This is a genomic window from Microbacterium sp. NPDC090281, assembly GCF_044769635.1.
Classification (GTDB): domain Bacteria; phylum Actinomycetota; class Actinomycetes; order Actinomycetales; family Microbacteriaceae; genus Microbacterium.
The window spans coordinates 54,315-110,621 of record NZ_JBIVYH010000001.1 but is presented as its reverse complement, the minus strand read 5'-3'; the positions used below and the strand labels follow the sequence as shown (position 1 = coordinate 110,621).

52 protein-coding genes (2 of these 52 running past the window's edge) are annotated in these 56,307 nt (G+C 68.3%); 34 read left to right on the top strand and 18 right to left on the bottom strand.

Translation table 11 applies throughout. The features are described 5' to 3' along the window. Nucleotides 1-218, bottom strand: the 5' end (the start) of a protein-coding gene (locus tag ACIQTX_RS00555) for an SGNH/GDSL hydrolase family protein (protein WP_402967519.1). It extends 517 nt beyond the left edge of the window; 218 of the gene's 735 nt are visible here — the first part of the coding sequence; its start codon is at nt 216-218; the stop codon falls past the left edge of the window. A gap of 564 nt (nt 219-782) precedes the next feature. Between ACIQTX_RS00555 and ACIQTX_RS00550 the strand changes: the two genes are divergently transcribed. From ACIQTX_RS00550 to ACIQTX_RS00500, 11 genes are all read left to right on the top strand, one after another. Further along, a complete protein-coding gene (locus ACIQTX_RS00550) occupies nt 783-2,594 on the top strand; it encodes a DUF5979 domain-containing protein (RefSeq protein WP_402967516.1) in 1,812 nt (603 codons plus the stop codon). A gap of 117 nt (nt 2,595-2,711) precedes the next feature. Further along, complete coding sequence (locus ACIQTX_RS00545; RefSeq protein WP_402967513.1) at nt 2,712-4,145, top strand: sigma-70 family RNA polymerase sigma factor; 1,434 nt, start codon at nt 2,712-2,714, stop codon at nt 4,143-4,145. 107 nt (nt 4,146-4,252) lie between these two features. Further along, entirely contained in the window at nt 4,253-6,343 is a 2,091-nt protein-coding gene (locus tag ACIQTX_RS00540) for a DUF11 domain-containing protein (protein ID WP_402967510.1), read from the top strand. Between the two features lie 58 nt (nt 6,344-6,401). Next, complete coding sequence (wecB, locus tag ACIQTX_RS00535) at nt 6,402-7,550, top strand: non-hydrolyzing UDP-N-acetylglucosamine 2-epimerase (RefSeq protein WP_402967507.1); 1,149 nt, start codon at nt 6,402-6,404, stop codon at nt 7,548-7,550. After that, complete coding sequence (locus ACIQTX_RS00530) at nt 7,550-7,747, top strand: LPXTG cell wall anchor domain-containing protein (protein ID WP_402967504.1); 198 nt, start codon at nt 7,550-7,552, stop codon at nt 7,745-7,747. Before wecB ends, ACIQTX_RS00530 begins: the two co-directional genes overlap by 1 nt. Continuing rightward, nucleotides 7,731-9,077 (top strand): glycosyltransferase, encoded by a 1,347-nt coding sequence (locus ACIQTX_RS00525; RefSeq protein ID WP_402967501.1) that lies wholly within the window; start codon nt 7,731-7,733, stop codon nt 9,075-9,077. Before ACIQTX_RS00530 ends, ACIQTX_RS00525 begins: the two co-directional genes overlap by 17 nt. Next, complete coding sequence (locus tag ACIQTX_RS00520; protein ID WP_402967498.1) at nt 9,077-9,697, top strand: hypothetical protein; 621 nt, start codon at nt 9,077-9,079, stop codon at nt 9,695-9,697. The genes ACIQTX_RS00525 and ACIQTX_RS00520 overlap by 1 nt, the downstream gene beginning before the upstream one ends. 75 nt (nt 9,698-9,772) lie before the next feature. Further along, complete coding sequence (locus ACIQTX_RS00515; RefSeq protein WP_402967495.1) at nt 9,773-10,426, top strand: hypothetical protein; 654 nt, start codon at nt 9,773-9,775, stop codon at nt 10,424-10,426. 34 nt (nt 10,427-10,460) lie between these two features. Next, nucleotides 10,461-12,209, top strand: coding sequence for a COG1361 S-layer family protein (locus tag ACIQTX_RS00510; RefSeq protein WP_402967492.1), 1,749 nt, complete (start codon nt 10,461-10,463; stop codon nt 12,207-12,209). 234 nt (nt 12,210-12,443) lie between these two features. After that, entirely contained in the window at nt 12,444-13,577 is a 1,134-nt protein-coding gene (locus tag ACIQTX_RS00505) for an MFS transporter (RefSeq protein WP_402967489.1), read from the top strand. 37 nt (nt 13,578-13,614) lie between these two features. Beyond that, on the top strand, nt 13,615-14,154 hold the full coding sequence (locus tag ACIQTX_RS00500) for a cytochrome C5 (RefSeq protein ID WP_402967486.1): 540 nt from the start codon (nt 13,615-13,617) through the stop codon (nt 14,152-14,154). A 48-nt stretch (nt 14,155-14,202) separates the two neighbouring features. On the opposite strand, the gene ACIQTX_RS00495 is transcribed toward ACIQTX_RS00500, so the two are convergent. The 3 genes from ACIQTX_RS00495 to ACIQTX_RS00485 form a co-directional block, all read right to left on the bottom strand. Next, nucleotides 14,203-14,901: an alpha/beta hydrolase gene (locus tag ACIQTX_RS00495; protein WP_402967483.1), complete on the bottom strand. Its 699-nt coding sequence runs from the start codon at nt 14,899-14,901 to the stop codon at nt 14,203-14,205. Nucleotides 14,902-14,981: 80 nt separating this feature from the next. Further along, nucleotides 14,982-15,434, bottom strand: a complete 453-nt coding sequence (locus ACIQTX_RS00490; RefSeq protein ID WP_402967480.1) for a MarR family winged helix-turn-helix transcriptional regulator — start codon at nt 15,432-15,434, stop codon at nt 14,982-14,984. A gap of 127 nt (nt 15,435-15,561) precedes the next feature. Beyond that, nucleotides 15,562-15,948, bottom strand: a complete 387-nt coding sequence (locus ACIQTX_RS00485) for a PAS domain S-box protein (RefSeq protein WP_402967477.1) — start codon at nt 15,946-15,948, stop codon at nt 15,562-15,564. Nucleotides 15,949-16,041: 93 nt separating this feature from the next. On the opposite strand from ACIQTX_RS00485, the gene ACIQTX_RS00480 reads away from it, so the two are divergent. Genes ACIQTX_RS00480 through ACIQTX_RS00460 form a run of 5 tightly spaced genes read left to right on the top strand, consistent with a single transcriptional unit; the run spans nt 16,042 to nt 21,242 of the window. Continuing rightward, nucleotides 16,042-16,422, top strand: coding sequence for a YybH family protein (locus ACIQTX_RS00480; protein ID WP_402967474.1), 381 nt, complete (start codon nt 16,042-16,044; stop codon nt 16,420-16,422). 38 nt (nt 16,423-16,460) lie between these two features. After that, nucleotides 16,461-17,096 carry an NADPH-dependent F420 reductase gene (locus ACIQTX_RS00475; RefSeq protein WP_402967471.1) on the top strand — a complete coding sequence of 212 codons (636 nt, stop codon included), beginning with the start codon at nt 16,461-16,463 and terminating at the stop codon, nt 17,094-17,096. Nucleotides 17,097-17,149: 53 nt separating this feature from the next. Further along, on the top strand, nt 17,150-18,118 hold the full coding sequence (locus tag ACIQTX_RS00470; RefSeq protein WP_402967468.1) for an NmrA family NAD(P)-binding protein: 969 nt from the start codon (nt 17,150-17,152) through the stop codon (nt 18,116-18,118). Next, nucleotides 18,102-19,418, top strand: a complete 1,317-nt coding sequence (locus ACIQTX_RS00465; protein WP_402967465.1) for a hypothetical protein — start codon at nt 18,102-18,104, stop codon at nt 19,416-19,418. The genes ACIQTX_RS00470 and ACIQTX_RS00465 overlap by 17 nt, the downstream gene beginning before the upstream one ends. A gap of 15 nt (nt 19,419-19,433) precedes the next feature. After that, a complete protein-coding gene (locus tag ACIQTX_RS00460) occupies nt 19,434-21,242 on the top strand; it encodes a glycoside hydrolase family 15 protein (protein WP_402967462.1) in 1,809 nt (602 codons plus the stop codon). Between the two features lie 39 nt (nt 21,243-21,281). Here ACIQTX_RS00460 and ACIQTX_RS00455 read toward each other — a convergent pair whose 3' ends face one another. After that, nucleotides 21,282-21,758, bottom strand: a complete 477-nt coding sequence (locus ACIQTX_RS00455) for a tetratricopeptide repeat protein (RefSeq protein WP_402967459.1) — start codon at nt 21,756-21,758, stop codon at nt 21,282-21,284. A 113-nt stretch (nt 21,759-21,871) separates the two neighbouring features. On the opposite strand from ACIQTX_RS00455, the gene ACIQTX_RS00450 reads away from it, so the two are divergent. Further along, nucleotides 21,872-22,780: an LssY C-terminal domain-containing protein gene (locus tag ACIQTX_RS00450; RefSeq protein ID WP_105528149.1), complete on the top strand. Its 909-nt coding sequence runs from the start codon at nt 21,872-21,874 to the stop codon at nt 22,778-22,780. Continuing rightward, nucleotides 22,777-23,244, top strand: a complete 468-nt coding sequence (locus ACIQTX_RS00445; RefSeq protein ID WP_402967456.1) for a hypothetical protein — start codon at nt 22,777-22,779, stop codon at nt 23,242-23,244. The genes ACIQTX_RS00450 and ACIQTX_RS00445 overlap by 4 nt, the downstream gene beginning before the upstream one ends. Nucleotides 23,245-23,359: 115 nt before the next feature. Here ACIQTX_RS00445 and ACIQTX_RS00440 read toward each other — a convergent pair whose 3' ends face one another. Both ACIQTX_RS00440 and ACIQTX_RS00435 read right to left on the bottom strand, forming a co-directional pair. Then, nucleotides 23,360-23,803, bottom strand: coding sequence for a hypothetical protein (locus ACIQTX_RS00440; protein ID WP_402967453.1), 444 nt, complete (start codon nt 23,801-23,803; stop codon nt 23,360-23,362). Nucleotides 23,804-23,932: 129 nt separating this feature from the next. Then, nucleotides 23,933-24,937, bottom strand: coding sequence for a magnesium and cobalt transport protein CorA (locus tag ACIQTX_RS00435; protein WP_402967450.1), 1,005 nt, complete (start codon nt 24,935-24,937; stop codon nt 23,933-23,935). A 462-nt stretch (nt 24,938-25,399) separates the two neighbouring features. Between ACIQTX_RS00435 and ACIQTX_RS00430 the strand changes: the two genes are divergently transcribed. After that, a complete protein-coding gene (locus tag ACIQTX_RS00430; RefSeq protein WP_402967447.1) occupies nt 25,400-27,508 on the top strand; it encodes a hypothetical protein in 2,109 nt (702 codons plus the stop codon). A gap of 92 nt (nt 27,509-27,600) precedes the next feature. On the opposite strand, the gene ACIQTX_RS00425 is transcribed toward ACIQTX_RS00430, so the two are convergent. From ACIQTX_RS00425 to ACIQTX_RS00400, 6 genes are all read right to left on the bottom strand, one after another. Beyond that, a complete protein-coding gene (locus ACIQTX_RS00425) occupies nt 27,601-28,401 on the bottom strand; it encodes an amidohydrolase family protein (RefSeq protein ID WP_402967444.1) in 801 nt (266 codons plus the stop codon). After that, nucleotides 28,398-29,147 carry an amidohydrolase family protein gene (locus ACIQTX_RS00420; RefSeq protein WP_402967441.1) on the bottom strand — a complete coding sequence of 250 codons (750 nt, stop codon included), beginning with the start codon at nt 29,145-29,147 and terminating at the stop codon, nt 28,398-28,400. The genes ACIQTX_RS00425 and ACIQTX_RS00420 overlap by 4 nt, the downstream gene beginning before the upstream one ends. Continuing rightward, entirely contained in the window at nt 29,144-30,364 is a 1,221-nt protein-coding gene (locus tag ACIQTX_RS00415; RefSeq protein WP_402967438.1) for an aminotransferase class III-fold pyridoxal phosphate-dependent enzyme, read from the bottom strand. The genes ACIQTX_RS00420 and ACIQTX_RS00415 overlap by 4 nt, the downstream gene beginning before the upstream one ends. A 94-nt stretch (nt 30,365-30,458) precedes the next feature. Further along, nucleotides 30,459-31,484 (bottom strand): Gfo/Idh/MocA family protein, encoded by a 1,026-nt coding sequence (locus ACIQTX_RS00410; protein ID WP_402967435.1) that lies wholly within the window; start codon nt 31,482-31,484, stop codon nt 30,459-30,461. Beyond that, nucleotides 31,481-32,506: a Gfo/Idh/MocA family protein gene (locus tag ACIQTX_RS00405; RefSeq protein WP_402967432.1), complete on the bottom strand. Its 1,026-nt coding sequence runs from the start codon at nt 32,504-32,506 to the stop codon at nt 31,481-31,483. The genes ACIQTX_RS00410 and ACIQTX_RS00405 overlap by 4 nt, the downstream gene beginning before the upstream one ends. Continuing rightward, a complete protein-coding gene (locus ACIQTX_RS00400; protein WP_402967429.1) occupies nt 32,503-33,687 on the bottom strand; it encodes an ROK family protein in 1,185 nt (394 codons plus the stop codon). The genes ACIQTX_RS00405 and ACIQTX_RS00400 overlap by 4 nt, the downstream gene beginning before the upstream one ends. Before the next feature lie 190 nt (nt 33,688-33,877). Here ACIQTX_RS00400 and ACIQTX_RS00395 point away from each other — a divergent pair, with 190 nt between their 5' ends. From ACIQTX_RS00395 to ACIQTX_RS00355, 9 genes are all read left to right on the top strand, one after another. Further along, entirely contained in the window at nt 33,878-35,119 is a 1,242-nt protein-coding gene (locus ACIQTX_RS00395) for an ABC transporter substrate-binding protein (protein WP_105528158.1), read from the top strand. A gap of 90 nt (nt 35,120-35,209) precedes the next feature. Next, on the top strand, nt 35,210-36,115 hold the full coding sequence (locus tag ACIQTX_RS00390; RefSeq protein ID WP_402967425.1) for a carbohydrate ABC transporter permease: 906 nt from the start codon (nt 35,210-35,212) through the stop codon (nt 36,113-36,115). Next, entirely contained in the window at nt 36,112-37,017 is a 906-nt protein-coding gene (locus ACIQTX_RS00385; protein ID WP_028501396.1) for a carbohydrate ABC transporter permease, read from the top strand. Before ACIQTX_RS00390 ends, ACIQTX_RS00385 begins: the two co-directional genes overlap by 4 nt. 19 nt (nt 37,018-37,036) lie before the next feature. After that, nucleotides 37,037-38,071, top strand: a complete 1,035-nt coding sequence (locus tag ACIQTX_RS00380) for an NAD-dependent epimerase/dehydratase family protein (protein WP_402967421.1) — start codon at nt 37,037-37,039, stop codon at nt 38,069-38,071. Beyond that, nucleotides 38,071-39,132: a dihydrodipicolinate synthase family protein gene (locus tag ACIQTX_RS00375; protein WP_402967418.1), complete on the top strand. Its 1,062-nt coding sequence runs from the start codon at nt 38,071-38,073 to the stop codon at nt 39,130-39,132. Before ACIQTX_RS00380 ends, ACIQTX_RS00375 begins: the two co-directional genes overlap by 1 nt. Nucleotides 39,133-39,152: 20 nt before the next feature. Beyond that, the gene (locus tag ACIQTX_RS00370) at nt 39,153-40,166 is read left to right on the top strand and encodes a hydroxyacid dehydrogenase (protein ID WP_402967415.1); all 1,014 of its coding nucleotides are present in this window, start codon (nt 39,153-39,155) and stop codon (nt 40,164-40,166) included. After that, nucleotides 40,163-41,110, top strand: coding sequence for a hypothetical protein (locus tag ACIQTX_RS00365; protein WP_402967412.1), 948 nt, complete (start codon nt 40,163-40,165; stop codon nt 41,108-41,110). Before ACIQTX_RS00370 ends, ACIQTX_RS00365 begins: the two co-directional genes overlap by 4 nt. Then, nucleotides 41,107-42,033, top strand: a complete 927-nt coding sequence (locus tag ACIQTX_RS00360) for a GNAT family N-acetyltransferase (protein WP_402967409.1) — start codon at nt 41,107-41,109, stop codon at nt 42,031-42,033. Before ACIQTX_RS00365 ends, ACIQTX_RS00360 begins: the two co-directional genes overlap by 4 nt. A gap of 107 nt (nt 42,034-42,140) precedes the next feature. After that, a complete protein-coding gene (locus ACIQTX_RS00355) occupies nt 42,141-44,321 on the top strand; it encodes a peptidase C14 (protein ID WP_402967406.1) in 2,181 nt (726 codons plus the stop codon). Between the two features lie 146 nt (nt 44,322-44,467). Here ACIQTX_RS00355 and ACIQTX_RS00350 read toward each other — a convergent pair whose 3' ends face one another. The 3 genes from ACIQTX_RS00350 to ACIQTX_RS00340 form a co-directional block, all read right to left on the bottom strand. Then, complete coding sequence (locus tag ACIQTX_RS00350) at nt 44,468-45,454, bottom strand: zinc-binding alcohol dehydrogenase family protein (RefSeq protein WP_402967403.1); 987 nt, start codon at nt 45,452-45,454, stop codon at nt 44,468-44,470. Nucleotides 45,455-45,574: 120 nt separating this feature from the next. Next, entirely contained in the window at nt 45,575-46,417 is an 843-nt protein-coding gene (locus tag ACIQTX_RS00345; protein ID WP_402967400.1) for an SDR family NAD(P)-dependent oxidoreductase, read from the bottom strand. A gap of 7 nt (nt 46,418-46,424) precedes the next feature. Beyond that, a complete protein-coding gene (locus ACIQTX_RS00340; RefSeq protein WP_105528417.1) occupies nt 46,425-47,075 on the bottom strand; it encodes a GntR family transcriptional regulator in 651 nt (216 codons plus the stop codon). Nucleotides 47,076-47,225: 150 nt separating this feature from the next. On the opposite strand from ACIQTX_RS00340, the gene ACIQTX_RS00335 reads away from it, so the two are divergent. Both ACIQTX_RS00335 and ACIQTX_RS00330 read left to right on the top strand, forming a co-directional pair. Next, nucleotides 47,226-48,590 (top strand): MFS transporter, encoded by a 1,365-nt coding sequence (locus ACIQTX_RS00335; protein ID WP_402967397.1) that lies wholly within the window; start codon nt 47,226-47,228, stop codon nt 48,588-48,590. Further along, on the top strand, nt 48,590-50,776 hold the full coding sequence (locus tag ACIQTX_RS00330; RefSeq protein WP_402967394.1) for a peptidase C14: 2,187 nt from the start codon (nt 48,590-48,592) through the stop codon (nt 50,774-50,776). Before ACIQTX_RS00335 ends, ACIQTX_RS00330 begins: the two co-directional genes overlap by 1 nt. A gap of 59 nt (nt 50,777-50,835) precedes the next feature. Here ACIQTX_RS00330 and ACIQTX_RS00325 read toward each other — a convergent pair whose 3' ends face one another. Continuing rightward, nucleotides 50,836-51,285: a carboxymuconolactone decarboxylase family protein gene (locus ACIQTX_RS00325; protein ID WP_402967391.1), complete on the bottom strand. Its 450-nt coding sequence runs from the start codon at nt 51,283-51,285 to the stop codon at nt 50,836-50,838. Between the two features lie 226 nt (nt 51,286-51,511). On the opposite strand from ACIQTX_RS00325, the gene ACIQTX_RS00320 reads away from it, so the two are divergent. The 4 genes from ACIQTX_RS00320 to ACIQTX_RS00305 are packed head-to-tail and all read left to right on the top strand — an operon-like array spanning nt 51,512 to nt 55,582. Continuing rightward, complete coding sequence (locus tag ACIQTX_RS00320; RefSeq protein ID WP_402967388.1) at nt 51,512-52,879, top strand: hypothetical protein; 1,368 nt, start codon at nt 51,512-51,514, stop codon at nt 52,877-52,879. A gap of 51 nt (nt 52,880-52,930) precedes the next feature. Further along, the gene (locus ACIQTX_RS00315) at nt 52,931-53,701 is read left to right on the top strand and encodes an SDR family NAD(P)-dependent oxidoreductase (protein ID WP_402967385.1); all 771 of its coding nucleotides are present in this window, start codon (nt 52,931-52,933) and stop codon (nt 53,699-53,701) included. Continuing rightward, complete coding sequence (locus ACIQTX_RS00310) at nt 53,698-54,774, top strand: enolase C-terminal domain-like protein (protein ID WP_402967382.1); 1,077 nt, start codon at nt 53,698-53,700, stop codon at nt 54,772-54,774. The genes ACIQTX_RS00315 and ACIQTX_RS00310 overlap by 4 nt, the downstream gene beginning before the upstream one ends. Nucleotide 54,775: 1 nt before the next feature. Continuing rightward, the gene (locus ACIQTX_RS00305) at nt 54,776-55,582 is read left to right on the top strand and encodes an SDR family NAD(P)-dependent oxidoreductase (RefSeq protein ID WP_402967379.1); all 807 of its coding nucleotides are present in this window, start codon (nt 54,776-54,778) and stop codon (nt 55,580-55,582) included. A gap of 97 nt (nt 55,583-55,679) precedes the next feature. Here ACIQTX_RS00305 and ACIQTX_RS00300 read toward each other — a convergent pair whose 3' ends face one another. Next, nucleotides 55,680-56,307, bottom strand: the 3' portion of a protein-coding gene (locus tag ACIQTX_RS00300) for a zinc-ribbon domain-containing protein (protein ID WP_402972927.1). Its footprint extends 188 nt past the window's final position; only the last 628 of its 816 coding nucleotides appear in the window; its start codon lies beyond the right edge, outside the window; the stop codon is at nt 55,680-55,682.

Sequence of the window (56,307 nt, the reverse complement as noted above, 5' to 3'; positions counted from 1 at the left end):
GCCGTGTTGAGCACGATGTCGCGCACGCGCTCGAGCTCGCCGCGGATGAGTTCGTGCAGGTGCTCGGGATAACTGCGTCCGCCCTGCGTGTGCACCAGCCCGTGGGTGATGGAGTCGCCCGTGATGACCCAGTTCAGCGGCTCGGCGCCGGCGAGGGCCGCGGCGACGCGGCGGAGGTCGGAGTCGGCTGCGGAGGCGGATGTTTCGGCGTTCGGCACGGCTCCGAGCCTATCGGCCGGGTGCGCCCGTACCGCCTGATGCCGCTGCGCCGCAGGTGAGAAAAATTCTTGTGTGCCGCGCGTAATGGATCAGGGCTATCGCCGTCCTGCTCCCGAGGGCTTGGTCGGGGTAATTGGTGCGGACGGGATCCGCGACCCCGGGCGGCGGGTTCCCCGCTCGCCGTCGTTCCCCCCGGAACCGGCTCTTAGTGCGGCGGGTCTCCCCTCCCCTGACCCGCCGCACATTCCCCACTGGAGAAGCAATGCCGGAACGCCGATATGCACTGTCGAATGCACGCGTGAGGCGAGGTGCCGGGCGGGTACTGTCGGTGCGGATCCGAGACGCCGCCGTGGCCGTTCGGAGCGCGCAGCTCACGTTCACGCGACCGGATCCCGGGGGCGGCGTCCCTGGCGCGGGACGTTTCGCTTTGGAGATGTGAGCCTCCCTCTTTGTCGGATACCTCAAATCTGACGAGCGCGTCGTAGTGCCTTCCCGGTTGCCGCGTCTAGTTCCCGATAGCGCACCAAAGCTCAGAGGTCGCTGCCCGAAAACCGGAGGAAATCATGTTGACCGACCTGCCACCTGTCCGAGCCCATACGCCGAGGAGACGCCGTCTCGGTCGACGCGGCGCCGCTCTCGCTGTCCTGCTTGCCGGACTCGTCGGTGGCGTGTTCGCGCCGCTGTCTGCGGTCGCTGCGCCTCCGTACGCGACCGAGGCGACGCTCGATTCCGTGCAGTTCACGGACAGCGTCATCCAGAGCGGGACGAAGACGGAACTGACCGGCACCTGGTCCCTGCCCGATCACCCGGCCACGCCCGCGGGATTCGTCGTCGACCTGCCGGAGGGGCTTCGCGGGCTGCCCGACACGTTCCCCCTGCTCGACGCCGGCGGCACAGTGATGGGAAACTGCGAGACCACTGCGGCGCAGCTGATCTGCGACCTCGACAGCGCCTATGTGAACAGCCATCCGGTCGGACTGTCCGGGGGCTTCTCCTTCTGGGCGACCGTGACCACCGAGGTGACGGAGCAGACGACGGTGGAGTACGACTTCGGTGACGCCAGCGCCACGGTCGATGTGAAGCCCAATCCGTTCTCGTGCACGGATTCCTGCAGCTTCACCGGCCGGTCGAACTTCAAGAGCGGCGAGTACCAGAACGGCACCGACACGATCTTCTGGGATGTCGCGATCGGCGCCGGCGCCACGGGCATGACCGCGGGGCAGAACGTCGTCGTCAAGGACGTCATCGGAGCGAACCAGACACTTCTGGCTGCATCGGCCAGCGGCGAGCGCTACCCGAGTCTCTGGGCGACCAACACCTTCGAGACGCTCCCCAGCGGGTTGGTCGTTCCCGGACCGTTCACCGAGCGACCGGCGACCGACTACACCGTCTCGGCTGATGGAGCCATCGTCTCCTTCACCGCGAGCGAGGGGTACTTCTACAACGTCCACTACCTGTCGAAGGTCACCGACGGCGGCGTGGCAGGTACGTATCAGAACGCGGCTGAGATCACCGTCGGCACCCAGTCGACCGGCACCACCACCGCAGAGGTCACTCGGCACGGCGGTTCCGGCACAGGGGAGGGGACCGTGGTCGGCACGTTCACGATCGGCAAGCGACTTCTCGGTGCCTCTGCGAACCTCGACGCTCTCACCTACCGCGGCGGCTACACCGTCACCGCACCGGACGGCACGGTCGCCTCGGGCGAGTTCTCGGTCAAGGCGGGAAAGGTGTGGACCAGCCCCGAGTTCCCGGTGGGGAGCAACGTCGAGCTCTCGGAGTCGCTGAGCGGGCTGCCCACGAATCTCGACTGGGCCACCCCCGACTTCTCGCAGCAGGAGTTCGTGATCAAGGAAGGGGCGGCGGTCGATATCTCGCTGACGAACACCGCGACTCTGCGGACGCAGCCCTTCATGGCAGTGAAGACCCTCGTCGGTCCGGCCGCGGCGACCGCGCTGGTGCCCACCGGCACCGACTACGTGATCGAGTACTCGTACCCGGCCGGGCCGGGCTTCCCCGCCGGGTCGGGTGAACTCACACTCGAGGCCGGGGCGCCGGTCGAAGGTCCCGAGCTTCCCGTCGGAGCCGATGTCACCATCCGCGAACGCACGCCGAAGGCGCTCGAGGGCATCACCTGGGGCACACCGTCCATCAGCCCGGAGCACTTCACGGTCGCAGGCGAGACGATCACGGTCTCGGTCGAGAATCCGGTGGCGATGAAGGTCACACCGCCGCCCACCCCGAGCGCCGCCGGTGCGGTTCTCGCGACCACGGGCATGGCGTCGGCGACAGCGAGCGTGCTCGTCGCGGTGCTGCTGCTCGGCGGGGGAGCGAGTCTCATCATCCTGCGACGGTTCCACCGGTTCCGCCGCTAGCTTCACCACCCGGCCGGGGCGCTTCGACGATGTTCGACTGCGTCCCGGCCGCGTGCGAATCGCGCAGGACGAGGCTTGCCGCTTCGTCCTGCCAACTCCTTTGGGGGAAGGGGAAACATGAATCACGAACGAGCAGACGTCGAGCAGGACCAGGACGCTGATCTCCTGGCTCGCACACGAACCGGCGACCAGCGGGCCTACGCCGAACTCTGGCAGCGCTACTCCCAGATCGCCGGAGCCGTCGCTCGCACTTATTGGTGGTCGGCCGATCCCGACGATCTCGTCGCCGAATCCTTCACTCGGATCTACCAGGCGATCAAGGCGGGGAAGGGCCCGACGAGTGCATTCAAGCCCTATCTCTTCGCCACGATGCGGAATCTGGCGATCAGCTGGGGGCGCTCCCGCCGCGAGATCCCCATCGAGCACATCGAAGCGGTCGAGGACCCCGCCTCGACCGAAGCCGCCGCCGATGCCGACTTCGACGCGTCCCTCGTGTCGACCGCGATCCTCGCTCTCCCGGACCGTTGGCAGGAGGTGCTCTGGTTCGCCGAGATCGAGAACCTCTCCATGCAGGAGATCGGGAATCGTCTCGAGATCACCGAACGTGCGGCGGCGGTGCTCGCATTTCGCGCCAGGGAGGGACTCCGGCAGGCGTGGATCGTCGCCCACCTCGCATCGAGGCCTCCCGCATCCAAGGAATGCCGGTGGACACTCGGCAAGCTCGGCGCACACGCCCGTCGTCGCCTCACGTCTCGCGACTCCGAACGGGTTCAGGCGCATCTCGAACAGTGCACGGACTGCCGCGCCAAAGCAGATGAGGCGCGACAGGCCAGTTCACGCATGCTCTCGGTCCTGATCCCCGCCGGTATCGCGCTCGGTGCCGGCGCGCAGGGGTGGGAGCTTCTCGCCTCCGCAGGATCATCGGCGAACGCGGCCGTGATGCCGACCGCGGTCACGGTGCCTGTCGTCGGCCTCGCCAGTGCCAAGGCGGGTGTGATCATGCTCTCCGTCGCCGCGGCGACCACACTCGCCGTCGGGGTCTCGACCACGGTCGTGAACAATGCGCCCATGGTCGAGGCCACCTCGGCAGCCGAGGAAGATCTCCGTCAGAGGACACCGGCATCGAGTCCTCTTCCGACCTTGGTCCCTGAACCCGAACCCACCCCTGCGCCGCCGCCCGCGGCGAGTCCCCCCGAACAGGCGCCTGCCACCTCAGCCGCCCCTGAACAGCCTCAGAACCCCGTGGCTCCGCCGCCGCCGCCCGCGAGGGTTCCCGCCGCGCCCGTGATCATCAGCATTCCCGCCCAGGTCTCCCGGACCGAGTGGATCTCGGCCTCCGTGAGGTGCGAGGTCGGCGCCGATCTGACCGTCACGGTCTACGGCGTCACCATCGCCGCCGGTACGTGTGCGAGTGATGCCGTGTGGCAGGCGAGCGTCGATGTCAGCTCCTATCCGGTGCCGTCGGGAACGGCGATCAGCGTGAGCTTCGTGCAATCCAATATCGCCGGAATCTCGGGCGCCGCCTCGGCGGAGGTGGTCATCGTGGATTGATTTCCTCCCCTCGCGTAATGCGCGGCGGCATTCGCCGTCCAGTACGCGTCCGGCACCCTCGAGGTGCTCACGGACGACCAGGCACTTGAGATAGGAACCAAATCGCCATGTTGAAACGAACGGGCACGTTCATGCTCGGAATCCTGCTCGCGATGGGCGCAGTGGCCGCGACTGCCGCCCCCGCCCTCGCCGCAGGTTCCGCGACCGTCACGGACGCCAAGACCGGCACGTTCGCTCTCGCCGACGGCACCATCGCGACGGTGACGATCTCCGGCGGTGGAGCCCGCACGTTCAGCGGAGACGGGAAGTCGCTCAGCGACTGGAGCGGGCGGGACGCCATGTACGCCGACGGAGTCTCCGCCAAGGATCTCCCGGTCTTGACCATGCTGTCCTCGCAGAACTGCGGCACGGCGAACAGATGCGGTGAAGGTCAGATCACGATCGCGTTCGACCGCCCGGTGGACAACCCTGCGATCCACATCGCCGAGTTCGGAGCAGGCAGCGGCATCAGCGGGTGGTCTGTGGCCGATGGAATCCGCTTCGCCTCGGCCGATGGGGGAGCCACCGGAGCCACCGTCTCTGCAGGAGCGACCTTCACCGACGGCGGAGACGGATACTTCCGAGGCGACGCCGCGATCAACTGCGCTGCGGCCGACCGGCCGGGCGGGTGCGGGAGCTTCACGGTGCCCGGAACGAAGATCACCAAGGTCGTGTTCGACGTCGCCCGCTTCTCGCTGAGCCCTGGCCAGACGGGCAACCTGGACGGCTACGCCTTCGGGGTGACCGCGACGGCGACGCCCGACCCCACCTTCCCTGGACTGTCGGTGTCGAAGGTCGTGGACAAGGCTGCCGCTGTGCCTGGCGACAAGCTCGACTACACCATCACCGTGAAGAACACCGGGCGGGCCGATGCGCGCCAGGTGCCGGTCACCGACGTGCTCCCGGTCGGTCTGGACGCCCCCGCCGCCGACCGCGGGGGAAAGATCGAGAACTCGACGGTGTCGTGGGTGATCGACAGCATCCCCGCCGGCGGTCAGAGCCAGCTGCACGTGACCGGCGTCGTCGACCGCGCCGGCGCCGACACCACTCTCGTGAACCGTGTGGTCGCGAAGAATCCCGCTGATGCCCCGACCGACACCCCTGCCCCGGTCTATGCGACCCCGTGCTCAGACGATCCGGCCGCTGCCTGCGCCACCACGGTCGTCGCCGCACTCCCCGCATTGTCGGTGTCGAAGCTCGTCGACAAGCAGATCGCCGGACACGGTGAGGTGCTCACATACACGGTGGTCGTCGCCAACTCCGGTACGGCGGCTGCCGTCGGGGTACCGGTCGTCGACCAGCTGCCCACCGGGCTGACTGCGGTATCCGCAGATCAGGGCGGTGTGGTCGCCGACGGATCCGTGAAGTGGACAGTCCCCGAGGTTCCTGCCGGGGGCGAGGTCGAGCTGCACGTGACCGGCACCACGCCCGGCGGTCTCGAAGAAGCGCAGCTGTTGAACCGCGCGAGCGTGCAGAACCCGACCGGCGTGCCGGCCGGAACACCGGACCCGACCGTGCTCACGCCGTGCCCCGACAGTGCTCAGCAGGCCTGCGCGATGACGGTCATCCCGGCGCTCGCGTCACTGGAGATCAGCAAGACGGTGAAGCAGTCGACAGCCCAGGTCGGCGCGATCCTCGACTACACCATCACTGTGGCCAACACCGGCCCCGGCACCGCGGTGCAGATTCCGGTGGTGGACGATCTGCCGGATGGGGCGAGGTTCATCGCCGCATCGACCGGTGGCGTCGCCGTGAAGGACCGTGTCGGCTGGGTGGTCCAGGAGATCCTGCCAGGGCAGACGGTCACCATGACGATGCGGGCCCAGGTGCCCGCCGACGCGAAGGCGAAGGTCGTCAACCGTGCGACGGTCGCCTACGACCAGACCATGATCGACGCTCTGCGCGGCGCTGCGGCGCAGGCCGGAATCCCGTTCCCGGAGAACTTGTCCGACCTGCCGCCGCTGCCGCCGCTCACCGCTGCTCACGCCTGCGAGGGGGATGAGACCTGGTCGTGCGCCGTGACCACTCTCACCGCTCCCGCGGCTGCGGGGCTGGCTCAGACCGGGGCGACGTTCGCTCTCGCCATCCCCGCGGTCATCCTTCTCGCCGGTGGGGCATTCCTCATCGTCGTCGGCGCCCGTCGCAAGTCCAACCGCTAATCACTGAGCACATCGGCCCCGGGGGATTCTCCCCCGGGGGCTGATCGAGGTACCCAAAATGAAGTTCTCCACACCGTCCGGAGCCGTCGAGTTGCCGAAGTCCTCGGTGATGATCGTGTTCGGTACTCGCCCCGAGATCGTCAAACTCGCACCTCTGGTGCGTCGCCTCGGTGACGCCGCCTACGTCGTCCACACCGGTCAGCACTACGACCGGGCCATGTCAGGGGTGTTCCTCAAGTCGTGCGGGATCGAACGCGTCCACCGCCAGCTCCACGTCGGCGGTCTTCCGCGGGCGGCGCAGATCGGGCGTGGGGCCGAGCAGATCGCCGAGGCGATCACGCAGGTCGAGCCGAAGTACGTCGTCGTCCAGGGCGACACGAATGCCACGTTCGCCGCCGCTCTCGCCGCGAACGCCGCCGGTGTCCGTCTCGGCCATGTCGAAGCGGGCCTGCGGGCGCGTGATCGGCGCATGCCGGAGGAGCACAACCGGGTGATGGTCGATCACATCTCGGACGACCTGTTCGCCGCAACCGAGACGAACCGAGCCAACCTCCTCGCGGAAGGCATCGACGAGGAGCGCATCCTCGTCACGGGCAACCCCGTGGTCGAAGCCGTCCGTGCGCAGCGGGCCGCCGCTCATACCGATGGCGACGAACTCGTCCGTCTCCGCCTCTATCCCGCCCGGTACGTGCTCGCGACCCTGCATCGGCAGGAGAACGTCGACTCCCCCGAGAATCTGCTCGCGACGCTGCACGCGTTCAACGAGATCGCAGCATCCGGGTGGCCGGTCGTCTTCCCGGTGCATCCGCGGACCAGGGCGATGCTGGCCACGCTCGACGCGGAACACCTCCTCGATGCCCTGATCGCCGAAGAGCCGTTGCCGTACGAGCGGTTCCTCGCCCTCGCCGCGCACGCCGCCGTGCTGGTCTCCGACTCCGGTGGCATCCAGGAGGAGGCCACGGTCCTCGGCCGTCCGGTCCTCGTCGTGCGGGACTCGACGGAGCGCCCGGAAGCGTTGGGTTCCTTCACCAAGCTCGTCACCCCGCAGACGCTCTCGACGGAGGCAGCCGCTCTGCTCTCCTCTGTCGAGCAGACTCTCGCGGGCCTTTCGGCACTGCCATCCCCGTTCGGCGACGGCCACGCCACAGAACGCATCGCCGCGCACATCGAGTCGGTCGTCGGCGCTCTCGTGGTCGAGGGGCGCTGATGTACAGCACCGAGGTATCCACCCCGCTCGCCGTCGTCGGCATGCTCGCGATGACAGGACCCGACTCGATGATCACCTGGGTCATCATCGCCGCAGCTGCGATGGGGACCGGGGCATTCCTCACCTGGCGTCGTCGGCTGCTTCGCCAGGCAGCCCCTGCTCCCGTCCCCCGAGGTCGCCGTGATCGCAGCCGCTAACGCGATATCGTTCCTCGTCACGCTGACGTTCCTCGTCTACGTGTTCCTGATCGTGGTCCCGTTCCTGCGCCGCACACCGGACCCCGAGGGCCCGGTCGACGCGTTCGAATGGCACATGTTCGTGCCGTGCCGTGATGAGGAGGTCGTCATCGGACGCACCATCCGGATGCTCCGCACCACCGTCCCGGAAGCACACGTCTGGGTGATCGACGACGACAGCGACGACGGGACCGCCGAGATCGTGCAGTCCGCCGCCGATGCGGACCCGTACGTGCACCTCGTGCAGCGCAGACGCCCCGATGCCAGAACGGGCAAGGGTGATGCGCTCAACGCCGCGTACTTCGAGTTGAACGCGTTCCTCCCCGACGACACCGACCGTTCGAGCGTCGTCGTCTGCGTCGTCGACGCCGACGGTGAGGTGGCCGAGAACATCCTCCGCCAGGCCGCATCGCCGAACGCATTCGGAGACCCGGAGGTGGGTGCGGCCCAGGTCACGGTGTTCATGAAGAACCGGGATGACCGGCACCCTGTCGAGGGCGCAGGGTGGGCCCGGAACACGTTCGGGCGATTCCTCATCAGGATGCAGGACCTCGAGTTCCGCGGACCGATCGCGGCGGTCCAGTCGCTTCGTGGCTGGACGCAGACCGTCGGGCTCGGCGGCAACGGTCAGTTCACGCGACTCTCCGTCTTGGACGACATCGCCGCGCGTTCGGATCGCCCCTGGCACGGATCGCTTCTGGAGGATTACGAGCTGGGCATCCATGTGCTTCTCGCCGGGCACAAGAACCGCCACCTGCATGACACGTATGTCGCCCAGGAGGCTCTGCACGACTTTCGTCGGTTCACGGTCCAACGCACCCGTTGGGCGCAGGGGAACATGCAGTGCATCCGGTACATCCCGGAGATCGCCCGATCGACGATGCTCACCAACGCCGGCGTGCTCGAGGTCTGCTACTACCTGATGCTCCCCCTGTTCCAGGTCGTCGCGAGCCTCGCGGCCGTGCTCCTGGTGATCGGAGCCGCCGTCGGCCTCCTCTCCGGGGCGGTCACGCTGCCCCTGAGCTCGGTGCTGCTCCTCGCCGTCTTCTACCTGATGTTCGGAATCGGCCCGTTCTTCATCTGGGGACCCCTCTACCGTCGTTACAGCGAGCCGCAGGCCGGTTTCTGGACAGGGGTGCTCTGGGGTTTCGGCATGTGGCTCTACGACTACTACGTGTACCTGACGGGCGCCCGCGCCATCTACCGGATCCTGCGCGGCCGCAACGGGTGGGCGAAGACCCGCCGCAACGGTGAGATCAACGTGGCGGGCCCGATCGCGAAGGATGCCTGATGTCGACACTCACCCTCTCCCGGACGACGACAGTCGACGAGCCGGCAGAGCGCGACCGCCCTCGTTTCGGTCCGGTCCATACGGGCGCCCGCATCACCGTCGGGATCGCCCTGATGGCGGCGGCCGTGTTGCTCGTGCTGTTCGAAGAACGGTTCCGCATCCTCGAAGCAGGAGTCGCCAGCTACTGGCTCGCCCCGTTCGTGCCGGGGGGAGTGCGCCACTACCTGAACTACTTCATCCTCGAGGTGGAACCGGGGAGGACCATCGCGTTCATGGTGACGATCGAGTGCACCATCGCATTCCTCACCGCCCCCGTGCTGGCGCTGAGCGGCGTGATCCTCGCCACGACCCGCGTCGGCTGGGCCCAGGTCGGCAGAGCACTCTTCTTCTCCACGGCGCTGATCTTCATCACCAACCAGCTGCGACTGGGCGTGATCGCGCTCGGATCCCAGGCGCTGGGCTTCGAAGTGGGTTACGAGCTCACCCATCGGCTGTTCGGCTCGGTGCTGAGCATCGTCGGATTCAGTGCCGCCTACCTGGTCTTCGTCGTCGTGATCGCCGACCTGCGTCTTTTCCGGCGGGATCCGAACCGGCGCTATTCCCGTCGCGGGCGGGCGTAACCAAACGCAGGTTCCTCCGTCTAGTTGGCGGCGCAGCAGTCTGCTCGCCGTCACCAACGATGAAAGGGGCACAGGATGAACAAGATCCTCAAGTCCGCATGCGCAACCGGGATCGGCCTGCTGATCGCGGGAGGAACCGTGCTCGGCGGCCAGGCGGCTTTCGCTGCTGAGCAGCCGGTCACGCCGGAGACCACCACGACCACCACGACCGGGACAGAGGGGACTCCGCCTCAGGTTCGCGGGTACCTCGGCCGGGCCACCCAGACGGCCGCCCAGGGCGTGACGCCGGAATCGCAGATCAGCGAAGGCGCTGTCGTGCAGCTCGTCAACGACGAGCAGATCGATGGCGTGTACAAGGTGGTCCTTCCCGTGCCCGCGCACACGAGCTTCGTCTCGGCGAACTCGGGCGGCGTGCTCGTCGGCAGCAACGTGGTGTGGACCTTCAACGTCACTCATGACGGCGGAACCCGGATCGAGAAGCCGCTGGCGACCTTCCAGGTCGACAAGGACTACTGGGGCCCGCAGATCGAGAACAGCGCTCAGGTGCTCTACACCGGCGGTGTTTTCACCGACGATCCGCGCTTCACCTATACCTACAACCACCAGTTCGCCGAGCGTCCCGCCGTGCCGCTGATCGATCCTGCCATCGGGCTCGTCGGCGCCGGCGTGCTCGCTGCCGGTGCTGCCGGTGCGATCGTGCTGCATCGTCGCCAGTCGACCGTCAGCTGACCGGCATCGTCTCCGAGAGAGGAAGACAGTTCACATGAAGAAGAAATCCCTGCTCAGGGGTGCGCTGACCGCGGGGGCGCTCGCCGCCCTCGCGGTCGGTGCCCTTGTAGCCGCACCTGCCGCCAACGCGGTCGATATCAATGGTTGGACCGGTTCGGGAGACACCCGTACTGCGTCTGCCGCCGGTGCCACAGCCACCATCACCACCACCGACAAGATGCAGATCAAGAGTTCCGGCGACGCGGTCAACCTCGCCACCGTCCGCAACGGCGGCGAGCTGGGCCTGAACATCATCGGACTCAACGAGGGCTTCCCCTGCAAGAACGGTACGGAGTGCGTCCGCGGCACCGTGGTCGTCGACTTCGGCCAGCAGGTGACGAACCCGAAGATCAAGCTCGGCAACCTCGGCGGCGACGTCTACTCGATCGGTGGCGTCGTGCGCAGCTCCGCGAAGTACACGCTGAAGACCCCGGGGGTGAGTCTGAGCTCGGCCGGCGGGAACCTCGACGTCACCGGGAGCACGATCACCTCGAACGACCTCGGTGCGAAGAACGGCACCGTCCAGGTCAACGGCACGGTCTCGAAGGTCGAGTTCCAGGTCACGATGCTCTCCAAGGGTGCATTCCTCGGTCTTATCCCGAAGTGGACCAAGGTGCCCAGCGACCTGCACACCATCGACATCGACGTGGATAAGCCCAAGCCGCCCACCAAGCCCGTCCTGACGATCGACAAGAACGACCACCGCGACGCGGCGCTCATCGGCGACCAGCTCTCCTACGACATCGTCGTGAAGAACACCGGAAACGGTGCGGCCAGCAATGTGGTCATCAGCGACGATCTGCCCGCCGGCCTGACCGGGATCTCGGCGGCATACACGGCCGGCACCGCTGGCAAGGTCGCCATCAACGGACAGCATGTCGAGGGCACCATCGCGTCCCTCGCCCCCGGCGCTTCGGCGACGCTCACGGTCAAGGCCACGGTCAGCACGTCGACTCCGGTCGGCAACGTGCGCAACAACGCTTGCGTGGCGACCTCGTCGAGCAAGGCGTGCGACTGGGACGACACCACGATCGATAAGCCCACCACGCCGGTCCTGACGATCGACAAGGACGACAGCCTCGGTGAGGTTGCGCTCGGTCAGGCTCTGACCTACAACATCATCGTGAAGAACACGGGCGATGGTCAGGCGCAGGGCGTCGTGGTCAGCGATCCGCTTCCGGCCGGTCTCGACTTCGTCTCCGGCAGCGGTCCGGCGGGAACCACGGTGACCTCTGCCGGTCGCAACGTGACCGCCACCCTGGGCACCCTTGCTCCAGGACAGTCGGTCACGCTGAAGGTCAACGCCAAGGTCAACCAGTCGGCTCCTCCCGGCCCCCTGACCAACGAGGCCTGTGTCGTCGGGACGAACGCGTCGAAGGCGTGCGACACCGACACCGACACCGTCAAGCGGGAGTTCTTCCAGTACACGTTCAACTCGAGCCCGACCGACCCGAAGCCGGGCGAGACGGTGACGTACCGGATGGAGTTCGCCAACAACGGCAACGTCGACTCGGCGAACAGCGAGATCGCGTACAACCTCGCCGGCGTCCTGGACGACTCCTCGTGGAACCCGTCCAGTGTCACCGCCACCAGTGGTAACGCGACAGTCGACGGCAACAGCATCGACTGGAAGGGGCCGCTGGCCTCGGGTCAGACGGTCGTGATCACCTTCACCGGTGTCTGGAACGGCAACGGCGACGGGGTCGCGTTCCCCGGCGTCGCGTACTACGGCAGCGCCCGGTAGCACCGAGCAGTGAGGCATCACAGAGGGGGCCGTCCAGGGTGGGCGGCCCCCTCATCCTGTTTCAGCGTGATGGCGCCTGCGTCGGTTACGGTGGAACCGTGAGCCCTGAGTCGGACAGACCGTAGATCGCGGGTCGAGTGCACGTCGTGCGCTCCCCGCATCTGAGTCGACCCTTCTCACTCGCTGTTCATCGCTCTCTGCGATCCGAGCGGCGTCTCCGCGTCTGGATGCTTCATGCCCTTCCTCATCCCTGTCCTCGCTCTGGCGATCTTCGCCCAGGGCACCAGCGAGTTCATGCTCGCCGGCCTCCTCCTCCCGCTTTCCGCCGATCTGGGCGTCGACCCCGCGACGGCGGCACTGCTGACTTCGGCCTTCGCGATCGGCATGGTCGTCGGTGCCCCGATGATGGCCGTGTTCGCCAGCCACTGGCCTCCGCGGCGCACGCTGGTGCTGCTGCTCCTGGTCTTCATCGCCGCCCATGTCGTGGGTGCCGTCGTGTCTTCGTTCTGGATGCTCCTGCTCAGCCGAGTCATCGCTGCACTGGCGAACGCCGGATTCCTCGCGATCGCTCTGTCGACCGTGCGGGCGATCGTTGCTCCGGCATACACGACCCGTGCCGTCGCCGCCCTGCTCGCGGGGACGACACTGGCCACGATCGTCGGCGTGCCGGCCGGCTCCCTGCTGGCGAACTCCTTCGGCTGGCGGTCCACCTTCTGGGCTGTCGTGCTGCTGTGCCTCCCCGCCGTCGTCGCGCTGCTGCGAGATCGGACGCTCGGTGCGCTCCCGCCCTCGCCGCGGATCGATGTGCGCGCGGAGTTCGCGCAACTGCGTCGTCGGTCCGTGCTCGTCGCCGTGATGCTCGCGGTGCTCGTGAACGCCGCGACCTTCGGAGTGTTCACGTTCCTCGCCGTCATCGGCGCGGATGCCGGGGTCGCCGACACATTCACCCCGTTGCTGCTCGCGGCCTTCGGGGTCGGCGCGTTCTTCGGAGTAACCGCGACCGGTCGGTGGGCGGCCCGTTTCGGTCGCACCTGGATCGCCGTCGGCACGGTGGCCACGACTGCCGCGTGGGCTGTCTTCGCTCTCTGCGTCGGCTCTGTGCCGGCGGTCTTCGTCGGTGCGGCGGTCGGCGGCATGCTGTCGTTCGCCGTCGGCTCGGCGCTGATCGCTCGCATCGTCGAACAGGCGTCGGGCGCTCCGGTGCTCGGAGGCGCCTACGCCACGGCGGCGTTGAACCTCGGGGCGTTCGGTGGGCCGGTCGTCGCCGGCTTCGCGTACGGCCTCACCGGCGCATCCGGGGTGCTGTCGGTCGCTGCGGCCCTCACCGCCGCCGGCGTGCTCCTCATCCCGATCCTTCACAGACGATGACCGCCCGCGATCGCGATGGATGCGAAAGACTGGAGGTATGACTTCGCCTGCGCTCGACACCCTTCTGGCCCGCATCGTCGAGAGCGGGTTGCTCGAAGACCCCATCGCCGAGAACGGTCTCGTCTACGGGCGAGCGAGCATCGACGCGGCGGGCACCGTGGTGAACGTGAATGTCGACCCGGAGCTCGAAGACGAAGATGAACACGGGGATGAGGTCGATCACGAGGCCTTGATCGCTGCGGTCTCGCGCATCCTCTCCGTGGGCGAGTCGAAGTGGCGGACCGTGCTCGACGAGGTGGCCACCGACATCGACGATGCCGTGGACGACGAGCCGATCGTCGAGCAGATCGACCTGCGCGATGACCTCGAGGCAACGTCCGTGGTCGTTTTCGCCGACGCATCGCTGCTCGCCTTCATCGCGCCGAAGCAGTTCCCCGATTCGCGCATCCTCGTGCAGTTGAACGAAGAGCTCGAGGTCGACGGTGTCGAGGTGCGCGAGCTCGACGGGTCCGAGAGCATCGACTTCGACGCGCTCGAAGACCTGCTCGACGAGATCAGCGGCTCCGACGAGAAGTGACCGTCGGATGCCGCGGCGTGGGCCCGCGGCATCCGACGGCCGGTCGGGTCAGGCGTCGGCGAGAGCTGTGGTCGCGTCGTCGATCAGATCGCAGATCGCTCCCGGGTGCGAGGCCAGAGAAGCATGGCTGGCATCCAGTTCGACGATCTTGCGGGGCGACATCCGGGCGGCCATGCGCCGTTCGTTGTCAGGGTCGATCATGCGATCCTGCGTCGACACCTGGTACCAGGTGGGCTTGGTCTTCCACGCGGGTGCCGTGACGTTGTCTCCGAACGTCGACGCGAGCGGAGCCTTCTGGGTCACAGCCATGACCAGCGCTTCGTCTTCCGTCAGATCCTGGCAGAAGCTCTCCTGGAACTTGTCCTGCGCGACCCACAGGAATCCGTCGCTGTCCGGAGCGAGGTTCTCGAACGCTGCAGGCGGGTGCTCCGCACTGATCTGTCCGGGATTCTCGCCCGCATCGGGGGCGAAGGCTGCGACGTAGACCAGCCCGATGACGTTGGGCAGGTCGCCCGCTTCGGTGATGACCGCACCACCGTACGAGTGACCGACCAGAAGGACGGGACCGTCGACCTGCGTGATCATCTTCCGGGTCCTCTCCGCATCATCGGCGAGAGAGGTCAGCGGGTTCTCCACGGCCTGGAGCGACTCATAGCCGCGCCGCTTCAGCTCGACAATGACTTTCGCCCAGTGGGCGGCGCCTCCCCAGAACCCGTGTACGAGGATGATCGTCGGTTTCGTGGACATTCTGACTCCTTGCGGTTGGGGCCGGACCGTTGTGGGACCGGCCGTTTTCTTTCGAGGGTCTTCGGAGGGAGGCGCAGCCGTCAGGGGGCGGGGACCTCTTTGGTTCGCGCCGGCCGGCGCATCCGGAGCATCGCCAGCGTCGAGGCGAACTGACGCAGCTCGGCGTCGGGCACGGCTCCGCGGAACCAGAGCTCCAACTCGTCGGCGTAGCTCAGCGAGGCGGCCCTGAGCACGCTTTCTCCAGCGGCGGTCAACGTGATGAACGAAGCCCTCCGGTCATCGGGCGCGGTCTCGCGCTCGCAGTAGCCCGCGGCTTCGATGCGGGCGACGAGCTTGCTCGTGCCGCCTTCGGTTATCGAGAGTTCGCGCGCGATGTCGGATGCTCGACAGTGTTCGACACGTCTGATCACTTGCATGGGTTCGAACCAGCTCAAGGGCAGCCGGTAGTCCGCGCGCAAGCGACGCTCGACCGCATCCCACACTTCGGTCTCGAAGCGGATGAGGTCATTGAAGATTTGATGCAGGTCCTCCATGAGGTACTCCTGATGGGCTGGGGGCGATGGGGGTGATGGGCGTGAATCGGGTTGCCCATCTCGACCATATGCTTTCCTCGGAAAGTGGCCCAACCTCGCAGGGGCCTGGGGCGCATCGCAGCGCGCTTCACGGGACGAACGAGATCGGCTCGGTTGCTCCCCGTCGGAGCACTGCGACCACGCCCGATGGTGCGTCGTTCTCGCCGTCGATGACCCCCAAGGTCATCTCGAGGTCGATGTGCGCTCCGTCGGCCTTCGTGCCGATGACCCGAGCGGGGCGTCCTTCATGGATCAGGGTTCCGGAATCCATCGCGTGATGGAAGCCGGCCATGTGACGGGCGCGGTGCTCGGCCGGGATGATCAACGCCAGCGTCTGGCCGATGGCAGCGTCCGCGGAATGCCCGAACACGGTCTGCGCGGCCGGGTTCCAGGAGGTGATGTGGCCCGTCGTGTCCACGGTGATGATCGCATCCTCTGCCGAGTCGAGGGCTGCTTCGGCGATCGTGCGGTTCAAGGAATACCTCCTGCGTCGAGTGGGTTACGCTTCATCGACCATATACTTTCCGCGGAAAGTATTCCAGAGCGAAACGAACGAGAAGGACAGGCCATGTCAGCGCAAGAGGATATCCGTCAGCTGCTCGCCACCTATGAACGGGCACTCAACACCGACGACACCGCGCTCGCCGTGTCGTGCTACACGCGGGACGGTGTGTTCATGCCGACCACTCTTCCCACAGCCGCGGGGTCGGAGCTCACGCAGGCCTACGACAACGTCTTCGCGGCGATCCACCTCTCGGTCGTCTTCACGATCGACGAGCTGACCGTGTTCAGCGACACCGCTGCGGCGGCACTGACCCGCAGCAACGGAACCCAGACGGTGCGCGCGACATCGACCTCCACGGCCGAGTCGAACCGCGAGATCTTCACGTTCGCGGTCGAAGACGGCCAGTGGAAGATCAGCCGCTACATGTTCAACAAGTCCGCATAGACAACCAGATCCGCATAGACAACCACAGGAGAACACTCATGACTACAGCCATCATCGGAACCGGCAACATCGGCAGCATCATCGCCCGAGACCTCGCAGCCGGAGGCGAAGACCTCATCATCGCCGGGCACGACCTCGACAAGGCGGCAGCTCTCGCCGCCGCCGTCGGTGGAAGCGCCCGATCCGCCGACGTGCGCACCGCGGTCGCCGCTGCCGACGTCGTCATCCTCGCCGTCTGGTTCGACGTGTCGAAGAAGCTGATCGACGAGAACTCCGACGTGTTCGACGGAAAGATCGTCGTCGATCCGTCCAACCCCCTCGGCCCCGACGGGAAGGGCGGATTCGTCAAGATCATCGCACCGGAAGAGTCCTCGGGGCAGATCCTCGCCGCGAAGCTTCCCGCCGGAGCCTCGCTCGTCAAGGCCTTCGGAACCCTCGGCGCAGAATCCCTGAAGGTGAGCGCACGGCAGGATCCCGCGATCGCCCTCCTCTACGCGACCGACGACACGGCCGCGGGCGACGCCGTCGCATCGCTGATCCGCACCGCCGGGTTCGCGCCGGTGAACGTCGGCGGACTCGACCAGTCCGTCCGCATCGAGGTCTACGGCGAACTGCACGAGATCGGCGGCCTCGGCAAGACGGTCACCGAACAGGAGGCGCGCGCAGCCCTGTAAGCGATCCCGCACCCGATTCCGTATCCCGCTGCAGAACAACAGAAGGAACGACCATGAACGAACCGAAGAAGATCGCCGTCGCCGGTGCGACCGGTGCGCAGGGTGGTGGGGTCGTCGATGCGATCCTCGCCGACGCCGAGGGGCGCTTCGCCGTCCGGGCACTCACGCGCGATCCGTCATCCGCGTCGGCCCGAGCGCTTGCGGCCCGGGGTGCGGAAGTCGTGCAGGCCGATTTCGCCGATGAGGCGAGCGTGGTCGCTGCGCTCGACGGCGTCGACGGGGCGTTCCTGGTGACGAACTTCTGGGCGCACGGATCTGCGACGCGCGAGCTCGAAGAGGTCGCAACTCTCGCTCGGGCGGCTGCTGCCGGTGGGGTCGGCCACGTCGTGTGGTCGACCCTGGAGGACACGCGCGACCTGCTCCCGATCACCGACCCCCGCATGCCCGTGCTCCAAGAGCACTACAACGTGCCGCACTTCGACGCGAAGGGCGAGGGGAACGCACTCTTCGCCGCAGCGGGCGTGCCGACCACCTATCTGAACACGACCTTCTTCTTCCAGAACTTCGCGGCCTCCGTGATGGGGCCGAGGAGGGAAGAAGACGGTGTGCTGACGCTCTCGCTTCCGATCGAAGACGGGAAACGCCTCTCGGGTGTCGACGTCACCGACATCGGGCGCACGGCGTTCGCGATCCTGGCTGCCGGAGACGAGTACATCGGCCGCACGATCGGGTTGGCCGGCGACCACCTCACCGGAGCCGAGTATGCCGCTGTGATGGGCGAGGTGCTCGGGGAGCCGGTGCGCTTCCGGTCGGTCTCGTACGACGACGCCCGCAGTGCCGGCGGTCCGGGGAGCGAAGAGACGGCGAACATGTTCCAGTACTACGGCGACTTCGACGTGGAGTTCACCGGGGCGCGCGACCTGACGAAGCTGCGACGGCTGGTTCCAGGGCTCAAGGACTTCCCCACGTGGGCGCGCGAGAACGTCGAGCTGCTGAAGGCAGACGATGACGGCGGTCGATGACGTGGTGACCGTGTCGACGGCGCAGGAACTCGCAGATGCTCTGGCGGCGGGGGCCCAGGACATCGAGGTGCGCGGGGCGATCAACGGGGCTCCCGGATTCACCCTTCCGCCCGGCACGCGTCTTCGCGGCGGAACTCTGCGGTTCGGAGCCAGGGGTGTGCGCCTCACCTCGGACAACACGCTCGAAGACATCGCGATCCTGACGGCCGATGAGGAGGCGGCGATCCTCAACGACACGGGGGTCGCCGATCTCGGAACCCTCACGCTGCGCAACGTCACCACGCGCGGGCAGATCGTCATCCTGGCCGAGGATCGCGTGCGCGCAGGGCACGTGCAGGCCGAGAACGTGCGTGTGATCACCGCCGACGTCCGTGGGCGGTTCCATCGCCCGCACGGGTTCGGCGTGGATGCTCTGCAGGGAGGATTCACGCTCTGGAATCGGCAGGCGGATCCGGAGGTGAAGCTGACGGCCGAACTGCTCGACATCTCCGCCGGGACCGAGGCCGAGCCGGTGTACGGAAGCGGGATCTTCGTCGGAGGACACGGAGATCAGAACGGGCACGGCGACGGGGGCACCGTCCACGTCACGCAGTTGCGCACCGGAGAGGTGCACACCGATGGCGCGATTCCGGCGGGGACGCCGGACCTGATCTCGGGTGGAGTGTTCGTGATCAGCGGTGCGACGGTCGACGTCGTGCAGTCGACCGGGACCGTCACCACCTACGGGCCGAACGACATGGTGCTCGACAACTGGGGATCGGTCGGCACTTGGACCGCGACCGCAGCGGTGACCTCCCACGGTCCCAGCGGCATCGGCTTCGTGAACTTCGGCGACATCGACACCCTCGATGTGCGGGCGCCGATCGTCACCACGGGAAACGGTGCCCGCGGGTTCAACCTCTACGACGGCACACTGCGCGATGCGCGATTCCAGAGCATCCGCACTACCGGCGACGGGTCGATCGGTATCCAGATCAGCAAGCCGATGGGGAGGCTCACGGTCGACGGCGACGTCGCCACGAGCGGCGGCGAGGGGCTGAGCCTGGTCAAGGGGGTGCAGATGACTCTCAAGGCGATCGCCCTGAGCATCACGGCGGGCGGATCGGTAGACGCGCTCGCCATCGGCGGAAAGCTCGCCAGCGGGGGGACTAACGTGGTCACACTGGAGGTGGAGGGGCGCTCGGGCGAGGTCTCGATCACCGGCGGAGTCGAGGCCACGGGAACGGGGTCGGTCGCCGTCTCCATCGGCGATGACGCGAATGTCGACCTCGAGGGGATCGACATCCGGTCGCCCGAATAGAAGGGATGAATCGTCGTGGGGGATGATCCAGGTGCGCGCATCGAGGACTACGCGCTGCTGAGCAACTGTCGAACGGCTGCGTTGGTCTCCTCCGGAGGGAGCATCGATTGGCTGTGTCTGCCGCGACTCGACTCGGCGTCGACGTTCGGAGCACTGCTCGGCGATGAGTCGCACGGGCGGTGGCTGCTCCGTCCGACCGATCCGGATGCGGTGAGCACCCGGCGCTACGACGATGACACCTTCGTGCTCGTCACCCGCTGGGAGAGCGCGGACGCCGTCGCCGAGGTGCACGACCTCATGCCGATCGGCCTCGATCCGAACGCGACGATCCGCCGCACCGACCTGATCCGCCGGGTGGTCGGCATCAGCGGATCGATGACGTTCGAGCAGAGGCTGAGCATCCGCTTCGACTACGCGAGGGTGATGCCGTGGGTGCGTCAGGTCGGGTCGGAGGGCGAACCGTGCCTGGTAGCGATGGGGGGACCGGATGCGGTCGCCCTTCGCGGTGCGCCCCTGACGGCGATCGATCATCAGCATCGCGGTGAGGTGACGGTGGAGGCCGGTGACGTACGGGATCTGCAGTTGACCTGGTTCCGCTCGCATCTCGAGCTCCCGCCGACGCTGGACGTGCAGCACGAGATCGAGACCACGAAGGCGTGGTGGCAGGACTGGGCCGACCGGATCTCGCACGACGGCCCGCACCGGGACGAGGTGGTCAGGTCGCTCCTGATCCTGCGCGCGCTGACCAACCACGAGACCGGCGGCATCGCGGCGGCGGCCACCATGGCGCTTCCCGAGGAGATCGGGGGCGTGCGCAACTGGGACTACCGCTATGTCTGGTTGCGCGATGCCGCCCTCACCCTCGAGGCGCTGCTCGCCCACGGGTTCCTCGGCGTGGCCGGGCAGTGGCGGGAGTGGCTGTTGAGAGCGGTCGCAGGGGATCCTTCCGACCTTCAGATCATGTACGGACCCGCAGGAGAGCGGGATCTCCCCGAGCGGGTGCTGTCGGAGTTCCCCGGCTATGAGGGGTCGTCACCGGTGCGGATCGGCAACGGTGCGGCGGAGCAGTATCAGGCGGATGTCGTCGGCGAGGTGCTGGTGACGCTCTCGGCTGCGCGGGCGGCGGGGCTCGACGAGTCTGACTTCTCGTGGCCGCTGGAGCGGACCCTGGTGCGATTCGCCTCGGAGCAGATCGAGCGCCCGGACCAGGGGCTGTGGGAGATCCGCGGCGAGCCGCAGCTCTTCACCCACTCGCGGGTGATGATGTGGGCGGCGTTCGATCGGGCGGTGCTCGCGGTGGAGGAGTACGGCCTGGAAGGTCCGGTGGAGCGGTGGCGCGGCCTGCGGGATCGGATGCGTGAGGAGATCGACCGCGACGGCGTCGTCGACGGTCACTTCGTGCAGCACTACGGCACGACGGAGGTCGACGCCTCCCTGCTGCTTCTTCCTCAGGTGGGCTATTGCCTGCCGGACGACCCGCGGATGCTGGCGACGGTCGACCGTATCGAGCAGACGCTGATGCCGGACGGGCTCGTGCGCCGCTATCGCACCGGGACAGGTGTGGACGGGCTCGCGGGATCTGAGGGTGCCTTCCTCGCATGCTCGTTCTGGCTGGTCGAGCAGTATGCCGTGACCGGCCGGTTCGACGAGGCCCACGCCCTCATGGACAGGCTGTGCGCTCTGGCGAACGACGTGGGGATGCTCTCGGAGGAGTACGACCCGGTTTCCGCGCGGCAGCTCGGCAACACCCCGCAGGCCTTCTCGCACCTCGCGCTGGTGCGTGCTGCCGATGCCCTGGCCCGAGCAGAGCCTCAGCCGCGCTGAGGAGCGGGATGATTGTGTCGAACCCGCCCGCCGGGTGAGTTACTCCGCGAGCTCGTCTGCGTAGGAGGAGACGGAGCGGCGGTAGAGGGGCAGCGTCGGCGCGAGTGCTTTCAGGGCGACGCGCAGCGCCTCGCCGGGGTGCCCATCGTCGTAGAGCGCGAGCGCCAGGAACGCGCGGGCCGCATCGCCGGTCACGGAGTCGGCCTCAGCGTCCTGCAGCAGCTCGACGGCGGCACCGGCCTCGCCGACGTTGCGGAGCGAGCTGGCCAGCTGGATGATCGCCTGAGGGCGCCTGTCGCCGGTCAGGCCGTCGGCGAGCGCCTTCCGGTAGAGCGGAACGGCTTCGGCCTCTCGTCCGAGGAAGTCGTGCACCGACGCCCACTCGTAGGTGGCGTCAGGGTCATCGCCGGGGCGCTCATCGACGAGCTGTCGCATCGTCGCGATCGTGAGGTCCGGCTGATCCTCGTCCGCCGTTTCCCAGAAGCGGTCGATTCGTGCATCCCAAGTTTCACCCATCGGGTCATCCTGACAGACCGGCATCTGCGGGAGGGGGTGAGGTCGGGGTGAGATCGGCTGCGGCAGACCCGAAAGTCGGTGCGGCTCGGGCGTCGCGTCTTTAGGATGTGGACATGGAGGAACCGGTCAAGAGGCGGGATCCCCTCGTGCAGCGCCGTCGATTCTCGGTCAACGCGGCCCTGGACGACGCCTTCTTCGTGTTCGCAGGGCTCGCAGCGATCTGGCTCGCCTACCTCATCATCACCGAGGCGTTCTCGTGGGGCTGGTGGGCCATCGCGTTCGCGATCGCGTTCTGGCTGATCCTCGCCTACCTCGTGCTGCCGAGATTGCACTCCATCCTCACCCGCATCTACGTGCCCAGTTACTTCATCGGGCGAGCGCGAACGAGCGATGGTCTGCTCGGTGACCCGGTGAATCTCGCGGTCCTCGGCACCGAGGAGCAGCTCACCCGATGCATGGCCGACGCCGGGTGGACGCGCGCGGATGAGGTCACCGCCGCGTCGACTCGGCGGATCGTGCTGTCGACCCTGCTGCGACGCAGCTACGACGAGGCTCCCGTCAGTCCGCTCTTCCTGTTCGGTCGCCGTCAGGATCTCGCCTATCAGCAGGAGGTCGCGGGCAACCCCGCCAAGCGGCACCATGTCAGGTTCTGGCGTTGTCCCGAAGGATGGATGCTCCCGGGCGGACACCGGGTGGACTGGGTGGCCGCAGGCACATTCGATCGCGCCGTCGGGTTCTCGCTGTTCACGTTGCAGGTGACCCACAAGATCGATGCCGACATCGACATCGAACGCGATCACATCGTCCGCACCCTTCGCGGTGCCGACAGTGGGGTGCGCATCGTCATCATCCGCGACTTCTCGACGGGCTATCACTCACGAAACGGCGGTGGCGACAGCATCCACACCGACGGCGACCTGCCGGTCATCGATCTCCGTCACGTCACCACGGTGCGCTCGGCCGGTGCGGCGGAGGAGCCCGTCGAACAGGCGCCTGTCACGGAGCTGCGAGGCCTGTCGTGAAGCGTCCTCTGGCCACGGGGCTCGGCACTGTGCTGATGTCGCTCCGCGTGATCTGGGGATTCGTCTCGATCCTCATCTACGTGCTGAACTGGGCGGCGATCAGGCAGGAGCTCTTCGCCTCGGCTGACGGCGTCATGATCGTGCCTCAGGACGTCGCCGACATCTTCATCATCATCGGCATCAGCGCGCTCGGCGTCTGGTACCTCTTCTACGGCGTGCTCGCCGGCCTCGTGTTCACCGGGTCGAACTGGGCCCGCATCGTGGCGATGAGCTTCGCTTCGATCAGCATCATCGTCGTCTTCCTCGACTGGTGGAACGCCGGCATCCAGGTGACGTTCCGGACGTCGCTTGCGAGCGTCGCCCTCGACATCCTCGTTCTGCTCGCCCTGTCCGCGCAGAGCGCGCGCGGCTTCGCCCGGCGAAACGACCCCCGATTCGCCAGCACCGGGGAGCCCCTCGGGTGAGGGGGCGACCCTTCACAGCCCTGCGATCACGCGTCGACGCCCGGGAGAAGTGCGGGGCACTCTTCCCGGGCGTCGACTGTTCACGGGGCACTCGTGGAGTGCGTGGCGATCCGGGTCAGCGAAGGATCACGTTGCCGTCCCACGCGCGCCACGGGGCGAGACCACTGTGCGAATCGACCGTGACGAAGTTGGTCACGTTGCCGATCAGCGTGGTGCTCGCCTGGACGGTGAGCGATACGGTCTCCGACGCGCCTGCCGCGATCTGGACCTCGGTGGTGAGCGCACCGTCGGTTCCGACCACGAAGTCGTCACTCGACACGAAAGCGAGCTTCGACGGAAGGACATCGTTCACGGTGACCGTCTTGGCCTGCGAGGCGTGGTTGGTGAGGATGACGTCGTACGTGTAGGTCTCGCCGCGCTGCACGTAGACGCGGCCGTCCGTGACCTTCGCGGTCACGTCGTTGCTGTAGTCGTCCGCCTGGGCGGGCGCGGCGAGGAAGATGCCGGCGGCCGCTGCGGCGATGGCTGTCGAGGCGATGATCTTGCGTGAGGTTCGCATGTGTTCTTGCTCCGTTCGTTCTGAAGGTATGGCATATGCCATACCTTCAGAGACGGGGTTGAGAGAGGTTCGTCACGCGAAAACCGGTATCTTGCGATGTTCGCCCGGGACAGGCCTGATCCGGCGGCCTCACAACCACTTCTTGTACTTGAACACCCCGAACAGTGCGACGGCGAAGGCGACCATCGCGCCGATGGCCATGGGATATCCGAACGCCCAATGCAGCTCGGGCATCACGTCGAAGTTCATCCCGTAGACCGTGCCGACCAGCGTCGGGGCGAAGATGATCGCCGCCCACGAGGAGATCTTCTTGATCTCGTCGTTCTGCGCGAGCCCGGCCTCGGTCTGACGACGGGCGACCAGGGCGGAGTGCACGGTCAGCGCGTTCTCGAGGATCGCCCGGAACGAGTCGATCTTCTCGTTGACGCGGATCGTGTGGTCGAGCACATCGCGCAGGGATCGCTGCAGCTCCTCGTCGATGCGGTACTTCTCAGATCCCCGACGCAACCACTCCAGCATCCCGTTCAGCGGATGCACGGCGCGCTGGAAGTTGATGACCTCGCGGGAGAGCTCGTAGATGCGACGGGAGAGGGCGTCATCGTCATCGCCGTCGCCGAAGAGCTGGTCCTCGATCTCGTCGATGTCGTTCAGAAGCCCTGCGACGATCGGCTCGTACCCGTCGACGACCTCATCGAGGATCGCGTAGAGCACGGCCTCGGGGCCCATCGCGAGCAGGGCGGGGTTCGCCTCCATGCGGGCGCGCACGGCGGCGAGGTTCGGCGACTCGGCGTGCCGGATCGTCACCACGAAGTCGGGGCCGACGAACAGGTGCAGCTCGCCGAACTCGATCGACTCCTGCTCGTCGCGGTAGCGCGCAGGGCGCAGCACTGCGAACAGCGTGTCGCCGTAGCGCTCCACCTTCGAGCGCTGGTGACCGGAGAGAGCGTCCTCGACGGCGAGCGGATGCAGGTCGAATTCGCGAGCGACCGACGCCACTTCCTCGGGGCTGGGTCGGTACAGGCCGATCCAGGCGATGCCGCCGGCGGCATCCAGCATCCGGTAGGTCTCGTCCAGGTTCTTCGGGGTCTCCACGCGACGTCCGTGGACGTACACGCCGTTGTCGATGAGGGCCATGATGCGGCTCCGTTCTCGCAGTGCACGGCAGCAGAGAGCTCCGTGCGCGGATTCGTCAGGGGGCGGATGACGCCGCCGACGGCTGCGGAGAAGGACGTGCGAAAGCGGACCGGAAGGTCAACGAGCTAGCGCAGGGAGTCGCGACGCAGCGAGGGCGGCGTCGTAACTATCATCGGACATCGCCATCACCGCCTTTCGGGACTCTTCGGGGCCTGATGACCCAACGCGTCAGTATACGCCCTTCGCCTGACGGCGGGCGACCGAGCCTGAGGTCTCAGCGCGAGCGATATTCTTCACTTCACCTTCTAGGAGTAGAAGGTTACCTTCACGTATCATCGTGACCGCACCGGGGGTTCGAGGCATCAGCGATGCCTCTCATCCGCGTCGTCGCGCCAGGCCCGACCTGAGCGCCAGGCCCGACCTCCCGGTTCCGAGCGATGCACCCGCAACGAAGGAGAATCCATGTTCACTGCCCACGGCCGTCCGCGCTCTCGCGGATTATGGGGCGGCATCGCCGCGGTGCTGATGGTCTCGGCAGGTCTCGTCGGAGTCTCTGCCGCGAATGCACCATCGGCCCAGGCGGCATCGAATCTGCAGTGCACGGGATCCACGGTCTACGCGACCAGTCAGGGCACCGGTGACGGCGACCTCTGGCAGATCGATTCGGAGACTGGCACCGCTACCAAAGCCGTCGATCTCCCTGGGGGCGACGTCGTCAACCAGGTCGGCATCGCGCCGGGTGGGGGGAACCTCTTCTTCACCAAGGCCGGCGAGGTGTACAACTACACGATGTCGAGCGACTCTTTCGTCTCGACCCCCGCGCAGGTGCTCACCGGCTACAGCAGCGTCGGCGGAGCGGTGAACCCGACCAACGGCCTCTACTACTACGGCGGGCTCGGGCTCGGCGGCACGAGCTATCAGATCGCCGTCTACGACCCCGCGACGAACACGAACCTGGGCGTCGCCGCGACCATCCAGCTTCCTGACGGCGTCGCGCTCGCGAACAGCGACTTCGCCTTCGACACCCTCGGGCAGCTCTACATCGTGGGGAGCGCCTCCGAGGGCGGCAGACTGCTCCGCGTCGATGGCACGATCCCCAGCACGGGCTCGAATTCCTCGCTCACCTCGTCGCTGCTCACCGCGATCGATCCTGTCGCCGGGGTGTCGTACGCGGCCGTCGCCTTCAGCGGAACAGGCGAGCTGTACGTCGGTGGCGGGTCGGGGCCGATTCTTCGCATCAACGCGACCACGGGTGCGCTCGTCGGGAACGTGCCGGTCACCGGCATCGCGGGCTCGCTGGTGTCGGACTTCGCGACCTGCGGAGCCCCGCCGACCCTGACGGTGCTCAAGAACGTCGCCGGCCGGGTGCAGCCCACCGACCAGTTCGCGCTGTCGATCACCGGCGGCGGTATCGTTCCGGGTGCCGGGACCACCGGCATCACCGAAGGCACCGACCTCGGGCTCCAGACGCAGTCTCCCGCCGAACGTGCGGGCTCGGTGATCGTGCAGCCGGGCGTCACCTACGACTTCGCCGAGGCGGCTGCAGGGACGACCGATCTCGCAGGCTATGCCGCCCGGTGGGAGTGCTCCGACGCGGCCGGGGCGCAGGGTGCCACGATCAGCTCCGGCACCGGGCCTTCCGGGAGCATCACGATTCCGCAGGTCGCCGGCATCGCCGTCATCTGCACCGTGTTCAACGATCCCCTCGTTCCGGGGATGACCCTCGACAAGCGGGTCACGGGAGTCGTCGACGTCAACGGCAACGGGTACAACGACGTCGGCGATCAGATCAACTGGGAGTTCCAGCTCACGAACACCGGCAACACGAACCTCACCGGTCTCGCGATCGATGACGACAAGCTCACCGCGGCGGGCATCGGCGTCACCTGTGTTCCCGACGCCCTGGCGCCCTCGGAGTCGGTCGTGTGCAAGGCCGACAAGCCCTACGCGATCACCGCGGCAGACCTCGCCGCCGGACAGGTCGTCAACACCGCGACCGGAACCGGCACCCCGCCGGGAAAGCCTCCGGTGGTCACTCCCCCCGACAAGACGGAGACCCCGGTCGGCGGGTACACGGTGGTCAAGAAGTCGGACCCCGCATCGGGCAGCGCGCTGGCGGCAGGGTCTGTCATCACCTACACGCTGACCGTGACCCAGCAGGGGGTGGCAGCCGTGCCGGGCGCGCTCCTCGACGACGACCTCACCGAGGTGCTGGATGACGCCGCGTACAACGACGACCTCGTGGCGTCGTCCGGCACCGCTTCGATCGACGCCGCCACCGGAATGCTCGCGTGGCGGGGCGACCTGGCCGTGGGTGACGTGGCGACGATCACCTACTCGGTCACTGTCGGCACCGGTGGCGACGGAGTGCTCGTCAACACCGTGACGAGCCCTGGTTGCAGCACCGCGTGCAGCACCACGCACGACCGGCGTCCGTCGCCGCCCGCAGGTCTCGCGATCACGGGAGGCGACATCGCGGTCGGGGGTCTCGTGGGTGCGGTTCTGGTCATCGCAGTCGGCGCAGCGTTGGTCCTGCGTGGACGACGCCGCGAGCACCTCGACGGGAACTGACCCGAGAGGTGCACCGGGAACGGTCGGTCGGCGAACAGTCGGCCGGCCGTTCGCGTGTCAGGGGGCGGGCAGGGGCAAGGCAGGTGTGCGGATCAGCCCGACACCGCGGCTGCATTGCCTGAGACGATCGCCCGCAGTGCGTCGGGGGAGAGGGCGGACGCCATGAGCTGCAGCGCCGTCGCCTCCGGGGTCTGCAGGGGGAAGCCGCTGCCGAACATCCAGCGCTCCGGGTCGTCGGCGAGGCGGTCGACGACGTGCGTCGGACCGTTCACGTGCCACAGGTCGAGACGGAGCCACTCGGGTGCGTCGTCGCCGAGGTGCCTGTCGAGCTCGGTCCAGTCCGCGCGGTTCAGTCCGGTCAACAGCAGCGGAGACGCGGAGCTGTCCCGCACGAGGTCGGCGATCCGATGCACCTCGATGTCGATCGCGGGAGAGAGCGGATGCCGCACCCTGGCGTCGTCGAGCCGTGCGATCACCTGCAGAGGAAGCCCACGCTCCGCGCACGCGTCGAGTACCGGACGCACGCTGGCGACGTCGTAGCGGTGGAAGCCGGGAGCGACCCTCACACCCTGCGCTCCGGCCGCCACCATTTCGTCGAGCTCGTCCTGCCAGCCGGGGTCGCGGGCATCGATCGTCGCGAACACCCGAAACCGGGGGTCACCTGCGCAGGCGGCGAGGGCGGCCTCGTTGCCGCTGCGGGTGTCGAAGCCGAACAGTGATGCCAGGTGCGACACCCAGATGGTGCGAAGGCCGAGACGGGCGGCGTAGGAGCGCAGGGCGTCGGCGTCCGCGGCGGCCGACAGCCGGTACGGCCACTGCCCGAGGAAACATGAGGTGTCGGTCGCGCCGAGCTCGGAGAACGCGCCCAGCATCCGGCGCGCCTGCTCGGTCATGCCGCAACCTCCGAGAGCCAGCGGGCGACTGTTCCGCCGAACACGCGCTCCTCAGCGTCGGAGTCGAGTCCCGCGCCGAGCACCTTGCCCACATTGGCAGCGAGGTCGATGTGGTGCAGGTCGGATCCGAAGACCACTCGGTCGGGGCCCAGCCGCTGCACGGCGAGGGCGACTTCGCCGGCGCCGATGATCGTGCCGGAGGTGTCGACCGCGACGTTCGGCACCGATCGCACGGTGTTCAGCGCCGACTCTGGCTGTCCGCCGAGGTGGGCCATCAGGAACCGGACGTCGGGGTGCCGGCGCGCGGCGGCCGCGATGTGGTCGGCCGTCGACTCGTAGGGGAAGCGTCCGACGGTCTTGCGCCAGGCATGCGCGAGCACGATCAGACGGTGCTCCGCGGCGTACTCGAGGATCGGATCGGTGAGCGGATCGTCGGCGAGTGTCGCGATCCAGAGCTTGATGCCGATCATCCCGCGGTCCTCGACGTTGCGTCGCAGATCGTCGAGGCTGTCGCGCCCGAAGCGCGGGTTGACGTAGCAGTAGCCGCGCAGATGATCGGGGTGGCGGCGCAGTTCCCCGGCGAGGACCGCGTTCATCTCGCGCACCTCGTCGAGGCCGGGGTGCGGCTGGAATCCGCCGATGTTGCTACACAGGAACAGGTCGATGCCGAGGCGCGCGCCCGCCGCCAGCACCTCGGGGTCGAAGCGCCCCTCATCCAGGTGCGTGTGGGCGTCGATGCCGGTCATGCCGCTGCCATCTCGCGCAGGGCGACCGCGACACGGCGCAGGGTCTCATCGATGTCGGCATCGGTGTGCGCGGCGTTGACGTAGACGACCCGGTAGAACGAGAGTCCGTTACGGAAGGCAGCCCGCAGGAACGTCTGGAGTTCGGCGTCGGGGCCGACGAACTGCGGGCACGCCGGGTGCCCGATGAGTCGGATGCCGGCGTCGGCCTCGTCGAGCAGGGCGTTCAGGCCTTCCTGCAGCCGCGTTCCCGTCGCGTGCAGCCGGGCGATGACGCCATGGTCGCGGATCGCGGTCATCGTGGCGGTCGCCGCAGCGAGCGACAGGGTCTCGCCGCCGTAGGTCGATGTCACGACGACCTCGCCACGGTCGAGGACGCCGAGCGCCTCACGGCGCCCGGAGTAGACGGCGAGGGGCATCCCGTTCGCGATGCCCTTGCCGAACACCGACAGGTCGGGGAGCACGCCGGTGGCCTCGGCCATGCCACCCAGAGCCACCCGGAAGCCGGTGACCATCTCGTCGTAGGCGAGCAGCGTGCCGTGCCGGTCGGCGAGCTCGCGCAGGTAGCGGTAGAAGCCGGCAGCCTCGGGGACGGCGGGGTAGTCGGCGGCGACGAGGATGACCGCGATCTCCGAGCCTCGGGTGAGGAACAGGCGATCGAGTGTCGCGCGATCCTCCCAGTCGACGGCGTGGTGCAGCGCGGCGAGGGCGGCGGGAACACCCGGCACGGCATCCGACGTCGCACCCGGCAGCACCCGTGCGCCCGCTGCGAGGGAGTTGAGCCAGCCGTTGTAACCGATCTGCACGACGCGGTCGCGGCCCGTGTGCGCGCGGGCGATGCGAATCACGGCGGCCAGCGCCTCGCCACCCGTCTTCAGGAAGCGGGCGGCCTCGGCGCCGGCGATGAGAGAGCAGAACAGCTCGGCCGTCGTGGTCTCGAGCGGATGCGGGTGACCGAACAGGATGCCGTCGTCGAGCTGTGCGCGGATGGCTGCGTCGACCGTCGGATCCGCGTACCCGAGCGTCACCGGGCCGAGCGCGCACCGGTAGTCGATGAACTCGCGCCCGCGGTCGTCCCAGACGCGGCATCCATTCCCGCGGACGATGACCTCGGGCTCCTCAGGCAGCAGGGTGGGCGCCTTGGAGTTCGTGCTCGATCCGACCGGCATCACCGCTAGCGCACGCTGCCGCCATCCGGTGGTCGCCTCGGGCGTCTGCATGCCTGGCCTCTCTGCCGTGGTGGACCGCCTTCGAATCGTGCGGCCGGTCCCCCTCAGCCGGGATCGGAACCGATCGCGCGATTCGAAAGCGGAGTCATGTGAGCGCGACGACCTCGCCGCCGCGGGATGCGGAGGCCTGCGCGGCCTTGGCGATCTCGACCGTGCGGATGCCCACGCCGGCGTCGGGCTGGGGCTGCCTGCCCTCACGCAGAGCGCGGACGAACTCGTCGAGCAGCAGGGCGTCGAGGTCGGCGCCGACCGGGCTCCACGTCTCCCCCTGCGCATCGTGCCCGGCGACGCCCTTGGCGAAGGGGCTGACCGTGACCGTCCCGCGCTCGGCGACGACCTGCAGCGTGAGTCCGCCCCAGGTGGCCGAGCTCATCGGCCAGCTCCAGGAGCAGTCGATCGTGGCGATGACCCCGCTCGGGTACTGGATCGTGACGAGTCCGCCGGTCTCGACCTCGAGCTCTCGCTGCGCGTGCAGGATGCTGTTCGACACGGCGCGCACGGACCGGGCCCGCTCGCCCAGCAACTCGTCGAGCAGGTCGGCGCAGTGCACGACGTGGTCGACCAGGGCTCCGCCCCCGGCCAGCTCCGGATCGGTGAACCACGCCCGGTCCTGAGGGAGTTTTCCGTTGTTGATGCCGGTGACGCCGAGGATCTTCCCGAGGCGGCCGCTGCGCAGCTCGGCGATGGCGTCGCGAACACTCGGGGCGAAGCGCACCGGGTAGGCGACCATCAGGATCACGCCGGCCCGCTCACAGGCCTCGCGCATCGCGATCGCGTCCTCCACCGAGGTGGCAAGCGGCTTCTCGCAGAGCACGTGCACCCCGGCCGCGGCTGCACGCTCGACGAGGGCGCGGTGCCGGGAGTTCTCGGCGGCGATGACGACGGCATCCGGGTTCCAGGCGAAGGCCTCGTCGTAGCTGTCGACGTAGGCGACACCGAGCTCGGCGGCCAGCGCGGCGCCACGAGGGGCGTCGTCGGGAGCCGTGGCACCGTCGGGGTCGGCGGCGATCAGCTCGACCCCGGGCATCTCCTTCAGCGCGTGCACGTAGCTCAGGGCATGCGTGTGCGCGAACGACAGCACGGCGATCCGCAGCGGGGCGGGAGTGGTCATCGGGCAGCCTCCTCGGCCTCGGAGGTGGAGCGTTCAGGGGAGTGGTCGGACAGCGTGACCGGAGCGCCGGCGGCGATCGAGGCGTACGCGGCCTCGGCCACGGCGACGGCCTCGATACCGTCCGCAGGGCTGACCCTGGCCTCACGGCCTTCGCGCAGCGCGGCGACGAAGTCGGCGATCTCGGCGAAGTACGGGCTCTCCTGCGGTGACATCGGCGGCAGGTAGTCGGTGGCGCCCTCGGGGGCCACCGCGTCGGTGCGCAGCGCGTTGTCGTCGGCGCTGTCGTAGCGCAGTCGTCCCTCGGAGCCGGCGACCTCGACGCTCGTGCGGAAGGGCATGCCCGGTGCGACCCAGCTGCCGTGGATGTGGCTGATCACGCCGTTGCGGTGGGTGAGCACGACGTGCGAGGTGACGGGCGCGGGCACCCTGTCATCGACGGTCGGTGGGTTCTGCACCGCGAAGACGGTCGCGACGGGGCCGGCGAACCACACCGCCTGGTCGATGTCGTGGATCATCAGGTCGCGGATCACTCCGCCGCCCGTGCTCTCCGTGAAGAACCAGGGCGCCTGGGGTGCGGACCCTGCCCGGCTGAACCGCTGCACCGCGAGGGTGCCGATGCGGCCGGCGTCGATGCCCGCCTTGATCTGCGCGTACTCGCCCATGTAGCGCACGACATGGGCCGGGAAGAGCCGAACGCCGGCGGCCTCTGCGGCCCGCGCGACGGTGGTGGCGGCTTCGGCCGTGGCCGCGAGCGGCTTCTCGCAGATCACGTCGCGGCCGCTCGCGATGGCCCGCAGCGCGAAGTCGGCATGGGTGCTGCTCGGGGTGACGATGTCGACGACGTCGACCAGTCCGATGAGCGTGTCGATGTCGTCGACGAGCTCGAACCCGTACTCGTCGGCGATCTCCTCCGCCCCCACGAGCGAGGTGACATAGCCCTCGGCGCCGAGCGCCCGCCAGGCATCGGCATGCACGCGCGAGATGCCGCCGGCGCCGATGAGTCCGACCTTCAACGTGCTCACTGCTTCTCCTCGATGTTCTCGACGGTCGTGTCGTCGGTCCCGGCCGGTTCGTGCGGCAGGGGGGTGATGGGCGGTGCCGGCATGTCTTCGATGCCGTAGATCTCGGCGGCGTGCCGGTGGAATGCGTGCACGACCGCGCCGTGGGCCGCAGCTTCGGCGCCCAGTCGTGCTTCGGCGATCGGCACCTGGAACGGCAGCCCGAGGTGGCCGGGCAGGGCGGCCCGCAGCGGATCGAGCAGCTGCTCGTGAGCTGCGGAGAGTCCGCCGCCGATCACGATCATGGCCGGGTCGACAGTCATGGTCAGGGTGGCGATGCCGTGGGCGAGCTCGTCGATGAAGCCGTCGAGTTCCTGCTGCGCGGCCGTGTCTCCGCCGCGGGCGAGGGTGAACACCTCGGCGGCGGTCGGGGCCGTGCGCCACGAGATCTGCCCGGTCTCGGTGTTCAGCCCGCGGAAGGCGAGGCGGCCGATGTCACCGGCGGCGTTGTGGATGCCGCGGCGCGGGCGTCCGCCGAGGATGAGACCCATCGCGATGCGGTTGCCGACCGAAAGGTAGATCACGTCGTCGACGAGCTGCGCGACTCCGAGGTGGTGCTCAGCGACGGCGGCCAGACGCACGCCGTTGTCGACCGCGACGGGGCAGCCGAACGCGTGCCGCAGCTGCGAGCCGATGTCGATGCCCGACCACTCGGGGATCACGACCGAGGTCGTCACGCGCCCGGCGTCGTCGACGATGCCGGGGAGCGAGACGCCGACCGCGCGCACTTTCGAGGCGGGGATCGAGACGGCGGAGAGCGTACGGCGCACGTCGTCGATCACGGCGGCGAGCTTCGAGGCTCCGTCCGGCTGCTCGGCGACTCCGGAGTAGCTGCGCTGGGCGATCACGAGACCTGCGAGGTCGGCCAGCACGACACGGACGCTCGCGACGCCGATGTCGACACCGACCACGGTCCCGGCAGCGGCGTGGAACGAGTAGCGGCGGGCGGGGCGTCCGGCACCGCCGCCGTTGTGCACAGGGGCATCGATGATCAGGCCGGAGTCGGCCAGCACCGTCACGGCGTTCTCGACCGAGGTGCGCGAGATCTCGAGCGACCGTGAGAGGTCGTTCACGGTCGCAGGCCCCGCGTCGCGCAGCTGCAGAGCAGATCGCGCAACGATCGAGAGCGGACTGGTCACGACCATGTGCGGGTCCCTTCTTCTTCTCCGTCGCCGGGTGCGATCAAATTAGCACACCCAATTCTCAGATCAAGCTTTGTTGTTCTCGAACGAGAAACACGGCTGAAACACGGCTCTGAGAACTTGTGCTTGACGAATTATCCCATTGCAGTGTCATAATGAACCGTACTCAGCACGGTATAAGCAAAGGAGCACCATGCGCGTCAGCAAGATCACCGGCGTCGTCGCGGGAATCGCGGCCGCCACCCTGTTGGCCGGATGTTCGGCCGGCGGAGGCAACACCGCAGAGGGCGAGCAGGACATCACCGTCTGGCTCTACCCGGTCATCGCCGATGAGGCGGTGCACAAGGACTTCTGGGACTCGACGATCGCCGACTTCGAGAAGCAGAACGAGAACATCAACGTCAAGTACGAGATCTTCCCGTGGGCGAACCGCGACGAGGCTCTCCAGACCGCGATCGCGGCCGGCAAGGGCCCCGACGTCGTCTACCTGATCCCCGACCAGCTCGCCGCGTACCAGAAGTCGATCGCCCCGCTCAACGATCTGCTGAGCGAGGAGCGCCAGGGCGACCTGCTGCCGAACGTGAAGAAGTCGGTCACGCTCGACGGCGACATCCTCGGTGCACCGATCCTCACCAGTGCCCAGCCCCTCATCTGCAACGCCGCAGCCTTCGAAGCCGCCGGCGTCACCGAGTACCCCGAGACCTGGGACGACATCAAGGAGATGGCCCCCAAGTTCACGGAGAAGGGCATGTACGCCCTGAACTACCCGGCGTCGGCCGAGAACACCCTCAACCTCACCTACTACCCGCTGCTGTGGCAGGCCGGTGGCGAGGTCTACACGAAGGACGGCGACGTCGGCTTCGACAGCAAGGCCGGCGAGCAGGCGCTCACCTTCCTCACCGACCTGGCCGACGCCGGCGCCCTCGACCCCGAGGCGCTCACCACGAACGTGCCGCTCGAGCAGACCGCCATCGCGCAGGGCAAGGTCGGCTGCACCTGGAACAACGCGGTCCCCGAGGTCTTGCCCTTCTGGGGCGAGGAGAACGTGAAGGTCCTCGCACCGCTGACCGACAAGGAGACGGTGGCCTACGGCACGGTCGGCTCGCTCTCGGTGCTCAAGGGCTCCAAGGCGCAGGATGCCGCGGCGAAGTTCGCGGAGTTCGCGACCGGCGCCGACGTGGTCGAGCCGTACCTGAAGGCCGCCGGCTTCTTCTCGGCGCTCAGCACCACCGAGCCGCTGTACGCGGATGACCCGCTGCTCGGCGAGGTCGAGAAGTACGTTCCCGACACCACGGTGGGCGAACTCAACGCCTCGTCGCGCGCGCTGATGGGCGTGCTCGCGCCGGAGATCCAGGCCGCACTCCTCGGAGACAAGTCTCCGGAGGACGCGCTGAAGGATGCCGCGACAGCTGCGGCACCGCTGATCAAGAAGTAGCTGGTCGAGAAGTAACACCCCGGGGGCATGCGGAGCCCGAACTCCGTATGCCCCCGCACCCCTTCACCCCCCCCACGTGAGGTATCACTGATGACGACGGCAACCACGGCGAAGAAGCCCGCAGGGCGGGTCACGCGGGTGCTCGCACGACGAGAGGCGCGCATCGCGTTCCTGTTCGTGCTCCCCGCCTTCCTCCTGTTCATCGCCTTCCGCTTCGGCCCGAGCATCGTGGGCGTCGCGCTGAGCTTCTTCGACTACGACATCACCGGCGAGATCTCCTGGCGGGGTCTCGACCACTTCCAGCGCATGGTCGCCGACCCGCTGTTCTGGCGGGCGATGGGCACCACCCTCATCTACACGGTGTTCGCAGTGCCGATCGCGCTCGTGCTCTCCACCGTGATGGCCCTCGGTGTGCGTCGGGCCTTCCGGGGCGCGCGCTTCTTCCGCTCGATCTTCTTCCTCCCCGTCATCACCTCGCTGGTGCTGGCCGGGTCGATCTTCGTCTGGATCTTCTCCGCGAACGGACCCTGGTCGGCGCTGATGACGCCGCTGGGTCTCGGTGGATCCTGGCTCGGCAGCACCGTTCTCGTGATCCCCGCGATCGTCGTCGTCGGCGTCTGGTCGCGGTTCGGCTACGGGATGATGATCCTCATCGCCGCCTTGCAGGATGTGCCGCGCGAGCTCGAGGAGGCGGCCCTGATGGACGGCGCCAACGCCTGGCAGCGCTTCCGGTACATCATCCTCCCGGTGCTGCGGCCGACGTTCTTCTTCCTGGCGGTGATCGAGACGACGGCCGCGTTCCAGGTCTTCGACGTCATCTACGTGATGACCCAGGGCGGGCCCGCGAACGCCAGCTACTCGCTCGTCTACATGCTCTACGACCAGGGCTTCCGCTACTTCGACTACGGCTACGCGGCCGCCATCGGTGTGGCCCTGTTCATCATGACCCTCGTCGTCGCGCTCATCCAGCGCCTGGTGATCGGAAAGCAGAAATGACCGCTCTGTTGCAGCCTCCGACCCAGACGCCGGCGACGCCGCCGAAGATGTCGAACAAGCAGCGTCGTGCCTACCGCGCGCTCCAGCCCACCGGCTGGGGGGTCGTCGGCCGGTGGATCTGGCTGAGCCTGGCCGGCATCCTCAGCTTCTTCCCCTTCTATGCGATGGTCGTGCTGAGCCTGAAGCCCGGCATGGTCGTCGAGCTCCCGGGTTCCCTGCTGCCCTTCCAGGACATCTCGTTCGATGCCTACGAGCAGGTGCTCGCCGGACAGAACATCCTCGGCTGGCTCGGCAACACCCTCATCTACTCGCTCGTCTCGGTCGTCGCGGTGCTGTTCCTCTCGGCGCTCGCCGGCTACGCCTTCGCCAAGAAGCGCTTCCGCGGCAAAGAGGTGATGTTCTGGTCGTTCCTCGCGATGGTGATGGTCCCGTTCCACGTCACCCTCATCCCGACGTTCATCCTGATGGCGAACCTCGGCGGCGTCGACACCTACTGGGGCCTGATCCTGCCGTCGCTGGCGAACGCACAGGCCGTGTTCCTCATGCGCCAGTTCATCTCGGGCCTCCCCGACGAGCTGTTCGAGGCCGCGCGCATCGACGGCGCGGGGGAGTTCCGCATCTTCCTGCGGATCGTGCTGCCGCTGTGCAAGCCGATCCTGGCGACGCTGGGCATCTTCGTCTTCCTGTGGCACTGGAACGACTTCCTGTGGCCGCTCATCATCGCGAAGTCCAATGCGATGTTCACACTCACCGTCGGCATCTCGTCGCTGCAGCAGCAGAACGTCCCGCTGAGCACCATGCTCGCCGGATCCGTCGTGGCTCTGCTGCCCATCTTCCTCGCGTACCTCATCGCTCAGCGGTACGTGCAGGAGGGCGTGGCCGGTACGGGCATCAAGGGCTGAGAAGAAGGGAAAGCACGACATGACTCAGCACAGTTTCACTTCGGAAGCCGATCTCGAGGAGGCGCTCGCCACACCGAGCGCCGGCCTGATCGACGACCTCTCGCGCGGGGCGGGCGACCTCGTGATCCTCGGTGCGGGCGGCAAGATGGGCCCGACGCTCGCGATGCTCGCCCGCCGCGGAATGGATGCCGCCGGGCGCAAGGACGATGCGGTCTACGCCGTCTCCCGGTTCGGCGACGCCGCGATCCGCGAGCGTCTGGAGGCCGCGGGCGTGAAGGTCGTCTCGTTCGACCTGATCGAGAACGACGACTTCGCATCGCTGCCGGATGCCCCGAACGTGGTCTTCATGGTCGGCGCGAAGTTCGGCGCTGCAACCAACGCCTCCTGGGCCTGGGAGGTCAACGCCGCCCTGCCCGATCGTGTCGCCCGCCGCTACCGCGACAGTGCGATCTCGGTGCTGTCGACCGGCAACGTCTATCCGTTCCTGCCCGCCTCGTCCGGCGGAGCATCCGAAGAGGTGCAGCCCGCGCCGATCGGCGAGTACGCGCAGTCGTGCCTCGGACGCGAGCGGGTGTTCGAGTTCGGCGCCCAGGAGCGCGGCACCAAGGTCGCCATCATCCGCCTGAACTACGCCGTCGACCTGCGTTACGGCGTGCTCGCCGACATCGGCAGCGCCGTGCACGCGGGGCAGCCCGTCTCGGTCGCCACGGCCAACGTCAACGTGATCTGGCAGGGCTACGCGAACGAGGTCGTGCTCCGCAGCCTCGTGCATGCCTCGACCGCCCCGTTCACGATCAACCTCACCGGCCCCGAGCTGCTGAGCGTCGAATCGATCGCCCGCCGCTTCGGCACCCTGTTCGACCGCGAGGTCGAGATCGTCGACGAGCCGCAGCCCACCGCGCTGCTCAGCGATGCACGTCGCTGCATGGCGCTGTTCGGCTACCCGTCCGTCTCGGCCGAGACCCTGATCGGCATGCAGGCCGGGTGGATCGAGAAGGGCCTCCCGATGATCGCCAAGCCGACCAAGTGGGCCGTGCGGGACGGGAAGTTCTGATGGCGGTTCCCACCCTGCGACCGGAGGCCGCAGCCACCCTCGCCCGCGGGGCCGTGATCCCGGCGCACCCGCTCGCGCTGACCGCAGAGCGGCGGATCGACGAACGCCGCCAGCGCGCCCTCACCCGGTATTACCTCGACGCGGGTGCCGGGGGCATCGCCGTCGGGGTGCATACGACCCAGTTCGAGATCCGCGACCCCGAGCACGCTCTGTTCGAGCCCGTGCTCGCGCTCGCCGCAGAGGAGTTGGATGCCCGCGCGGATGCCGACGTGGTGCGCATCGCCGGTGTGGCCGGTGGCACGGCCCAGGCGGTGGCCGAGGCCGAGCTCGCCCGCGACCTCGGCTACGACGCCGTGCTGGTGAGTCCTCGTGTCGCCGGAGCCGACGAGCGCGCCCTGCTCGAACGCGCCCGTGCCGTGGGTGAGGTGCTGCCGGTGGTCGGCTTCTACCTGCAGACCGCGATCGGCGGACCCGTGCTCGACCGGGACTTCTGGCGCGAGTTCGCCTCGATCCCGGCCGTCGTCGCGGTCAAGGCCGCGCCCTTCGACCGCTACCGCACGCTCGAGCTGGTGCGCGGGGTCGCGGCCTCGGGTCGGGCCGACGAGATCGCGCTCTACACCGGCAACGACGACGCGATCGTGGCCGACCTGCTCTCCGAGTTCCACGTGGAGTCGCCCTCCGGTGCGCGCACGCTGCGCTTCGTCGGAGGGCTGCTCGGCCAGTGGGCCGTCGGCACCCGGGCGGCGGTCTCACTCCTCGAACGCGCGCAGCGGGCGATGGACGGAGACGAAGACGCCTACCGCGAGCTGGGACTCGTCGCCTCTGACATGGTCGACGTGAACCAGGCGGTGTTCGACCCGGGCAACGACTTCGCCGGAGTGATCGCCGGCGTGCACGAGATGCTGCGCCAACAGGGTCTGCTCGACGGCGTCTGGTGCCTCGACCCCGCTGAGGGCCTCTCGCCCGGTCAGGCCGAGGAGATCGAGCGGGTGCGCCACGCGTATCCCGACCTGAACGACGACGCCTTCATCGCCGAGAACCTCGAGGCCTGGTTGAGGTGAGCGTTGAGATGAGTGTTGAGATGAGTGTCGAGATGAGTGCGCCGACCGTGGTCGCGGTCGTCTCGGAAGAGCTCTTCGCGGAGTTCTTCTCGGGCGAGGATGCCGAGCGCCTGCGTGCGGTCGCCGCTCGTCTCGGAGGCTCATTCGTGCGCGTCGACCGTCTCACGCAGGCGGAGCTCGGCGAAGCACGCATCGTCATCACGAGCTGGGGTGTCGGCCCCTTCGACGCCTCGGTGCTCGCATCGCTGCCGAAGCTCGAACTCATCGCGCACACCGGCGCCACCATCAAGCCCTTCGCGACCGATGAGCTGTTCGATCGCGGTGTCGTCGTGACCCAGGCGGGTGCGGGCATGGCGCGGCCGGTCGCGGAGGTGTCGTTGACCTTCACGCTCGCGCTGCTGCACCGGGTGCCCGAGATGCACAACGCGCTGCGCGCGGGCGACGGCTGGTACGACGCGGATGCCGTGGGCGTGCAGCGCGAGATCCTCGACACACCCATCGCCGTGATCGGAGCCTCTCGCACCGGCCGGGCATACCTCGAACTGATCCGCGCACTCGGCGCCGTGCCACTGCTGGTCGACCCGACGATCGATGCCGCCGCCGCTGCAGCATTGGGGGCCGAGCTTCTGCCGCTCGACGAAGCCCTGGCGCGCGCGCAGATCGTCGCCGTGCACGCTCCCACGCTGCCCGAGACCCACCACCTGATCGGTCGCCGCGAGCTCGCCCTCATGCGCGACGGCGCGGGGCTCGTGAACACCGCGCGATCCTGGCTCGTCGACGAGGCCGCGCTGATCGAGGAACTCCAGCGCGGCCGGCTCAGCGCGGCGATCGACGTTTTCGACGAGGAGCCGTTCGCCGTGGACAGCCCGTTCCGGACGCTGCCCGGCGTGCTGGTCACCCCGCACCGGGCGGCGGGCACGAGTCAGGGACGACTGCGTCAGGGGCGGATCGTCGCCGACGAGGTCGAGGCCTTCGCCGCGGGGCGTTCCCTCGCACACACCGTCTCCCGCGACCAGCTGTCTTCGATGGCATGACCGGCACGCCGCTGCGCGTGGCCTTCGCCGGACTCGCGCACTCGCACCCGTACACCGACGCCACGAACGTTCGAGCGCTCGGTGCCGAGGTCGTGGGGGTGCACGATGCGGATGCGGCGGCTGCGGGCGAGTTCGCGGCACGTTTCGGCGGGGCGGCGGTGGCCTCCGTGGGCGGGTTGGCGGCGCTCCGGCCCGACCTCGTCATCGCGACGCCGCGTCCGCACGAGGTCGGTCCCCTCCTCCGTGCGCTCGGCGGCGGGCAGGCTCCGGTCTTCGTGAACAAGGTCATCGCGGCGACGGCCGCTCAGATCATCGAGGTCGACCGCGCGCTCGCGGCATCCTCCGTGCCCGTCGGCACGAGTTCCGTCCTCCGCTTCGCCCCTGCGCTCAGGGCTCTTGTCCGGGAGGTCACGGTCGACGATGTCCTCGCGCTCCGCGTGCACGCGCAGCACGACAACGCGGCATTCCAGGTACCGGATCGCGCGTGGCAGGACGATCCGCAGCTCGGCGGAGGCACCGCCGTGACGGTCGGGGTGCACGCATGGGAGATGCTCGACGTGCTGCTGCCGGGGGCTGTGCTCGTCTCGGGATCGGGCTGGACGCGCACGCGCGACGGATCAGCCACCACATCGGAGGATGCCGCCGGCATCGAAGGCCTGCTGCGGGTTCCGGGTGCGGAGCGCGAGGTCCCGGTGCAGGTTCTGGTCACCGGTGTGCCGGGCGCGGACGCGTACGCGGTGGATGTGGTGACGGCCACCGGCATCCATTCGGTCGCACTCGATGCGGATGGCGATGACGCGAACGCGGCGCTGGGCTTCCGCGGCCTGATCCGTGCCCTGCTCGATGCGGCGCCGCACGGGGCGACCGTGGCTCCCTGGCACGAGGCGCAGACCGTCGTGGCGAATACGATTCGTGCCGCCGAGATCGCGCGGGGTGAGGCATGAGCGACGCGATGATCCGTCGGGCACGCGCTGAGGATCAGGCCGAGCTCACGGCACTGTGGGCGACGGCGTTCACCCCTCCACTCGCTCCCGACCAGTGGCTCATCGACCCCGAACGGCTCGTGCACACGCTCGTGGCCGAAGACGAAGACGGCCTGTGCGGTTCGATCTACGGCCTGCCCAAGCGGCTGCGTGAGTCCGATGGCGTCGCCGAGGTGCATGCGATCGGCAGCGTCGCGGTCGCCGAGCGCGCCAGGGGGCACGGTCTCGCCCGTCGGCTCGTGGCTGCGACATTGCAGTCGGCGCACGAGGCGGACTGGGCGCTGCTGTTCACGGGCACCCCGGAGGTGTATCGCTCGAGTGACTTCGAGACCTTCTCGATGGCGCGGACTCTGACCGGGCCCTGGCATGCTCCCGTGCCGGCGCGGACAACGGATCAGGTCGTGCGCGAGACGGTCGGGCTCGGCAGCTTCCGTCCGCTGCGCGAGGTCTACGAGCGTTCGCGCGCAGGTCGAGTCGTGCTGGCTCCGGTGCGTGGCGATCGTGACATCGCGATGGCCGAGGTGCGTTTGAGGGGCGCGATCCTCTATCGCCGGACCGAGGGCTCGACGGTCGTCGGCTACGCGGTCGCCGAGCACCGAGGCGACGTCGGCATGCTCCTGGAGAGCGCAGTGCTCCCCGGCATCGAGGCCGACGCCGACGGAGTGCGCGACGACCTGCTCTCCGCGATCGCCGCGGACTGGGCATCCGCCGGGGTGACGTCGTGCGATCTCGCCGTCCCCGCGCTGCCGGATGAGGATCGGGCGCTCCGCGCCTTCGCGCCCGAGGCCGTGCGGCAGGACGACCGTACCGGGATGATCCGTCCGCTGCGGCGCGAGGCGCGAGTGCACGGCATTCGCCACTTCACGGCGGGCGACTACTTCTGAGCACTTGCTCGGAGACAGCACTGGGGACTGGGGATCGATCGGATGATGCGGCCCGGCCGAATGACCGGACGCCTGACCGCGGCGATGACGCCGCAAGGAGGATGAGCATGACCCAGAAGATGAGCAAGGCCCCGCAGGAGATCAACCCGCAGGAGAGGAACGAGACCGCTGCTCTGCGCAGCAGGCGCATGCTGCTCGCCGGATTTGGCGCGGCGGCGATCGGCGGTGTGGTGGCCGTCAGTGCGCAGACCCCCGCGCAGGCCGCCGGTCCCATCGCGACGCAGGGCAATTCGGGATCGTCGTCAGTGGCCAACGCCGGCACGGCGACCGCGCTCGTATCGCGCAAGGGCAAGGACGGCGACCTCGCGCGCACGGCAGGGTACGCGACGGCAGGCGACGGCGGTGCGGGGCTGTACCGCTTCGTGAAGAAGGATGCTCCCGCGGCGAACGGCGGCACGGTGCTCGGAGCCCCCAAGGGCGGTGCCTGGCTGCTCGTGCATGACGGGGTCGTGGACTTCCGGATGTTCGGGATCATGGATGCGAGCGTCAACGCCGACGACGCACTCGACGCCATGGTGAACGACGCGAGCATCCACCGCATCGAGGGGCACAGCCCTCTCAACTTCGTGCGCCGCCACAAGTTCTCCCGGTCGGGCATCGCGTTCGACTTCGGCGGGCACCTGATGACGACCGCGGGCATCGAGAACGCCGGCAAGGACGATCCGTTCGCGGCGGTCATGTTCTTCCGCGGCGAGGTGACCGATTCCGTGCACGAGGCGAAGCTCGGAGAGGTCGTGCCGGATCTCGGGGACGTCTTCCCGGTGGCCGACTCCTCGTTCTTCGCGGTCGGCGACTGGTACGCGGCGGAGGTGAACGCGCTGTCGGGTCGCTGGGAGCGCGAGCTGCAGCGGATGGTGCAGGTCACCCAGATCGTCGACGGCACGCACATCCGCATCAACTACAAGAACGGCTGGCCGCTCGGCAAAGACCGCACGATGACGTGGCGCCGGGTCGTTCCAGTGCAGGACGTGACGGTGTCGAACCTGAAGTTCCTCGGCACCGGCACCGACGAGTACACCGGCTCGCACCCGCTGGCCTTCGAGTACGCGGTGCGCTGCGACGTCGACCACATCGACGGCACCGGCACGTTCTGGCCGCTCATCCAGCGCCGGTGGAACACCTACTACTCGACCGTGAGCTGCACGCTGAAGAACCCGACCTCGGTCACCTGGGGCGGTGCCGGCTACCTGACGCAGCAGATCTACTGCCTCTACGGATACGTCGCCAACTGCCACACCGCGAACGCCCGGCACCTGAACGACTTCACCGCGAGTGCCTACTGCCTGGTCGAGAACTGCCACGGCGACGGCGACGACCAGGGTCCGTTCGTCACGCACGGGCAGTACGAGCACGACCTCACCTACACCGGCAACTCGGGGCTCATGACCTTCGCGAACTCCGGGGCGGCCTGGGGTTCTGCAGCCAAGCGCATCACGGTGCGCAAGCATGTGTGCTCGTGGTTCGTCGCCCGCGTGCGCATCACCGACCTCACCCTCGAAGACGTGCAGGTGATCGGCAAGCCCTCGCTCGCGGGGTCGGGGATGCTGTGGATCAACGCCGACGGCGCGCAGCTGCGCGGGTGCACGGCATCCGACACCCTCGTGATCACCCAGGCCTCCGACAACTCGGCACGGCCGACCGTGATCGCCGACTCGCACTTCACGTTCGTCGCTCCCGGCGAGCTCACCAACGCCACGGTGAAGACGCCCGTCACGTTCGTCGACACCGTGCTCGATCGGGTCGGCGGCATGAAGATCGCGGGGGCGGGAGCGGTCACGTTCCGCGGATCGACCCTCACCGCCGCAGACGACGCGGCACCCATCGTGTCGTCATCGGAGCGACTGCGGTTCGAGGGGTCGACGCTCCGCAACGCCCGCATCGCGGCGGCACGAGGAGAGCGGCAGGCGGTGGAGGTCTCGGGATCGGACGTCGCGATCAAGGGCGGAACCGGTGTCTCGCGGACCGGCGACGGCGAGCTGCACCTGACGCTGTCCGACAGTACCTTCCGCGCGGAGGGGGCGGCCACGCACGTCTCGGTCACGAAGGGCGCGACCCACTATCGCGCGGTCGGCAACCGCTTCGAGGGCGGGGCGCTGGAGCTGACGGATGCCGCGTTCGGCGCGTCGTCCACCCTGTTGCACACCGGCAACGTGGAGTCGGGTGTGACTCGCACGGCCTTCCCCGCCGAGGGCCCTCGCGTCGTCGACACCGCGAACCTCGCGGTCTGACCCCGGCGCGCGTTTTCGGGCGCGAGTGTGTTTCTGGGCGCGAGTGCACGGGATGCAGCCGAGTGCACGGCTTCTCGACATGAGGAAGCCGTGCACTCGGCGAGAACCCGTGCACTCGGGGCGGGCTGGACTGGGACGGGGGTGGGTCAGAGGCCGGTCACCACGACGAGCTTGCCAGCGGCGGTGCCCTGCTCCATCGCGGTGTGGGCCTCGGCGATCTGGTCGAACGCGTAGACCCGGTCGATCGGCACGGTGGCGTCGCCTGCCGCGACCGCATCGAGGAAGCCCTGGAGCACGGTCGGAGGCAGGTCGGCCGCACCTCCGCCGTACGCGCTGAGGCGCACGCCGCGGGGGATGTACTCGATCGGGTAGAAGTCCTTCACGGTCCACTCGTTCGACAGCATCCCGGTGAAGCAGACGACGCCGTGCACGCGGGTCGAGCGGAGCGTGTCGGGGAGGGTCGGCGTTCCGACCAGCTCGAGGGCCGTGTCGACGCCGTCGGGGAGGATCGCCCTGACCTGCGCCTGCACGTCGCCGTCGTCGATGAGCACGTGGTCGACGCCGATCGCGGTGAGGGCGTCTGCCTTGTTCGGGTTGCGTGTGGTGGAGAACACGGTCATCCCGCGCTGCTTCGCGAGCACCGCGGTCGCCATGCCGATGGAGGAGGTGCCGCCGCGGATCAGGATCGACTGGCCGGGCTGGGCGTCGAGCCCCACGGTGAGGGATCCGTGCGAGGTCTGCAGCATCTCAGGGACAGCGCCGAGGATGCTCCAGTCCAAGTCGCTCTCGAACGCGATGACCTGGGTTGCGGGAACGCAGGTGTACTCGGCGTACCCGCCGTCGTAGGTGCGACCCATGTCGCCCATCATCGCCACGACCTGCTGTCCGGGGGTGAACTCTCCGCCGGGGGCTTCGACGACCACGCCCGTCGCCTCGATACCGAGCACGCGGGGGAAGGTGACGCCCGATGCCAACCCGAGTCGGGTGTGGAGCTCTGAGCGATTCAGGCCGAATGCCTTGACCTGGATCAGCACCCACCCGTCGCGCGGGGTGGGGATCGGGAGTTCCCTGATCGTGAGCGACTCCGCTGGTCCCGGCTCGTCGAGGACGATCGCGCGCATCGTTTCGGTCATGAGGTGGCTCCTGCCGTCGGTGGGTCGTCGGAAAACCTGGTTACTTTCCGCGGCAAGTATATGTCGGTTCGAAGAGAACGGGCCCGACCCTCAGGAAACTCCTCATCGCGGGGACAGCGCTCAGTTCGAAGGCAGTCCGACGAGCTCGATGCTGCGCTGCCACAGCGCCTCGGCGAGATCGGCGTCGTTCGCCTGCGGGTTGACCTTCGTGGTGAGCTGGCGCTCGTCGTAGTAGCCCCCGGAGAACCAGGTCTCGTCGGGGGTGCCCTCGATGAACCAGCGCAGCGTGGCTCCGCCCTTGTCCGGGCCGATGAGCATGACGTGCTTGAGCGGCGTGCGGTAGAGCACTCGCATGATGCTCGACGACTCCGCGGCGAAGTTCGTCCGCACCGTGCCGGGGTGGAATGCGACAGCGCTCAACCCCTGGGCGTGGAACTTCGTGTGCAGGCTCTTCGCGAACAGCACGTTCGCGAGCTTCGCGTCGCCGTAGGCCTTGTTCGGACTGAAGTGGCGGGAGTTGTCGAGGTCGTCGACGTCGAGGTGGCCGAACAGGCGGTGGGCGATGCTCGAGGTGTTGATGACCGTGCCTTCGGCCTGCAACAGCTGCGGCAGCAGCAGGTTCGTGAGGAGGAACGGTGCCAGGTGGTTGACCTGCATCGTCTTCTCGAACCCGTCGACCGTCGGGGTTCGATCTCCGAAGATTCCGCCCGCGTTGTTCGCCAGAACGTGGATGCCGTCGTCGCCGACCGCTTCCGTGATCTCCCCGGCCAGCTCCCGCACATCGTCGAGGCGAGCGAAGTCGGCCGTGAACCATTCCGCTCCGGTCTCCTCGGCGACGGCGCGGGTCTTCTCGACGGACCGGCCGATCAGGATGAGGCGATGCGGCGAAGAAGCGAGCTGGCGCGCGGCCGCCGCTCCGATCCCGTCCGATGCTCCGGTGATGATGATCGTCTGCGCGGTCATGGCGTGCTCAGTCGGCCGTCGGCGTGATGCGCTTGACCGCCCTGGTCACGTGTTCGGCGATCACCGCCTGCGCGCGGTCGGGGTCTCCGCTCGCGATGGCGTCGACGATCTGCTGATGGCTGCGCACGTGTTCCTCCTGCTCTGCGGGATCGAGCGCTGCGTTGGCAGCGTGCAGGAAGCCGGTGATGCGACCGCGCAACTGCCCGCTCACCTCGTCGAGGAAGCGGTGCTCGGCGAGGTCGGCGAGTGTCTCGTGGAAGAGCCGGTCTTGGCGCAGCACCTCGTCGATGTCACCGGGCGCGGCATCCGACATCGCCTGGATGATCGCGCCGAGCCGGGCGGCGGACTCCTCATCCCACCGCTCCTGCACGCGGATCGCCATGAACTGCTCGAGCACGATCCGCAGACTCGAGATCTCTTCGAGGTCTTGTGCGCTCAGCTGTGCGACCCTGGCGCCGCGGCGGGGTTCGCGCGTGATGAGGCGCTCCTCGGCGAGGCGCGTGAGTGCCTCGCGCACCGGGATGTGGCTGACGCCGAGCCGGTCGGCGAGTTTGCGCTCGACGAGGCGTTCGCCGGGGGCGAGCTCTCCGGAGTGGATGGCCGAGCGCAGCTCGTCTGCGACCTGTTCGGCGATGTTCTGGTCTGACACGCTGCGCATTCGGGGCCCTTCTCGATCCGCGGTGCCGTCTCGTCGAGCGGGCGCGCATTCGTTCGCTCGATGCTATGGCATTTTCCGGATGGGTGGACACGGTGAGAGATTTGCTAGATGCTATAGCAAGCCCATTCGAACGATGACGAAGGAGTTGTCATGTCCGGGAACGGAATCGCCCCCGATACACGAACGCCGGAGGAGGTCGGAGCCTCCGCCATGAAGAAGGCGATCTGGCGCCTCGGTCCGTTCCTCGGATTGCTGTACCTCGTCGCGTACATGGATCGCAACAATGCCGGCTTCGCCAAGCTCGAGATGACGGCGGCATTGCAGATCACCGAGGCCGTCTTCGGGTTCGCGGCCGGCATCTTCTTCATCGGGTATCTGCTGTTCGAGGTTCCGAGCAACCTGTTGCTGGAGAGGTTCGGCGCCCGCAAGTGGATCGCGCGCATCATGATCTCCTGGGGCATCGTCGCGTCGTTGACGGCCTTCGTGCAGGACGGGACCCAGTTCGCGATCGCCCGGTTCGTCCTCGGCATCGCGGAGGCCGGGTTCTTCCCGGGTGTGCTCCTCTATCTCACGCTCTGGTTCCCGAGGCAGTACCGCACGCAGGTGCTCGCGGTGTTCGTACTGTCGAACCCGATCGCGAACGCGGTCGCCGCGCCGCTGTCGGGCTGGATGCTCGAGCTGCACGGCATGTGGGGCCTCGACGGGTGGCAGCTCGTCTTCCTGCTGCAGGGCATCCCTGCGGTACTCCTCGCCTTCGTCGTCTTCTTCTGGCTGCCCGATCGTCCGCAGGATGCTCGTTGGCTGGACTCGACCGAGCAGCGGTGGATCAACGACACCCTCGTCGCCGAGACCGCGGCGACTGAGCAGAAGCACGGACGTCTGCGCCTGCGCGAGGTGTTCAGCAACGGCCGTCTGTGGACCCTGATCGTGCTGTTCTTCGGAGTCGTGTTCGGAGCCTACGGTCTGGGGATGTGGCTGCCGACGATCGTGAAGAGCATGGGCGACTTCTCCAACTCGACGACCGGATGGCTCGTCGCGCTGCCGAACCTGTGCGCCGCGCTCGTCATGCTTCCGTGGGAGCGCGCTGCGAGGAAGCAGGGCAACATCCCGCTGCAGATCGGCATCACTCTCACCATCACCGCGCTGTCGCTCATCGCGGCGGTCGCCGCGCAGGGCACGCCTATCCTCGCGCTCGCCGCACTGTGCGTCGGTATGTCGGCGCTGTTCTCGACCACACCGCTGTTCTGGAGTCTGCCGCCCATGGTGCTCACGGGTACCGCGGCGGCGGCCGGGCTCGCCTTCATCAACTCGGTGGGCAACCTCGCCGGATTCGCCGGCCCGTACGCGATCGGCTGGATCAGTGAGACCACCGGATCGGCGATCTGGGGGCTGTTGCTCATCGCCGCCCTCACGCTGCTCGGCGCGACCATCGCGTTCGTGCTGAGCCGGCGGGCCGACTTCACGGTGCCGGCCGAGGTGCTCGTGAAGGTGGACACGAACTCCGAGGTGCGGTGATGTCCCGCCGCGATGCGGATGCGCGGGTGCATTCGACGAGTCGACGCGCGCTCATGACCGGGCTCGGCGCTGTCGCGCTCGGTGCTGCCGGCTCCCTCGCCGTTGGAGCGCCCGCACAGGCGGCTCCCGCCGCGACGGGTGCGAAGGACATCACCAGAGCCGAGTCCGTCGCCGATCTATCTCGGCTTCGGGCGCGTGAAGGCGAGATCGCGATCGTCGCCGGCTACCGCACCCCTGGCGACGCCGGGCTGCTCGTGTATGTAGGGGTCGGTGAGGCGGATGTCGAGGCCAACGGCGGCACGGTGATCGGCGGAAAGAACCGCACCAGGTGGCTGCTGCAGCACGACGGCACCGTCGACTTCCGGGCTTTCGGCATCACGGGCCCCGAGGTCGCGGCCGACGATGCGCTCGCCGCGATGGTGAACGATCTCCGCATCAGGCGGATCGAGGCGAGCACGGATCTGCTGTTCCAGCGGCGGCATCGCTTCAGCCGCTCCCACCTCGAGATCGACTTCGGCGGTCATGTCATCACGACGGAGGGCATCGAGGCGAACACCCATGACAATCCGTTCGGTGCGGTGATGTTCTTCACCGGGGTGTCGCGTGACGTCGTCGTCGAGCACGCGTTGACGCAAGCCTGGCCGGAGCTGACGGATGCGGTCGAAGTGCCCGATGCGTCGAAGTTCCCTGTCGACTCGTGGTGGGCGGTGCAGTGCGATCCGGTCGCCGGAGGTGGGGCGGATGAACGAGAGATCCAACGATTCGTCCAGGTGACGCAGCAGATCGACGGTCAGCACATCCGGGTCGACTATCTCAACGGCTGGCCGCTGGAGAAGGGGCGAAAGCTCACCTGGCGTCAGATGGATCCCGTCGCGGGAGTGCGCATCTCGAACATGCGGTTCCTCGGGGCAGGTCCCTTCGACGGGCCCACCGACGGCTCCTTCCCCGACTCGCGTGAGCTCACCGGATCGCACCCGATCGCGTTCGAGTACGCCATCCACTGTGATGTCGCCGACGTTCACGCCAGCCGCACCTGGTGGCCGGTCGTGATGCGGCGGTGGAACACCCACTTCTCGACCGAACGCTGCTCGGTCGAGAACCCTCCCACGGTGTTCTACGGCGGCGCGGGCTATCTCACGCAGCAGATCTACTGCCTCTACGGGCGGGTGAGCGACTGCACGTCATCGAACGCACGACACCTCAACGACCTGACCGCCAGTGCGTACTGCATCGTCGAGAACTGTCACGGTGACGGCGATGATCAGGGCGGGAACCCCTTCACCACGCACGGCCAGTACGAGCACGACCTCACCTTCATCGGGTGCTCGGGGCTGATGGACATCGCCAATTCGGGTGCGCAATGGGGCACTTCCGCCAAGCGCATCACGGTGCGCGACCACGTCTGCTCGTGGTTCGTCGCCGGCACGAAGATCAGCGACCTGACGCTCGAGAACGTCCGGGTGATCGGGAGGTCGACCTTCGACCCGCAGGCGACCATGACGATCAACGCCGACGGGGCCCAGTTGCGCGGGTGCACGGCCGGGCTGTTGGCCATCGGGCAGCGGTCGGGTCGATCGTCGCGGCCGACGACGATCGAGGACTGCACCTTCGCGCTCCCCAAGGATCAGGTGCTCATCCAGACCCCTGTCACCGTCCCCGTCAGCTTCGTGCGCTGCACGATCACGGGAATCGACGGGATGAAGGCTCGCGGCGCGGGCGCCGTCGAGTTCGTCGACTGCCGCCTGAGCGGACCTGCCGCCGGTGCCCCCGCCGAGCTCGGGGCGTCGAGGGTCACCCTCCGGGGCGGCACCGTGCGAGACGTGCTGCTCACCGCGACCGCCGTGCGCGACCAGATCATCTCGATCGAGGGGGTCGAGCTCAACACCGAGCGCGACGAGGGTGCCATGGTGTCCAGGGCCGCCGGTGCCGGGGTCATCACCTGGCGTCTGAGCGGCCTGACCTCCACGATGGAGAAGGGCGCGGCACACCTCGACATCGGCACGGGTGTCAATCATGCACGCGTCACCGGCACCCAGTTCGTCGGAGGGCGGCTGCGGTTGGCCGGGGGATTCGCCGAGCCCTCGACGCTGCTCTACAGCGACTGCGTCGAGCGCGGGGTGGAGGCGACTCTTCCCGAGGCGGGTGCGCGAGTGCTGATCGCCGACGTGCTGAAGGTCGATGCGTAGACCACGGTGCGGTGAGGGCCCGCATTGCATCGGCCCGGGTGCGCGAGGAGAGCGTGACCTCAGGGAGCGACCGCGTAGTGGCTCGAGATCGCCACACGGTTCCAGGCGTTGATCACGATGACCAGCCAGGAGATCGCAGAGATCTCGGACGCGGTGAGGACGGCGTCGACATCCACCGTGCGATGCGCGTCGGTGGCATCGTGCGAGATGTTCGTGAGCCGTTCGGCGAGGACGAGCGCGGCCTTCTCCTTCTCGCTGAAGTACTGCGACTCCCACCAGGCGGCGACGAGTGCGAGTCGGTCGGCGGACTCGCCGTGGGCGATCGCGTCGCGCGAATGCATGCGCAGGCAGAACGCGCACCCGTTGATCTGCGATGCCCTGATCTTGACGAGCTCGATGAGGAGCGGGTCCAACCCGGCGGCAGCGGCCTCGGTGTGCGCCGTCTCATCGAGCGCGGAGAGGCTCTGGTACGTGGCCGGGTTGAGCTTGCCGAGATTGACGTGTGCCATGGGTCTTGGCCTTCCAGGTCGGGAGGAGCACGCCCGGGGCGGCGGTCCAGGTGCCTAGGATTCGACATCTCATCCGACGGGTGGACGATCGTCCGGGAGCAGTACGTTCGACCCTATCGGGGTGCTTCGCTCGCGCGGCGGCGGCCACCGGGCTACGCTTGCTATAGCAAATCTTCCGAATCTTCGAGGAGCCGATGTGGTCAGTGGGAATCGAGGGTCGTCGATCATGTTCGGTGACCGCATCCGTGTCCCTCGCACACGGGCGCGCATCGGCGTCGCTCGCCGCGACATCACCCCGCCCGTCGGCATCCGCGCCAAGAACTGGGGCCCCGCCGACTGGGAACGCTCGGAGGGCGCGCATCGTCCGTTCGAGCTGACCGCGCTGGCCGTGATCGCCGACGACGAGCGCCCACGCGTGCTGCTCGCGGTGGACGGCACGTGGTGGCGTCGCGTCGCTGACGAGCTGGGCGTGCGTGGGGCGATCCTCGACGGTCTCGGGCTCGAACCCGACCAGCTGATGCTCTCGCTCTCGCACACCCACGCGGGTGCGGTGCTCTGCGCCGCCGACGCGCACCTGCCGGGTGGCGAGCTGATCCCCGGCTACCTCGAGGCGCTCGCCGCCGCGGGTGTCGCAGCCGGGCGCGAGGCGCTCGAGGGCGCGGTCCCCGGACTCATCGAGTGGACCACCGGACGCTGCATTCTGGCAGCCGACCGCGAACTCGACGTCGATGGCCGCGCGCTGGTGGGCTACAACCCCGCGGGCGAGGCCGATGACACCGTGACGATCGGGCGCCTCAGTGTCGACGGCATCGTGCGTGGCACGCTCGTGAACTACGCCTGCCACCCGACCACGCTCGCTTGGCAGAACCGCGAGGTGTCGCCGGACTACGTCGGCGCGATGCGCGAGATCGTCGAGACCACCACGGGAGCACCGTGCCTGTTCGTGCAGGGAGCGTCGGGCGAGCTGGCTCCGCGCGAGCAGTACACCGGCGACGTCGGGGTGGCCGACCGGCACGGACGCTCGCTCGGTCACGCCGTGCTCGCAGCCCTCGATGCGCTGCCCGCGCCGGGGGAGGAATTGACGCTCGACGGCGTCGTGGAATCCGGTGCCCCGCTCGCCGTCTGGACCGGGCGGGCGGGTGCCGGTGGAGGGGGAGCGGCCGGTTCGGTGTCGCGCGTCGAACTGCCGCTGCGTGACCTGCCGACGCTCGACGACCTCGCCGAGGAGTGGAAGGACATCGACCCGCGCTCGCGCGAGGAGCGGCTCGGTCGCGCCCGCAACCTGCGGGACGGATACATCGTCGGTCCGACCGTGCAGCATCCGGTCTGGGCCTGGCGTCTGGGAGATGCCGTGATCGTCGGGCATCCGGGCGAGGCGTATTCGCGGTTGCAGACGACGCTGCGAGCGCGGTTCCCTGAGGTGCCGATCGTGGTGATGAACCTCACGAACGGCCCGGGCTTCGTGTACCTGCCGACTCGCGATGCGTATGACCGGGGTGCGTACCAGGCGTGGCAGACGCCCCTGGCTCCCGGTGCGCTCGACCTGCTCGAGGAGCACGCCGTCGAGGTCGTCGCTGCTCTCCTCGACCGCTGACCGCGCCAGCCACTACACTTGCTATAGCAAATCTCGACCCTGAGGAGAGCAATGACCGCCCCCACCCCTGTCGGCTCCGTCGCCATCGTCACCGGAGGATCCGCCGGCATCGGCTGGGAGATCGGACAGCGCCTCGCCGCCGACGGCTATGTGGTGGTTGCCGCCGACCGCGTGCCAGGGCTCACCGCGCATGAGAACCCTGCCGGCATCCTGTGGCGCGAGCTCGACGTGACCGACCACGCGGGCGTCGACCGGGTGTTCGGCGAGATCGAGGCCGAGCTCGGACCGATCGAGGTGCTCGTCAACAACGCCGGCATCCAGCGCCACCGCGGTATCGAAGACCTCAGCTGGGACGAATGGTCGGCGGTGGTCGACGTCAACCTGCACGGTGTCTTCTCGGCGCTGCAGGCGGCAGGTAAGCGGATGCTGGAGCGCGGCGATGGGCGCATCGTCAACATCTCTTCCATCTCGTCACGCGGCTCGGCCGGTCGCGCGCCCTATGCCACGACCAAGGCCGCCGTGATCGGGTTGACCTCGACCGCGGGCGCCGAGTGGGCATCGCGAGGGGTGCGGGTCAACGCGGTCGCGCCCGGCTACGTCGACACCGGCGTCTTCCGCCAGGGAGTCGAGGCGGGCACGCTCAGCCTCGACACGATCCTGTCGCGCATCCCCGCGAAGCGCCTGGCCGAGGCGAGTGAGATCGCCGCCGCGGTCAGCTTCCTCGTCTCCGACCAGTCGCGCTACATGAACGGCCAGACGCTCTACGTCGACGGCGGCTTCATGGTCGACTACGGCGTGCCGCTGGCGAAGAAGCCCGAATGACGACGATCGCCCGCATCGACACGGCCACGGCCGTGCTGCCGCTGCCTGTGCCGCTGCAGCTGGGCGCGATGACGGTGACCCGTCGCGAGTACAGCGCGGTGCAGGCGACCGCCGAAGACGGCACGACCGGCATCGCCTACTGCCTCTCGCGGGAAGCGCCGATGGCCGAGATCGTCGACCGCCTCGTTGCGGCGCACGCGGTGGGTGCGGATGCCGACGACCCCGCAGCGACCTGGGAGCGGATGCTGCGCGGCAGTGCCATCGTCGGCCGGGTGGGCTTGGTGCGGCGCGCGATCGGTCTGGTCGACATCGCGCTGTGGGACATCGCTGCGCGGCGTGCGGGCGTGCCGCTGTGGAAGATGCTCGGAACGGGCACTGTGCCGCGGGACTCGATGCTGGTCGCCGCGTATCCGTCTGCGCAGCGGTCTCCGCGCGAGGTGGCGGAGGAAGTTCTCGCCCAGGCCGAGGGCTGGACGAACGTGAAGATCTCGCGGTCGCCCGACCCCGCGTACATGCGCGAGCTCATCGCGATCCTGAACAACGAGCTACCTGCGTCGACCGGACTCGTGGTCGACGTCGGCTTCGGCTGGCCCGATGCCGAGACCGCGTTGGCCGAGATCGCCCAGTGGGGCGACCCGCGGCTCACCTGGCTCGAAGACCCCCTGCTCCCCGAAGACGCCGCGGGTGTCGCGCGCATCCGCCGGGAGTCGGGGCTTCCGGTCGCGGTCGGCGACGAGGTCACCGACCCTGCCGTGCTGAAGGCGCTGGTCGAGGTGGGCGGGGTCGAGGCGCTGCGGCTCGATGTCGTCGCGATCGGAGGGGTGACCCCCGCGCGCGAGATGATCGCGTGGGCTGCAGAGCGCGGAGTGCCCGTCTCCGGGCACGTCTATCCTGAGGTCACCGCGCACCTGGGCATCGGCGTGGAGACGTTCGCCCGTGGCATCAACCCGTACGACCCCGCGCCTTCGTTCATCCTGGGCGGCCCGTCGTTCGAAGGCCGGGTGCGGCCGACGGATGCTGTGGGCCTCGGCTTCGCGCTCGATCCGACGGTCTTCCGATTCGAGAGGGACTGAGATGACAGAATCCCCGCACAGTGCCGTTGCTCGCAGTGCCGTCGTGACCGGCAGTGGCAAGGGCATCGGCCGCGCCATCGCCGAACGCCTCACCGCCGACGGCTGGATCGTGGTCGGGCTCGAGCGTTCGCCGGGCTCCGGCACGGTCGAAGACGGCGTCGTGGCGGAGGTCGTGCTCGGTGACGCGGCCGATCGGGCTGCACACGAGCGTGCCGCCGCGGCCGCCCGCGACAGGGCGCCCCTCGCCGGCTGGGTGAACAACGCCGGCATCACCAAGCGCACCCCGCTGCACGACCTCGACGAAGCCACCGTGCGCGAGGTCCTCGACATCAACGGATTCGGGTACATCTGGGGCTGCTCGACCGCGGTCTCGGCGTTCGTCGACCAGGGTGTCGCCGGCGCGATCGTCAACATCGGCTCGATCCACGGACGCTCGTCCTTCACCGACCACGCCGCCTACGAGTTCACCAAGGGCGGCATCGACGCCCTCACCCGCAGCGTCGCGGTGACGTATGGCGGTCTCGGCATACGTGCCAACACCGTCGCGCCGGGAGGGGTGCGCACCCCGCACCTCGAAGCGCAGATCGCGGCGTCGGCCGACCCCGCCGCCGAAGAGCGTGCGCTCGCAGAGGGACCGCCCATGGGCCGCATCGCCCGCGCCGAAGAGGTGGCCGCGGTGGTGGCGTTCCTCCTCTCGGACGAGGCCCCGTACCTGTCGGGGCAGTCGATCGCGGTCGACGGGGCGTGGACGGCATCCTTCGGGGACATCGCCATCGGCCCCGCCCTGCGAGAGCGCTTCGAGGGCTGAGGTGCGCCTCGGCTCGGGAGGAGAACACCGTCTCGGGCGGAACCTCGACGCAGGATCCTCCTCCTGACGCGGAGTCCTCCGCCTATCGCGGTACGCGTCACCGGAGGTACGCGTCCACGAGCAACGCCCCGCGGATCACCCGCAGTTCGTCGATGATGCGGGCGACGCTCTTCACGCTCACCGAAGACAGTGCCAGGTCGTGCGGACCGAGAGGTTCGAGCTTCCCGGTGCGGATGCGGATCACCTCCCACCCCGCAGCGCGAAGGGCGCGGTCCTTGCGCAGGTCTGTCTCCTGCCGCTTGCCGACGTGCTCCAGGCCGTGACGTCCGACGGTGTCGTACTCGAGCGCGACCCTCAGTTCCGCGAACACGATGTCGGGCCAGACCTCGGTGTGGCGGAAGAACGGGCGCGACACCTTCACGGCGTTCACGGCCGTGTCGAACTCGATCACCGTCCCGAGCTCCGCGCGTAGACGACCCTCTGCCGAGGATGCCGGGCGCGGTGCGCACGCGCTCACGAACCCGGTCCCGGCGGGCAGGTCAGGGGTCTTCGTGCAGAGTGCCGGTGCGGGGCGGCGGGGCTTTCGGGGAAGCGCACGAGCCTCACCGAGCACGACAGGTTGCGGGCGCGCGAGCGCTGAGCACTCGGGGCACCATGCGGAGCGGCGTCGCACCGGTCCCGGACGCTCGCGCTGCTCAGTCGGGGTGGCGGCGAACCGATGCCCG

Bases quoted from the DNA above. Each gene is read 5' to 3' on its own strand.
- ACIQTX_RS00325 (WP_402967391.1), bottom strand. From the start codon at position 51,285: ATGGCACACGTCAATCTCGGCAAGCTCAACCCGGCCACGTACCAGAGC.
- ACIQTX_RS00435 (WP_402967450.1), bottom strand. From the start codon at position 24,937: ATGGCCCTCATCGACAACGGCGTGTACGTCCACGGACGTCGCGTGGAG.
- ACIQTX_RS00370 (WP_402967415.1), top strand. From the start codon at position 39,153: ATGAGTGTCGAGATGAGTGCGCCGACCGTGGTCGCGGTCGTCTCGGAA.
- ACIQTX_RS00410 (WP_402967435.1), bottom strand. From the start codon at position 31,484: ATGACCACTCCCGCCCCGCTGCGGATCGCCGTGCTGTCGTTCGCGCAC.
- ACIQTX_RS00375 (WP_402967418.1), top strand. From the start codon at position 38,071: ATGGCGGTTCCCACCCTGCGACCGGAGGCCGCAGCCACCCTCGCCCGC.
- ACIQTX_RS00330 (WP_402967394.1), top strand. From the start codon at position 48,590: ATGTCCCGCCGCGATGCGGATGCGCGGGTGCATTCGACGAGTCGACGC.
- ACIQTX_RS00420 (WP_402967441.1), bottom strand. From the start codon at position 29,147: ATGACCGGCATCGACGCCCACACGCACCTGGATGAGGGGCGCTTCGAC.
- ACIQTX_RS00475 (WP_402967471.1), top strand. From the start codon at position 16,461: ATGACTACAGCCATCATCGGAACCGGCAACATCGGCAGCATCATCGCC.
- ACIQTX_RS00380 (WP_402967421.1), top strand. From the start codon at position 37,037: ATGACTCAGCACAGTTTCACTTCGGAAGCCGATCTCGAGGAGGCGCTC.
- ACIQTX_RS00505 (WP_402967489.1), top strand. From the start codon at position 12,444: ATGCCCTTCCTCATCCCTGTCCTCGCTCTGGCGATCTTCGCCCAGGGC.
- wecB (WP_402967507.1), top strand. From the start codon at position 6,402: ATGAAGTTCTCCACACCGTCCGGAGCCGTCGAGTTGCCGAAGTCCTCG.
- ACIQTX_RS00385 (WP_028501396.1), top strand. From the start codon at position 36,112: ATGACCGCTCTGTTGCAGCCTCCGACCCAGACGCCGGCGACGCCGCCG.
- ACIQTX_RS00345 (WP_402967400.1), bottom strand. From the start codon at position 46,417: ATGACCGCGCAGACGATCATCATCACCGGAGCATCGGACGGGATCGGA.
- ACIQTX_RS00500 (WP_402967486.1), top strand. From the start codon at position 13,615: ATGACTTCGCCTGCGCTCGACACCCTTCTGGCCCGCATCGTCGAGAGC.
- ACIQTX_RS00390 (WP_402967425.1), top strand. From the start codon at position 35,210: ATGACGACGGCAACCACGGCGAAGAAGCCCGCAGGGCGGGTCACGCGG.
- ACIQTX_RS00510 (WP_402967492.1), top strand. From the start codon at position 10,461: ATGAAGAAGAAATCCCTGCTCAGGGGTGCGCTGACCGCGGGGGCGCTC.
- ACIQTX_RS00545 (WP_402967513.1), top strand. From the start codon at position 2,712: ATGAATCACGAACGAGCAGACGTCGAGCAGGACCAGGACGCTGATCTC.
- ACIQTX_RS00340 (WP_105528417.1), bottom strand. From the start codon at position 47,075: ATGCGCAGCGTGTCAGACCAGAACATCGCCGAACAGGTCGCAGACGAG.
- ACIQTX_RS00400 (WP_402967429.1), bottom strand. From the start codon at position 33,687: ATGGTCGTGACCAGTCCGCTCTCGATCGTTGCGCGATCTGCTCTGCAG.
- ACIQTX_RS00315 (WP_402967385.1), top strand. From the start codon at position 52,931: ATGACCGCCCCCACCCCTGTCGGCTCCGTCGCCATCGTCACCGGAGGA.
- ACIQTX_RS00480 (WP_402967474.1), top strand. From the start codon at position 16,042: ATGTCAGCGCAAGAGGATATCCGTCAGCTGCTCGCCACCTATGAACGG.
- ACIQTX_RS00395 (WP_105528158.1), top strand. From the start codon at position 33,878: ATGCGCGTCAGCAAGATCACCGGCGTCGTCGCGGGAATCGCGGCCGCC.
- ACIQTX_RS00335 (WP_402967397.1), top strand. From the start codon at position 47,226: ATGTCCGGGAACGGAATCGCCCCCGATACACGAACGCCGGAGGAGGTC.
- ACIQTX_RS00530 (WP_402967504.1), top strand. From the start codon at position 7,550: ATGTACAGCACCGAGGTATCCACCCCGCTCGCCGTCGTCGGCATGCTC.
- ACIQTX_RS00520 (WP_402967498.1), top strand. From the start codon at position 9,077: ATGTCGACACTCACCCTCTCCCGGACGACGACAGTCGACGAGCCGGCA.
- ACIQTX_RS00515 (WP_402967495.1), top strand. From the start codon at position 9,773: ATGAACAAGATCCTCAAGTCCGCATGCGCAACCGGGATCGGCCTGCTG.
- ACIQTX_RS00310 (WP_402967382.1), top strand. From the start codon at position 53,698: ATGACGACGATCGCCCGCATCGACACGGCCACGGCCGTGCTGCCGCTG.
- ACIQTX_RS00490 (WP_402967480.1), bottom strand. From the start codon at position 15,434: ATGGAGGACCTGCATCAAATCTTCAATGACCTCATCCGCTTCGAGACC.
- ACIQTX_RS00540 (WP_402967510.1), top strand. From the start codon at position 4,253: ATGTTGAAACGAACGGGCACGTTCATGCTCGGAATCCTGCTCGCGATG.
- ACIQTX_RS00430 (WP_402967447.1), top strand. From the start codon at position 25,400: ATGTTCACTGCCCACGGCCGTCCGCGCTCTCGCGGATTATGGGGCGGC.
- ACIQTX_RS00550 (WP_402967516.1), top strand. From the start codon at position 783: ATGTTGACCGACCTGCCACCTGTCCGAGCCCATACGCCGAGGAGACGC.
- ACIQTX_RS00465 (WP_402967465.1), top strand. From the start codon at position 18,102: ATGACGGCGGTCGATGACGTGGTGACCGTGTCGACGGCGCAGGAACTC.
- ACIQTX_RS00440 (WP_402967453.1), bottom strand. From the start codon at position 23,803: ATGCGAACCTCACGCAAGATCATCGCCTCGACAGCCATCGCCGCAGCG.
- ACIQTX_RS00425 (WP_402967444.1), bottom strand. From the start codon at position 28,401: ATGACCGAGCAGGCGCGCCGGATGCTGGGCGCGTTCTCCGAGCTCGGC.
- ACIQTX_RS00365 (WP_402967412.1), top strand. From the start codon at position 40,163: ATGACCGGCACGCCGCTGCGCGTGGCCTTCGCCGGACTCGCGCACTCG.
- ACIQTX_RS00305 (WP_402967379.1), top strand. From the start codon at position 54,776: ATGACAGAATCCCCGCACAGTGCCGTTGCTCGCAGTGCCGTCGTGACC.
- ACIQTX_RS00355 (WP_402967406.1), top strand. From the start codon at position 42,141: ATGACCCAGAAGATGAGCAAGGCCCCGCAGGAGATCAACCCGCAGGAG.
- ACIQTX_RS00320 (WP_402967388.1), top strand. From the start codon at position 51,512: ATGTTCGGTGACCGCATCCGTGTCCCTCGCACACGGGCGCGCATCGGC.
- ACIQTX_RS00455 (WP_402967459.1), bottom strand. From the start codon at position 21,758: ATGGGTGAAACTTGGGATGCACGAATCGACCGCTTCTGGGAAACGGCG.
- ACIQTX_RS00495 (WP_402967483.1), bottom strand. From the start codon at position 14,901: ATGTCCACGAAACCGACGATCATCCTCGTACACGGGTTCTGGGGAGGC.
- ACIQTX_RS00415 (WP_402967438.1), bottom strand. From the start codon at position 30,364: ATGCAGACGCCCGAGGCGACCACCGGATGGCGGCAGCGTGCGCTAGCG.
- ACIQTX_RS00350 (WP_402967403.1), bottom strand. From the start codon at position 45,454: ATGACCGAAACGATGCGCGCGATCGTCCTCGACGAGCCGGGACCAGCG.
- ACIQTX_RS00470 (WP_402967468.1), top strand. From the start codon at position 17,150: ATGAACGAACCGAAGAAGATCGCCGTCGCCGGTGCGACCGGTGCGCAG.
- ACIQTX_RS00450 (WP_105528149.1), top strand. From the start codon at position 21,872: ATGGAGGAACCGGTCAAGAGGCGGGATCCCCTCGTGCAGCGCCGTCGA.
- ACIQTX_RS00360 (WP_402967409.1), top strand. From the start codon at position 41,107: ATGAGCGACGCGATGATCCGTCGGGCACGCGCTGAGGATCAGGCCGAG.